General features: G+C 36.3%; 61 protein-coding genes, 6 pseudogenes and 1 riboswitch (2 of these 68 cut by a window edge). Of the genes and pseudogenes, 53 read left to right on the plus strand and 14 right to left on the minus strand.

What is annotated here, in order from left to right:
• The 5 genes from J678_RS0104315 to J678_RS16750 all read left to right on the plus strand — a co-directional run.
• Positions 1 to 216, plus strand: the final stretch of a protein-coding gene (locus tag J678_RS0104315; RefSeq protein WP_031944661.1) for a putative bifunctional diguanylate cyclase/phosphodiesterase. The gene continues 1,158 nt to the left of window position 1, outside the view; 216 of the gene's 1,374 nt are visible here — the last part of the coding sequence; its start codon lies off the left edge, out of view; the stop codon is at positions 214 to 216.
• A gap of 276 nt (positions 217 to 492) precedes the next feature.
• Complete coding sequence (locus tag J678_RS16735; protein WP_016805044.1) at positions 493 to 948, plus strand: hypothetical protein; 456 nt, start codon at positions 493 to 495, stop codon at positions 946 to 948.
• 180 nt (positions 949 to 1,128) lie between these two features.
• Positions 1,129 to 1,365 (plus strand): hypothetical protein, encoded by a 237-nt coding sequence (locus J678_RS16740; protein WP_004709679.1) that lies wholly within the window; start codon positions 1,129 to 1,131, stop codon positions 1,363 to 1,365.
• A 652-nt stretch (positions 1,366 to 2,017) separates the two neighbouring features.
• Entirely contained in the window at positions 2,018 to 2,581 is a 564-nt protein-coding gene (locus J678_RS16745; RefSeq protein WP_199963250.1) for a TetR/AcrR family transcriptional regulator, read from the plus strand.
• A 169-nt stretch (positions 2,582 to 2,750) separates the two neighbouring features.
• Complete coding sequence (locus J678_RS16750) at positions 2,751 to 4,055, plus strand: MFS transporter (protein WP_017393731.1); 1,305 nt, start codon at positions 2,751 to 2,753, stop codon at positions 4,053 to 4,055.
• Positions 4,056 to 4,147: 92 nt separating this feature from the next.
• On the opposite strand, the pseudogene J678_RS16755 reads toward J678_RS16750, so the two are convergent.
• Positions 4,148 to 4,501, minus strand: a pseudogene (locus J678_RS16755) (DUF2147 domain-containing protein); the annotation flags it as partial.
• 205 nt (positions 4,502 to 4,706) lie between these two features.
• Between J678_RS16755 and J678_RS16760 the strand changes: the two are divergent.
• The gene (locus tag J678_RS16760) at positions 4,707 to 5,930 is read left to right on the plus strand and encodes an MFS transporter (RefSeq protein ID WP_017393733.1); all 1,224 of its coding nucleotides are present in this window, start codon (positions 4,707 to 4,709) and stop codon (positions 5,928 to 5,930) included.
• Positions 5,931 to 6,325: 395 nt separating this feature from the next.
• Entirely contained in the window at positions 6,326 to 6,796 is a 471-nt protein-coding gene (locus J678_RS16765) for a spore coat U domain-containing protein (RefSeq protein ID WP_004709675.1), read from the plus strand.
• Positions 6,797 to 6,849: 53 nt separating this feature from the next.
• Here J678_RS16765 and J678_RS16770 read toward each other — a convergent pair whose 3' ends face one another.
• The 3 genes from J678_RS16770 to J678_RS16780 all read right to left on the minus strand — a co-directional run bounded on the left by J678_RS16770 (position 6,850) and on the right by J678_RS16780 (position 10,452).
• Positions 6,850 to 7,527: a hypothetical protein gene (locus J678_RS16770; RefSeq protein WP_017393734.1), complete on the minus strand. Its 678-nt coding sequence runs from the start codon at positions 7,525 to 7,527 to the stop codon at positions 6,850 to 6,852.
• Positions 7,528 to 7,575: 48 nt separating this feature from the next.
• Positions 7,576 to 9,747, minus strand: a complete 2,172-nt coding sequence (locus J678_RS16775) for a TonB-dependent siderophore receptor (RefSeq protein ID WP_017393735.1) — start codon at positions 9,745 to 9,747, stop codon at positions 7,576 to 7,578.
• A 384-nt stretch (positions 9,748 to 10,131) separates the two neighbouring features.
• Entirely contained in the window at positions 10,132 to 10,452 is a 321-nt protein-coding gene (locus tag J678_RS16780; RefSeq protein WP_004709670.1) for a pyrimidine/purine nucleoside phosphorylase, read from the minus strand.
• A 238-nt stretch (positions 10,453 to 10,690) separates the two neighbouring features.
• On the opposite strand from J678_RS16780, the gene J678_RS16785 reads away from it, so the two are divergent.
• From J678_RS16785 to metC, 3 genes are all read left to right on the plus strand, one after another.
• Positions 10,691 to 11,161: an Lrp/AsnC family transcriptional regulator gene (locus tag J678_RS16785; protein ID WP_002054496.1), complete on the plus strand. Its 471-nt coding sequence runs from the start codon at positions 10,691 to 10,693 to the stop codon at positions 11,159 to 11,161.
• Positions 11,162 to 11,202: 41 nt separating this feature from the next.
• Positions 11,203 to 11,931, plus strand: a complete 729-nt coding sequence (locus J678_RS16790) for an AAA family ATPase (protein WP_017393736.1) — start codon at positions 11,203 to 11,205, stop codon at positions 11,929 to 11,931.
• A gap of 240 nt (positions 11,932 to 12,171) precedes the next feature.
• Positions 12,172 to 13,353 carry a cystathionine beta-lyase gene (metC, locus tag J678_RS16795; protein WP_032027407.1) on the plus strand — a complete coding sequence of 394 codons (1,182 nt, stop codon included), beginning with the start codon at positions 12,172 to 12,174 and terminating at the stop codon, positions 13,351 to 13,353.
• A 225-nt stretch (positions 13,354 to 13,578) separates the two neighbouring features.
• Here metC and J678_RS16800 read toward each other — a convergent pair whose 3' ends face one another.
• Entirely contained in the window at positions 13,579 to 14,301 is a 723-nt protein-coding gene (locus J678_RS16800; RefSeq protein WP_017393738.1) for a GMP synthase, read from the minus strand.
• A gap of 753 nt (positions 14,302 to 15,054) precedes the next feature.
• On the opposite strand from J678_RS16800, the gene J678_RS16805 reads away from it, so the two are divergent.
• A complete protein-coding gene (locus J678_RS16805; RefSeq protein WP_002054492.1) occupies positions 15,055 to 15,267 on the plus strand; it encodes a cold-shock protein in 213 nt (70 codons plus the stop codon).
• Positions 15,268 to 15,344: 77 nt separating this feature from the next.
• On the opposite strand, the gene J678_RS16810 is transcribed toward J678_RS16805, so the two are convergent.
• A complete protein-coding gene (locus tag J678_RS16810) occupies positions 15,345 to 16,373 on the minus strand; it encodes a MerR family transcriptional regulator (protein WP_031956024.1) in 1,029 nt (342 codons plus the stop codon).
• Positions 16,374 to 16,597: 224 nt separating this feature from the next.
• On the opposite strand from J678_RS16810, the gene J678_RS16815 reads away from it, so the two are divergent.
• A complete protein-coding gene (locus J678_RS16815) occupies positions 16,598 to 17,083 on the plus strand; it encodes a hypothetical protein (protein ID WP_031956026.1) in 486 nt (161 codons plus the stop codon).
• On the opposite strand, the gene J678_RS16820 is transcribed toward J678_RS16815, so the two are convergent.
• Positions 17,080 to 17,778 (minus strand): DUF1826 domain-containing protein, encoded by a 699-nt coding sequence (locus J678_RS16820; RefSeq protein ID WP_031956027.1) that lies wholly within the window; start codon positions 17,776 to 17,778, stop codon positions 17,080 to 17,082. The two genes, J678_RS16815 and J678_RS16820, sit on opposite strands and share 4 nt — an antisense overlap.
• Before the next feature lie 244 nt (positions 17,779 to 18,022).
• On the opposite strand from J678_RS16820, the gene J678_RS16825 reads away from it, so the two are divergent.
• The 3 genes from J678_RS16825 (at position 18,023) to J678_RS16830 (ending at position 20,032) form a co-directional block, all read left to right on the plus strand.
• A complete protein-coding gene (locus tag J678_RS16825) occupies positions 18,023 to 18,973 on the plus strand; it encodes a 3-hydroxyacyl-CoA dehydrogenase NAD-binding domain-containing protein (RefSeq protein ID WP_031956028.1) in 951 nt (316 codons plus the stop codon).
• Positions 18,974 to 19,129: 156 nt separating this feature from the next.
• Positions 19,130 to 19,324, plus strand: a complete 195-nt coding sequence (locus J678_RS23230; protein WP_031956029.1) for a hypothetical protein — start codon at positions 19,130 to 19,132, stop codon at positions 19,322 to 19,324.
• A gap of 249 nt (positions 19,325 to 19,573) precedes the next feature.
• Positions 19,574 to 20,032, plus strand: coding sequence for a hypothetical protein (locus J678_RS16830; protein WP_002054486.1), 459 nt, complete (start codon positions 19,574 to 19,576; stop codon positions 20,030 to 20,032).
• Between the two features lie 95 nt (positions 20,033 to 20,127).
• Here J678_RS16830 and J678_RS16835 read toward each other — a convergent pair whose 3' ends face one another.
• The 3 genes from J678_RS16835 to J678_RS16845 form a co-directional block, all read right to left on the minus strand.
• Positions 20,128 to 20,556, minus strand: coding sequence for a GNAT family N-acetyltransferase (locus tag J678_RS16835; RefSeq protein ID WP_031956030.1), 429 nt, complete (start codon positions 20,554 to 20,556; stop codon positions 20,128 to 20,130).
• Positions 20,557 to 20,575: 19 nt separating this feature from the next.
• A complete protein-coding gene (locus J678_RS16840; RefSeq protein WP_031956031.1) occupies positions 20,576 to 20,920 on the minus strand; it encodes a hypothetical protein in 345 nt (114 codons plus the stop codon).
• A 135-nt stretch (positions 20,921 to 21,055) separates the two neighbouring features.
• Positions 21,056 to 22,303 (minus strand): serine hydrolase, encoded by a 1,248-nt coding sequence (locus tag J678_RS16845; protein ID WP_031956032.1) that lies wholly within the window; start codon positions 22,301 to 22,303, stop codon positions 21,056 to 21,058.
• Between the two features lie 688 nt (positions 22,304 to 22,991).
• Between J678_RS16845 and J678_RS16850 the strand changes: the two genes are divergently transcribed.
• From J678_RS16850 to J678_RS16955, 27 genes and pseudogenes are all read left to right on the plus strand, one after another.
• On the plus strand, positions 22,992 to 23,552 hold the full coding sequence (locus J678_RS16850) for a TetR/AcrR family transcriptional regulator (protein WP_031956035.1): 561 nt from the start codon (positions 22,992 to 22,994) through the stop codon (positions 23,550 to 23,552).
• A 318-nt stretch (positions 23,553 to 23,870) separates the two neighbouring features.
• Positions 23,871 to 24,452: pseudogene (locus J678_RS23235) on the plus strand (polymorphic toxin type 30 domain-containing protein); the annotation flags it as partial.
• 1 nt (position 24,453) lies between these two features.
• On the plus strand, positions 24,454 to 24,819 hold the full coding sequence (locus J678_RS23240) for a hypothetical protein (protein WP_017393740.1): 366 nt from the start codon (positions 24,454 to 24,456) through the stop codon (positions 24,817 to 24,819).
• Between the two features lie 90 nt (positions 24,820 to 24,909).
• Positions 24,910 to 25,386: pseudogene (locus J678_RS16855) on the plus strand (RHS repeat-associated core domain-containing protein); the annotation flags it as partial.
• Between the two features lie 23 nt (positions 25,387 to 25,409).
• Complete coding sequence (locus J678_RS16860) at positions 25,410 to 25,781, plus strand: hypothetical protein (protein WP_017393742.1); 372 nt, start codon at positions 25,410 to 25,412, stop codon at positions 25,779 to 25,781.
• Between the two features lie 472 nt (positions 25,782 to 26,253).
• Positions 26,254 to 26,466, plus strand: coding sequence for a hypothetical protein (locus J678_RS16865; protein WP_017393743.1), 213 nt, complete (start codon positions 26,254 to 26,256; stop codon positions 26,464 to 26,466).
• A 331-nt stretch (positions 26,467 to 26,797) separates the two neighbouring features.
• Complete coding sequence (locus tag J678_RS16870; protein WP_308205990.1) at positions 26,798 to 27,004, plus strand: hypothetical protein; 207 nt, start codon at positions 26,798 to 26,800, stop codon at positions 27,002 to 27,004.
• Positions 27,005 to 27,150: 146 nt separating this feature from the next.
• Entirely contained in the window at positions 27,151 to 27,540 is a 390-nt protein-coding gene (locus J678_RS16875; RefSeq protein ID WP_017393745.1) for a hypothetical protein, read from the plus strand.
• Positions 27,541 to 27,755: 215 nt separating this feature from the next.
• Entirely contained in the window at positions 27,756 to 28,115 is a 360-nt protein-coding gene (locus J678_RS16880; RefSeq protein WP_017393747.1) for an immunity 22 family protein, read from the plus strand.
• Between the two features lie 274 nt (positions 28,116 to 28,389).
• Complete coding sequence (locus tag J678_RS16885; RefSeq protein WP_017393748.1) at positions 28,390 to 28,719, plus strand: hypothetical protein; 330 nt, start codon at positions 28,390 to 28,392, stop codon at positions 28,717 to 28,719.
• A 175-nt stretch (positions 28,720 to 28,894) separates the two neighbouring features.
• Entirely contained in the window at positions 28,895 to 29,146 is a 252-nt protein-coding gene (locus J678_RS16890; protein WP_017393749.1) for a hypothetical protein, read from the plus strand.
• A gap of 358 nt (positions 29,147 to 29,504) precedes the next feature.
• Positions 29,505 to 29,792 carry a hypothetical protein gene (locus tag J678_RS16895; protein WP_017393750.1) on the plus strand — a complete coding sequence of 96 codons (288 nt, stop codon included), beginning with the start codon at positions 29,505 to 29,507 and terminating at the stop codon, positions 29,790 to 29,792.
• A 32-nt stretch (positions 29,793 to 29,824) separates the two neighbouring features.
• Positions 29,825 to 29,966, plus strand: a pseudogene (locus tag J678_RS24035) (RHS repeat-associated core domain-containing protein); the annotation flags it as partial.
• Positions 29,949 to 30,416, plus strand: a complete 468-nt coding sequence (locus tag J678_RS0104345) for a hypothetical protein (protein ID WP_375730932.1) — start codon at positions 29,949 to 29,951, stop codon at positions 30,414 to 30,416. The pseudogene J678_RS24035 and the gene J678_RS0104345, both read left to right, overlap by 18 nt.
• A 236-nt stretch (positions 30,417 to 30,652) precedes the next feature.
• Positions 30,653 to 30,964 carry a hypothetical protein gene (locus tag J678_RS16900; RefSeq protein WP_050675886.1) on the plus strand — a complete coding sequence of 104 codons (312 nt, stop codon included), beginning with the start codon at positions 30,653 to 30,655 and terminating at the stop codon, positions 30,962 to 30,964.
• Positions 30,928 to 31,599 (plus strand): annotated as a pseudogene (locus J678_RS0104350) (DUF692 domain-containing protein); the annotation flags it as partial. The gene J678_RS16900 and the pseudogene J678_RS0104350, both read left to right, overlap by 37 nt.
• Complete coding sequence (locus J678_RS16905) at positions 31,550 to 32,311, plus strand: DNA-binding domain-containing protein (RefSeq protein ID WP_031944665.1); 762 nt, start codon at positions 31,550 to 31,552, stop codon at positions 32,309 to 32,311. The pseudogene J678_RS0104350 and the gene J678_RS16905, both read left to right, overlap by 50 nt.
• A complete protein-coding gene (locus J678_RS16910) occupies positions 32,308 to 32,928 on the plus strand; it encodes an RNA polymerase factor sigma-70 (protein WP_016804520.1) in 621 nt (206 codons plus the stop codon). The genes J678_RS16905 and J678_RS16910 overlap by 4 nt, the downstream gene beginning before the upstream one ends.
• Positions 32,922 to 33,101 carry a zf-HC2 domain-containing protein gene (locus J678_RS16915; RefSeq protein ID WP_002048456.1) on the plus strand — a complete coding sequence of 60 codons (180 nt, stop codon included), beginning with the start codon at positions 32,922 to 32,924 and terminating at the stop codon, positions 33,099 to 33,101. Before J678_RS16910 ends, J678_RS16915 begins: the two co-directional genes overlap by 7 nt.
• Positions 33,102 to 33,191: 90 nt before the next feature.
• On the plus strand, positions 33,192 to 34,103 hold the full coding sequence (gene mumR / locus J678_RS16920) for a LysR family transcriptional regulator MumR (protein WP_017393762.1): 912 nt from the start codon (positions 33,192 to 33,194) through the stop codon (positions 34,101 to 34,103).
• 342 nt (positions 34,104 to 34,445) lie between these two features.
• Positions 34,446 to 35,699: an NRAMP family divalent metal transporter gene (locus J678_RS16925; protein WP_079378129.1), complete on the plus strand. Its 1,254-nt coding sequence runs from the start codon at positions 34,446 to 34,448 to the stop codon at positions 35,697 to 35,699.
• Positions 35,700 to 35,733: 34 nt separating this feature from the next.
• Positions 35,734 to 36,498, plus strand: a complete 765-nt coding sequence (locus J678_RS16930; protein WP_000496072.1) for a LamB/YcsF family protein — start codon at positions 35,734 to 35,736, stop codon at positions 36,496 to 36,498.
• An 11-nt stretch (positions 36,499 to 36,509) separates the two neighbouring features.
• Complete coding sequence (locus J678_RS16935; RefSeq protein WP_017393764.1) at positions 36,510 to 37,316, plus strand: putative hydro-lyase; 807 nt, start codon at positions 36,510 to 36,512, stop codon at positions 37,314 to 37,316.
• 31 nt (positions 37,317 to 37,347) lie between these two features.
• Positions 37,348 to 38,931, plus strand: a complete 1,584-nt coding sequence (locus tag J678_RS16940; RefSeq protein ID WP_016804601.1) for an urea amidolyase family protein — start codon at positions 37,348 to 37,350, stop codon at positions 38,929 to 38,931.
• Positions 38,931 to 40,649, plus strand: a complete 1,719-nt coding sequence (locus J678_RS16945) for an acetyl/propionyl/methylcrotonyl-CoA carboxylase subunit alpha (protein WP_031944666.1) — start codon at positions 38,931 to 38,933, stop codon at positions 40,647 to 40,649. Before J678_RS16940 ends, J678_RS16945 begins: the two co-directional genes overlap by 1 nt.
• Positions 40,650 to 40,952: 303 nt before the next feature.
• A complete protein-coding gene (locus J678_RS16950; RefSeq protein WP_016804603.1) occupies positions 40,953 to 42,173 on the plus strand; it encodes a chloride channel protein in 1,221 nt (406 codons plus the stop codon).
• 109 nt (positions 42,174 to 42,282) lie between these two features.
• The gene (locus J678_RS16955) at positions 42,283 to 42,975 is read left to right on the plus strand and encodes a tetratricopeptide repeat protein (RefSeq protein ID WP_016804604.1); all 693 of its coding nucleotides are present in this window, start codon (positions 42,283 to 42,285) and stop codon (positions 42,973 to 42,975) included.
• On the opposite strand, the gene J678_RS16960 is transcribed toward J678_RS16955, so the two are convergent.
• Positions 42,961 to 43,458, minus strand: a complete 498-nt coding sequence (locus J678_RS16960) for a hypothetical protein (protein WP_016804605.1) — start codon at positions 43,456 to 43,458, stop codon at positions 42,961 to 42,963. The two genes, J678_RS16955 and J678_RS16960, sit on opposite strands and share 15 nt — an antisense overlap.
• A gap of 1,255 nt (positions 43,459 to 44,713) precedes the next feature.
• On the opposite strand from J678_RS16960, the gene J678_RS16965 reads away from it, so the two are divergent.
• The gene (locus tag J678_RS16965; RefSeq protein ID WP_016804606.1) at positions 44,714 to 45,268 is read left to right on the plus strand and encodes a TetR/AcrR family transcriptional regulator; all 555 of its coding nucleotides are present in this window, start codon (positions 44,714 to 44,716) and stop codon (positions 45,266 to 45,268) included.
• Positions 45,269 to 45,323: 55 nt separating this feature from the next.
• On the opposite strand, the gene J678_RS16970 is transcribed toward J678_RS16965, so the two are convergent.
• Together J678_RS16970 and J678_RS16975 are read right to left on the minus strand one after the other, a co-directional pair.
• Entirely contained in the window at positions 45,324 to 45,755 is a 432-nt protein-coding gene (locus tag J678_RS16970) for an SRPBCC family protein (protein WP_017393283.1), read from the minus strand.
• A gap of 128 nt (positions 45,756 to 45,883) precedes the next feature.
• Positions 45,884 to 46,915 (minus strand): AraC family transcriptional regulator, encoded by a 1,032-nt coding sequence (locus J678_RS16975; protein WP_017393284.1) that lies wholly within the window; start codon positions 46,913 to 46,915, stop codon positions 45,884 to 45,886.
• Positions 46,916 to 47,016: 101 nt separating this feature from the next.
• Between J678_RS16975 and J678_RS16980 the strand changes: the two genes are divergently transcribed.
• From J678_RS16980 to uca, 5 genes and pseudogenes are all read left to right on the plus strand, one after another.
• A complete protein-coding gene (locus J678_RS16980) occupies positions 47,017 to 48,090 on the plus strand; it encodes an alpha/beta hydrolase (protein WP_017393285.1) in 1,074 nt (357 codons plus the stop codon).
• 231 nt (positions 48,091 to 48,321) lie between these two features.
• Positions 48,322 to 49,484 (plus strand): annotated as a pseudogene (locus J678_RS0104355) (zinc-dependent alcohol dehydrogenase).
• A 189-nt stretch (positions 49,485 to 49,673) separates the two neighbouring features.
• Positions 49,674 to 49,769, plus strand: a riboswitch (guanidine-I (ykkC/yxkD leader).
• Positions 49,770 to 49,797: 28 nt separating this feature from the next.
• Positions 49,798 to 50,538 carry an urea amidolyase associated protein UAAP1 gene (locus J678_RS16985; RefSeq protein ID WP_017393287.1) on the plus strand — a complete coding sequence of 247 codons (741 nt, stop codon included), beginning with the start codon at positions 49,798 to 49,800 and terminating at the stop codon, positions 50,536 to 50,538.
• A 15-nt stretch (positions 50,539 to 50,553) separates the two neighbouring features.
• A complete protein-coding gene (locus J678_RS16990; protein WP_017393288.1) occupies positions 50,554 to 51,207 on the plus strand; it encodes an urea amidolyase associated protein UAAP2 in 654 nt (217 codons plus the stop codon).
• Between the two features lie 2 nt (positions 51,208 to 51,209).
• A complete protein-coding gene (gene uca, locus J678_RS16995) occupies positions 51,210 to 54,815 on the plus strand; it encodes an urea carboxylase (protein WP_017393289.1) in 3,606 nt (1,201 codons plus the stop codon).
• 38 nt (positions 54,816 to 54,853) lie between these two features.
• On the opposite strand, the gene J678_RS17000 is transcribed toward uca, so the two are convergent.
• Positions 54,854 to 55,390 carry an NAD(P)H-dependent oxidoreductase gene (locus tag J678_RS17000; RefSeq protein WP_017393290.1) on the minus strand — a complete coding sequence of 179 codons (537 nt, stop codon included), beginning with the start codon at positions 55,388 to 55,390 and terminating at the stop codon, positions 54,854 to 54,856.
• Between the two features lie 92 nt (positions 55,391 to 55,482).
• Here J678_RS17000 and J678_RS17005 point away from each other — a divergent pair, with 92 nt between their 5' ends.
• The 5 genes from J678_RS17005 to atzF all read left to right on the plus strand — a co-directional run.
• Positions 55,483 to 55,836, plus strand: a complete 354-nt coding sequence (locus J678_RS17005) for a winged helix-turn-helix transcriptional regulator (RefSeq protein WP_031956041.1) — start codon at positions 55,483 to 55,485, stop codon at positions 55,834 to 55,836.
• 86 nt (positions 55,837 to 55,922) lie between these two features.
• The gene (locus tag J678_RS17010) at positions 55,923 to 56,462 is read left to right on the plus strand and encodes a hypothetical protein (RefSeq protein WP_017393605.1); all 540 of its coding nucleotides are present in this window, start codon (positions 55,923 to 55,925) and stop codon (positions 56,460 to 56,462) included.
• A 170-nt stretch (positions 56,463 to 56,632) separates the two neighbouring features.
• Positions 56,633 to 56,758 carry a hypothetical protein gene (locus J678_RS23255; protein ID WP_017393606.1) on the plus strand — a complete coding sequence of 42 codons (126 nt, stop codon included), beginning with the start codon at positions 56,633 to 56,635 and terminating at the stop codon, positions 56,756 to 56,758.
• Positions 56,759 to 56,762: 4 nt separating this feature from the next.
• Positions 56,763 to 57,197 carry a CopG family ribbon-helix-helix protein gene (locus J678_RS17020; RefSeq protein ID WP_001118705.1) on the plus strand — a complete coding sequence of 145 codons (435 nt, stop codon included), beginning with the start codon at positions 56,763 to 56,765 and terminating at the stop codon, positions 57,195 to 57,197.
• Between the two features lie 12 nt (positions 57,198 to 57,209).
• Positions 57,210 to 57,671 carry the 5' end (the start) of an allophanate hydrolase gene (gene atzF / locus J678_RS17025; protein WP_017393607.1) on the plus strand. The gene runs 1,347 nt beyond the window's last position, so 462 of the gene's 1,809 nt are visible here — the first part of the coding sequence; the start codon lies at positions 57,210 to 57,212; its stop codon lies off the right edge, out of view.

The following is a 57,671-nucleotide window of genomic DNA, read 5'->3' on the forward strand; positions in this document are numbered from 1 at the left end:
GCTGCTTTGGATGATAAGCGTAGCAATAAACTGGTCACAGGTATTATTAAAATCGGTTTAGACTTAAACCTTCGTGTGCTTGTAGAAGGAATAGAAACGACTGAACAATTTAACGCTTTTAAAAGTAATGGCTGTACTGAATTTCAGGGCTATTTATGGGGCTGTCCGATGCCTTTAAATGACTTTATTAAACAGTTGCCATATTTTCATAAGTAGTTGAAAAATTAATTAATAGAAAGTATAGAAGATAAAGGTATATTATTTTATTAATGATAAAAATCACGCAATCCAATGTTATATGTGCTTTTTTTATATTACAAAATTAAAAAAAGCTTAAAGCAAAACAAAAAATGGTCATTTATTAACTAAATTTTAACAAATAATTAACAATAGTTGCTTGTTGTTACATAAGATTACAAGTTGAAATATAACTTGAAGCATACTTACTTTGAAAGACACCTAACACCGCTTCAAAGATAAGGAAAAACCTTAATGCCACAATACTTAGCTATTGCAGAAAGTGTGTATAGGAAAGTTAAAGACGTTGAGCTTTTTTCAGATGACACTATTGAAAATCTTAATAATTTAATGATTTTTATACGTAAAGAGATCACGGGGAGTGTATTCAAATTAAAGTATAACTACATTGATTTCGAAGAAGCTTTAACAAAACCGTTAAGTGAATGTAAAGTAAAAATAGATGTTAGCCTTATTCCACACCATAGTATGGAAGACGAATATATTTTATGGCTAGCTGGATTTGTTGAAAAAATTACGGAGGGTGGGCCCAAACCTCCACCACCAATTAAGAAATATATTCCTGAATTTATTAGTCTCGAATCAGAACTAGATTTTTTAACTGTTCCAAAGGAAAAGTTTTTAAATGAAGGCGAAGAAATTACCGACTATTTTAATTCAGAAGCATTTACCAAAACTGTGAAAAAGTAATGGTTGAGTGTACTTATAAAAAACCGTCTAATCGCGGTTTTTTTTATTGGGTTAAAAACGAATAAGTAAGCCTATTTTTGCTTAGTAAACTTTACACTCCAGTACAGATCATCTATTGATACGAGTTATACATTTATGTATTACTTTAAATTCCAGTACTACAATAAAAAGGAATTTATTATGAAGTACATTAAGTATATTTTCGCCGCATTAGTCATCGCGCTTTCTGCTCCAACCTTTGCAAAAGGCCACGCTTACCACGGCTCACATCATGGTTATGGACATGCTTATCACGGCAGTCATTATGGTAAAGCTTATGCTTATCGTGGTAATCATCATGGTAAGGGCTACTATCATAATAAAGCCCATGGCGATCATGGGTCTGATATGCATAGCCACGGACGTGGTCATATGTAATTCAACTCACTACAAAAATCCCGCAATAGGCTGCGGGATTTTTTATGGCTTGATCTCACCACTTTATAAACTCCAATTTAACAATATCTTATTCATTATTTATCCTTACTTTTTAATGCGTTATTTTAAAGCAAATGTCATTTTGTGTGCTTGACTGTAAGAAGCTTGGACACTATTCTTTGCCTGCTGGCCACATTGCCAGTCGGTTTTAGCAGACCGTGATGAAAGATCGCATCAGAGTTATTCCGTCTGAGGGATACTCTTATGTGTAAACTCCTAGTCTCCTCCCGTAGCGGTAGGACGGGAGAGGGACACCTTCGGGTGTGCTGGTTATATCTTTCACCAGTCTGCTAACCCTCTTCCGTTCTGCCACCATAATTTTAATGTCTGGCAGAACTCCCAATAAAAAGGAGTTGGCTTTGCACATCCATTATTTCTTGGCAGCCCATGCCAAAAGCTATAACGACACCGCTTAAAAATTAAAGCAGCTTGAACGCCCTCAGGTTTTCAGGCCGTAAGTCATTTTTATTTAAAACTTAGCAACAACAGAACTTGAGATGTGCCAAGCACAGTCTTTATGGCTTTGCTGTGCCTTTTTTCTCCCAAAAAAGTATCTCGTTTAGAAACAACAAGAATTTATAACGGTAAAACTATGCCAAATTATTTAGAAATCTCTTCCAAAAAATTACATATTATTCGAACGGCTATTGGTCTATTTACCACTTATGGCTTTCACACAGCAGGTGTAGATCTGATTGCCAAACAGTGCGAAGTACCCAAGGCGACGCTATATAACTATTTTCGTTCAAAAGAAGGGCTGATTGAAATGTGTATTGCCTTTCAGAAAAGTTTACTCAAAGAAGAAGTACTCGCCATTATTTACTCAAGCCATTACCGCACACCCATTGATAAGCTCAAAGAAATCGTGGTTTTACATGTTAACTCTAACAGCCTGTACCACTTATTACTTAAGGCTTTTTTTGAAATTAAAGTGGTTTACCCGCAGGCTTATCGTATGGCAGTTGAGTATAGAAAATGGCTGACCCGTGAAATTTTTGAACTAATTTTTAGCTTAGAAATGAGTGTGTTAAAACCCGATGCCGACATGGTTTTAAACTTAATAGATGGCTTAATGTTTGAGTTTTTAAGTACAGATAGTGTGGAAAACAGGAATGCAGCGATGGACTGCTTTTTTAAACCTATTTGTTTGAAGTAAACGAGTTATTTAAATAAAGGGGAATATGGTTTGCTTGATTGTTATGAGATGAGCAGACCATAGACGCCGTGAGATGAGGTGTGTTATTTTATTTACGCTAATCGTAAGTCGATTACGTATATCGTAAAAATGGAATTAATTTAAAGCGCGTCATGGAGAAAGGAATACCATGAAAGAAGTTGCATTAAGTGATTTGATCAATCAGCAGAAAGTTGGGCGTTATCAAAAATTTATTCTGGTCACTTGTTTATTGCTAATGATTATGGATGGTTATGACATCCAGTCCATGGCTTACGCAGCTCCAATGATCATAGAAGACTGGGGTGTTCAAAAAACCATGCTCGGCGTTGTGTTTAGCGCAAGCTTATTTGGCTTATTTGTCGGATCATTTTTATTAAGTTCACTTTCTGATCGGTTTGGCCGCCGTCCTATACTGCTCATCTCAACCTTTATGTTTTCGATATTAATGTTGTTAACACCACATGTAGGCAATATCGAGCAATTGACCGTAATTCGCTTTATTACAGGAGTTTTTTTAGGCGGTATCATGCCAAATGTGATGGCTTATAGCTCCGAAATTGTTCCATATAAATCTCGTATTTTTACCATGATGGTTATATCTTGTGGCTATACGGTTGGGGCAATGCTAGGGGGCGGTATATCAGCCTTATTGGTCCCTTGGGGCGGTTGGCAGTCGATTTTCTATTTTGGCGGAATTATCCCTTTAATTATTTTCTTTATTACATTCTTTAAAATGCCAGAGTCTTTATATTTTTTGAGTGAAAATAGCAAAAACACTCCTAAAATTTTATTTTGGTTAAAGAAGTTTTATCCCGCATTAACGTTTAATTCAGAAATAAAAATCATTAATAACACTGAAGTTGAGGTTAAAAAGTCGCCGCTAGAGTTGTTTAAAAATAAGCGTGCGCTTTTTACCTATTCCATCTGGATCATCAGTATTTTAAATATGATCAGCCTTTATTTCCTGTCGAACTGGCTACCGACTTTGGCTAAAGAGTCAGGACTTTCATTGAATCAGGCATTAATGATCGGATCCACCCTACAATTAGGCGGTACGATTGGTAGTGTTGTGATGGGCCTTAAAATTGATAAGACTGGATTTTATAAAGTATTAATTCCTGTTTTTTTGGTCGCAGTAATTAGTGTTGCTTTAATTGGCTATGCTGTTAGCCATATCGTTTTATTGTTTATTATTATTTTTATTGCTGGCTTTGCCATTGTTGGTGGACAACCTGCCATTAATGCTCTGTCTGCCAGTTATTACCCAGTTTCACTTCGTACTACAGGGGTAGGTTGGAGTATTGGAATTGCCCGTTTGGGTTCAGTTATTGGGCCGTTATTTGGTGGGTATCTTTCTCAATTTCTGGTCATTACCCATTTGTTTGTGATTGCTGCAATACCTTCGTTATTCGTGATTATCACACTGATCATTCAGGCTAAGTACCGATCATAACACTGTCTACTACATAATTTTTACATTACATATAGACCGTATTTATGATCGGTGAGTAGCTACAGGGTGTTGGTCAAAAGCTACTTCATGAATTATTTAACTCGGTACCATGTTTGGTTTCGACCAATTGCAGAAATACCAATATAGCCACGCGCGGTAAGTTTTTCGCCATCTGGTGATACAGTTACACTAAAGCGATAGGTTGTGTCTGACTGTGGGTCAAGAATAGACCCTTTGTCATATTTGTTTTGACCAACATTTTTTAAATTTTTGACAATGGTTAAACCAATTAAAGATTTGTTTTTATAAGTACCTTCACACATCGTACATTTATTGGCTTCACTTGTAACAAGGATTTTTTCAATATTTGCAGTGAGTAGACCGTTTTTATCTTCGTTAAACTTTACCAAAGCTCTAGGTTGATGGGTTTCATCATCAATGGTTTTCTAAAATATTTAGAAAAGTAAAACCTGAAGAAAATTAATTTATAATGTTTAAAGAAATACAAAAATATAATATAAAAATTTAAAAAAACTAAAAAAATAATATAAGTTGATAAATGTGGATATAAATATATTTTTAAAAAATTAAAAAAGAATTATTTTTAAATAGTTCTCTTTGTTAAATGGAGTGGTTAACTGGTTGTATTTTATGAATAATTTAAATTTAGCATTTTTCGGGTTTTTGTCTGGTTATATATATTGCTTTTTAACAGTTACACTTCAAGCAGCTTTCACTCATTTGGGCTATCCAGTTTCTTTTATCTCTACGATGGTATTTGCCTTACTGCCTTATTCTTTTAAATTTTTATGGAGTGGCTTTGCCGATTCAGTTGATAAATCATCTATCAAATTTTTAATATCCATATTTATAATTTTAATAAGCTTTAGCTTCTTTTTATTAATCCTCTTTTCGGATTTATATAGTATTGTTTTTATTATAATGTTAATCAATTTAGCATTCTTGGGAGCATGTTTTGATATCTTGACAGATGCAAACTTAATTAAAAATTTTACAGATGAAGAGCGTAGCTCTTTATTGTCTTATTACATTTTTGGGTGGAGAATTTCTTCTATTTTTGCAGGTGGGGCAGTTCTATTTATTTTTAATAAAACCTTCCAAGGAAGTTTAAGCCACTTATTTGTATTTTCCTCTTTGATTTTTCTGATTTTTTTTATAGTTTTTACTGTTAATAAGTTAAGCGATTTTTGGAAATTTAGTCGGGAAAACTTATTCTATTTTTTAATGTTTTTACCACCGATCTCTTTATTTTTTATTGTGAAAACTAGTCTATACAATTTAAAAGATTCGTTTTCTGTTCTTTCTGATATAAGTAAATTATTTTTTTATTCAACATTTTATAAGCTTTTTGATTTAACCTTATCTTCTTTTGTGATCATATTTTTTATTAAAAAGTTTGAGCTAACTCTTGAGTTTTTTGGTGTGGTTAATACTGTTTTACCGCTACTTGCTGTTGTATTTTGTGGTTATGCTTGGGGACGGATGAGTAGTAAATTTCCAGCAAATTATATAATGTTGTTTTCTTTGTTACTGAAATCATTAACCTTGTTGTTCTTTATCTATGTAAGTTTTTATAATGAAATTAATAAAGTTTATTTACTTGTCTTGTTCTCACTCAATATTGTTTCATCTAGCTTTGTTACTTATTCTTTTTCCAATTATTTAATGCAAGCTGTTAATAGTGCTAGGTCATCATTTAAATTTTCTATTTTGACATCTTTGTCTATGCTTTTAATTTTGGTATCTGTACCAGTTGGATCTTATTTAGTTGATAATTATAACTGGATTTCATTTTTTACCTTTATATTTGCTCTTCAAGTATTAAGTTATATATCTGTTTTTAAAATAAAATAATATTTTTCTCTTAATTGTTTTGTCGTGAATGAAATGTTTCTTGTGCGCCTCAACACGATACATTGAATGAAAACAGGTAGAGCTGTACAAAAGGTCTTATTTGTTAATTAGCTATTGAACTGAGGCATCTCAAATTTTCAATTCATCATTAGATAGATTGGTGTAGACAATTAATAGAAATAAAAAATATTAACTACTTTTTAAACTAAATAAATTACGTTTAATTCATCACAAATTATAAGATTAATATGAAAATCATGTGATTATTATCGATTGACAGTAGGCGATATTAAGTTTTATAACTAAAAGACCCTGAAACTGTTTCTTTAGTAAAACAGAATAATGACAATATAAAGATGAGTAGAAAATAGAACAAAAAAAGATAAGGAGAAGAAATGAAAGTCATTAAGTACGCCTTATTTTCCCTAATGGGAATGCTGATAATAAATAGCGCACATGCTGGAAATGCATCTACCTCATTAAAGGTGAGTTTAACCATTGTAGATACTTGCGAAGTTTCAACCCAAGGAAATCTAGATTTTGGTACAGTTGTACGTGCGCAGCCAGTTTCAGCCACAAGAACCGATGTCTCTGTCCAATGCAGCAAAAATACACCGTATCAAGTCGCCGTCACCTCAGACAATAACTTTGAGCTTAAGTCTGCTGCAAGCACAGCTTCTGTGGCATATGTGTTGTATCAGGATGCTGGTCATACTCAAATTTGGGGCGGGGCAGGAAGTAAAATACACTCAGGTGTTGCAACGGGAATGAAAGAAAATATTCCTATACATGGGGTAATTACATCAAGTACCAATGTTCAGGCTACAAAGTATGAGGATTGGGTGCGGGTAAATGTTGTTTATTAATTGCAGCTCGCCAAAGTGTTATAAAAACCCTGAGAGCTGCATCATAAATGGTTTTATTTATGGGTAAGCCATTGAATTGAGGCATCAAACAGCTTTAAACCATCGTCAGATAGATTGGTAAAGGTGTCATTGTTAAGGAAGAACATAAGACGCTTTGCAGGCGCTAAAGATTCATAATCCATTGTTGCACCTTTCTCATATCCCCAAATGGCTACTTTTTCAGGTTGACCATAAATCGTTGCAATAATGGTGGCACCTAAACCGGGCTTGCCCCAACTCATAGGCGCTTGAGCCTTATATACATTGCGAGTTCCAGCAGGAAGCTGTGCAGAGAGGGGATGCGGTGCATTGACTAGCCACAAATAACGTTCTTTCTCGACTTCGCCAAAATCGGTATTAATACGTTTACCGGTCATAGCCAAATCATCAAGGTAGTCGTTTTCCCATGTCATGATTGGAAGGGGAAGTTGACGCCAACCAGATTGAAGGTTTTTAGAAGCAACAGTAGAAGAGATAATGACTAAATCTGTGTTCTTTAAACTGTTTGGTGAAACAGATTGATCTAACACCTCAACTTGATAGCCCTTGCTTTGCAAGTATTTTTGAATCGCAATGTCTGTACTCGCCGATGCGCCTTTAACTTGAGAGATGAGGGCAATTCGCGTTTGAGCATAAACAGCAGAGCTAAACAATGTGCCAATCAACACTACGATAGAAAGAAGCTTTTTCATATTGATTTTAAAAGAGCAGCGATTTAGGCACTGCTCTAATCCCATGTTTTAAAATTTAAAGGTTGCACGTAATACCGCTTGGCGAGAGTCACCTTGAGATACTGTCACATTACTTACGCTGGCTGTGTAGTAAGTGGTGTCAAAGATATTGTTTAAATTAAATTGGAAAGTGACCGCTTGTTTAGCAATAGTAGTGTCATAACTCACAAAGGCATTGGCAAGAGTATAGTCAGGTAGATCGAAGGTGTTTTTTGAATCCCCAGCACGTTTACCAACATAATTACCGCTTATACCAAAACGTAAATTACCGTTGTAAAGTTCGCCATAGTTATACGCTAGTGCCAAAGATGCAGTATTTTTCGCTACATTATTTAAGCGATTGCCCTCAAGGCCACTTTCATCTTCAGTTACTTTCGCATCTGTATAGGCATAGGTAAGGGTCGCATCAAGCTGATCGGTCACACGTCCTGTCAAGTCGAGTTCAGCACCTTTAGAACGCACGGCACCAGTAGTGTGTAGTTCGACTGCTTTGGTTGATGGGTTGGTGATTTTGGCTAGAACATTACGTTTTTTAATATCGTAGAGCGCAAAGTTGGCTTTAATACGGTCATTTAACTCATATTTTGCACCCACTTCATAAGACTTGGCTTGTTCAGGTTGAACATCAGAGTCAATAACCGCATCGCCACCCAAAGGCGCAATTGAAGAATTTGGTTTGAGTGACTCGGTATAACTGCCATAGAATGAAAGCTGATCATTCCATTTATAAACCAAACCTGCATGTGGGAGCCAAGCATCATCATTGGTGTTGGTGTTTTCTTTAAACGGTCTGCCACGTCCAGCCTTTTGCTGATAGTTCAGGTAACGTCCACCAAGTACAGCAATCCATTTTTCATTTAGGTGAATTGCATCTTGTACATAAAAACCATAGGTATGCAGTTTATCGGTTTGATCACTATCTTTATCACTGATCTCACGAGATGCTTCAACAGTACCAAAACTTGGATTTAAATAATCTAATGTCGAGGTGCTGCCACGAACCATATCTGGACGGAAATATTTACGGTATTCGATGTCTGAACCGAATTGAATATCATGTTTTAAACCGAACAGGTTGGTTGAACCATTGATATAAGCTTGAGCATTACTATCTACGCTCTGTGCATTTAAGGTCGCATCGGTACTGCGTGTAACGATGTGATTGGTAGTATCTAAATCGATTATGCGTAACTGGTTGGCATCATAAGTTTCGTAGTTGTAGGTATAACCAAAGTGAGCTGACCAGTTATCATTAATTTGGTGGTCAATTAACAACTGCGCCAAATGATCTTCGCCTTTCATTTGGTTAAATGCTTCATCTAGACGTTGGTATTTAGAGATCGGTAGGGCTTTGTTGGTTTTCGGGTCAAAAACGGTAGAACGGTCAAAAGGTACATCAAAGTGACGATATTGATAACTCAGGTTCACTTTAGTTTGACCATTATCCCATGCTACAGACGGAGCAATTAAAGTCTGTTTGAGATTACCAAAATTACGCCAATAGTCGGCGTCAGAATGATCGGCAATAAAGCGATAAGCAAAGTTACTGTCACCAATTGCACCTGTAGTATCTATGCTTGCACCTAAGCCATTTTTACCTGCTGCAAAGCTTGAACCGTAAACGGAAAGTTCAGTTTTCTGTGTCGTCTCAGGTTTCTTTGTAATGACATTGATCACACCACCCGGGTCCATAATGCCATAGAGTAATGAAGATGGACCTTTTAAGACTTCAACTTGTTCAACGGCCGCATTCATGGTTCGGCCTTGCACAATTGGCATACCATTTACGGTAACTGAACCGTCACGGTTATCACCAAAACCGCGTTTCATTACGGTGTCTTGTGTACCCCCTAAAGTATTACCCTGCGTAATGCCGCTGACTTGGGTCAGTGCATTGTCCAAGTTTGCAGGTAAATAATCTTTCATGTATTGCTTAGATACAACGTTTACAGTTTGCGGGCTTTCTAGATTTTTTTGTTTGCCTCTTAGCGTCGACGCCGTTTGTGTTGCGATATAACTTGTGTCTGCTTCAGCCTGAACCTTAATCGTTTCTAGTTGTGCCGGTTGAATTGCGGTTGCTTCTGCCCAAGACATCATTGGAATGAGCGATAAAAGTAATGGGCTACTATGTTTTAAAATTTCAACAGTAATTAAATTTTTACGCGGGGAGAAAGCAAACATAAGTATACCTAAGTGATATAAAAATCGTGAAAGGCTAAAAAGAGCGACTATTCAAGCGAACAAACAAGAGTGCCGACTAGACTCAAAAAAAGTGAGTAAAGTATATATAAATGAGACTCATTTGCAATGGTTTGGAGTGAATAAAGGGGTGGGAAAAATTAATAATAATTTAACTTTTTAATTAGATTATCTTTTTACTGTCAGATCATGCAGGTTTTATTACCGGCCAAGTTCTCAATGTGGATGGTGGTGGAAGCTTATAGATAATCGTAACAATGCTTAGGTACTGAAAATTTAAACTTAATGTTGTCTAATTTTTAAAAAAGATAGGAAGGTTCATAGAAAAAACACATCCTATGAAAGGTATGACTTTGTAATGTTGATTCATTCTAAATGGCAGACGTAATCAATCACTTCATCTGTAATAATTTTAAATTTACTATTTTCTGGAACCTTAAAAGATTCACCACTTGAATAGATTTTAGTCTCCGGATCATCGCCAATTTGAACACTGCATTTACCCGAAATGATCTCAATGCGTTCCGAAACGTGGGTTTTAAAAGTTAGAGCTTTTTCTGTGGGAAGAATCACCCCTAAAGTCTTTTTTGTACCATCTTCAAGTTCAATAACATGACTAATGGAGTGTCCCTCGTAATGAACATTCGCTTTTTTTGTTATAGAAACAGCATCAAATTGATTTGGCATTTTTCTTGTCTCTTTTATTGTACCGAATATGTACAAGATAATAATAAAAGCTCATCTCAACTTTCAAGCTTTAAAAATAGATTGTTAGATGGACACTAGAAATAAATGCATTTCGAATATGAGGTGATTGTTTAAAATGTAGGGTAAATATCTTTTTATTAAAATTAGAATAATAATTTAATATGTTGTTTATTGATTTGATTTATTGCAAATACATAGTGCAGAGAAGCTTGAAGGTATGAAGTTAAATTTAGATAAATATGACCGTGTAATATTAGATCTTCTACAGAAGGACTGCACATTGGCAATCGGTGATATTGCTGAAAAAGTGGGATTAAGTAATACGGCTTGCTGGCGCAGAATACATAAGATGGAAGAAGAAGGGATTATTCGTGCAAAAGTCGCTTTGCTAGATCGTAAAAAACTCAACATTAATGTGATTGTGATGGTGTTTATTAAAACTGCACAACACAATATTGAGTGGATTGAGAAATTCCACTCTCATATCTATAACATAGATGAAGTGATTGAAGTGTATAGAATGGCAGGGGAAACAGATTATTTACTTAAAGTCGCCGTATCGGATGTTGCTGAATACGATAAAGTTTATAAAAAATTAATTGAAATTAAAGGGTTGGCTGATGTGAGTTCGAGTTTTGCCATGGAGCAAATTAAATATACGACAGAACTTCCTTTAAATTTTTTCTAATAAAAACTGAAGATCCTATTAAAAATTAAGGACCAGCCAAAATGCTACAAGCTAAACCTTATTTACGTTCGGTACAAATTAAAGCAAATATGCAGGCAGACTGGTCAATTTATCCATTTTCGATACCAGCCGTTAATGATATTGAACAATTAACCTTCCATCCAGACGTTACTTTTTTTGTTGGCGAAAATGGTTCTGGTAAGTCGACTATTATGGAAGCCATCGCTTTGGCACTTGGCTTGTCCGAAGAAGGCGGCACTCTAAACGTGCGGCTTAATTCAGCCAGTAGTTCATCAAATTTATTTCAGTATTTAAGAATGATTAAAAGCTTTAAAAAGCCGAAAGACTATTATTTTTTAAGAGCTGAGAGTTATTACAATATTGGCACATATATGAATGAATTGAACTATGTAAAAAGTTATGGTGGCAATATCCATGCTTGTTCTCATGGTGAAAGTTTTTTAAAGTTGCTCACTCATAAACTACAAGGTGAGGGGCTTTATTTATTAGATGAACCTGAAGCTGCTCTTTCACCTACCATGCAATTTGTAGCGTTGTCGGCTATTCATGAATTATGCAAAAACCAGTCACAACTCATTATTGCAACGCATTCCCCAATTTTACTAGCTTACCCTAACGCTAAAATCTATCAATTTTCTGACACAGGGATTCGTGAAATCCAGTATGAACAAACGGAACATTTCCGTGTGACACATGATTTTTTAAATAATTACCAAAAGCGTATCCAGCAAATCATAGATGAAGGATAGTGTGAGAAGTACCTTTCATAAGAGCTAGTTCGAACAACAAGTAGACCAATGCATAGAGCGTTATAAAATAATATTTTACCCTAAGAAATAAATATCGGATTTAAATTCTAATTTTAAGTAAAAATAGGAAATATAAATCTAATTTAAAGATAAAAAGTAGAAAAAATTAAAATTTATATCCATGGAAACATCACTATCATGAATTGGTAATAAAGTTGATATGTTTCTCGGAATATAAAAGTGAATCAATTCAGTACAGATGTCATTAATTTAGGACGAACACCCGAGCGTTTTGATGGTCTAGTCAACACACCTGTTTTTCGTGGTTCTACTATTGTTGTAAATAGCTTTAGTGAGTGGGAAGAATTTAAGCGAAATGGTGGGGTATATCGACATTATGGCCGTTTCGGCGCCGCAACAGCTAAATCTTTTGAAAGTGCAATCAGTGTGCTTGAAGGTGGTGCGGGTAGTATGGTATTTCCATCTGGATTGTCGGCATGTACACATGCACTTATGGCTTTTGTAGAGGCAAATAGTCATGTCTTGATTGCCGATAATATCTATGGCCCAACACGAAATTTTGCTGACAATATATTGGTCCAAATGGGGGTAAGTGTTGAATATTTTGACTCTACCAGCCTTGAAGCATTAACCGAAAAAATTAATGATCGTACCACTGCGGTGTTTATTGAGTCACCTGGTTCAATGACATTTGAATTGAGTGATGTTGCAGCGATTTCTGCAATTAGTCATCAATACGGCGCAAAAGTATTAGTCGATAACTCTTGGGCAACGCCATTACTTTTTCAACCATTAAAGCATGGTGCTGATATATCTATTCAGTCCGTAACCAAATACATTGGTGGCCATTCTGACATACTCATGGGTGTGGCTACTGCAAATGCCGAAACATACGAACAACTCACTAAAACAGGTCATTTGTTTGGTGAGACCACAAGCCCAGACGACATTTATTTGGCATCACGTGGCTTGCGAAGTTTGGCGGTAAGGTTAAAGCAGCATCAAGATAGTGCTTTAACTATTGCCCGATTTCTAGCAACACATCCGGCTATTAAAGAAGTGCTTCATCCTGCTTTAGAAACAAGTCCTTATCATGATTTGTGGTTGAGAGATTTTCATGGTTCATCTGGAGTATTCGCTTTTTATTTAAAAGAATCTAAACCTTCATATGTGCAAAAATTCTTTGATTCGTTGCAATTATTTCATATTGGTTTGTCTTGGGGTGGGTTTGAAAGTTTGATTTTACCTGTTGGACAAGCTTATCGAACACATACCAATTTACCTAAAGATGGCTATTTAGTGCGCTTAAATATTGGGCTAGAATCGGTGGTCGATTTACAAAAAGATTTGCAATATGCCCTACAGTGTGCAGAACAAATGCGTGTTGAAAGTGTTATATAGCCGTCTTAAAAACTAAAAGCTAACTTTCCGCACGTCAGCTGCTTCATGTGTGCCAGATGCTATCATTTTGTTAGACCTTGGCTATCAGTATAGCGACCATCTATTACTTGGGATTTTGTTGTTGCGAAATTATGTTCGTTTACTGTCGGTGCTAAAGGGAATTTAAACTTTATAGATCATCTAATTTTATGAAAGAAAGCCCTATTAAAAGGGCTTTGCCGTGATTTAGTTAAGTTTTAAATACTCATCTTTTAATTTATCTAGGAAAATAAACAAGTTTTGATTCATTTCTTGATAGTCATGATTTCTCAATTCCTCACGGGTATTAACAAATTTATAAGCAGGGGCTTGGTCGAGTTCAGTTGCTGAGTGTTGAATAAGTAATTCAACGACTTCAGGCGTTAGCTCCATATGACACTGTAAGCCATAGACTAATTTCGAATACTCCACGATTTGTCGCGGACAACCTGCACTAAAAGCAATAATTTTGGCATCGCTTGTTAACCCGGGCATGTCATTGTGCCAGTGGCCAACTTCTGTCATTTTTCCTAAGTGTGAAAATAGAGAATCTTTAACACCATACTCAGTCAGCATGATAGGAAACTTACCAATCTCTCTTTCAGGGCTATGTTCAAATTGTCCACCCAAAGCTTCACCAATGAGTTGTGAACCCAAACATATACCTAACACAACTTTATTCGCCTCTATAGCTTTCTTTATGACAGCTTGTTCTGCGAGCGAATTAAAATGAGGGCACATTTCAACTGTCGTATCAGGACTTTGTGGACCACCCATCACAATAAGAAAATCAATATGTTCAACTGTAGAGGGTAATTGTTCGTTTAAATACACTCTTGAATATCTCATTTCAAAGTTATTAGTTTGCCCCCAAATTTCATATGCACCCGGTGCTTCAAAATCTTCATGAACAATAAAATGTAGGCGCATAATAGTCCTCAAAATTTAAAGAGTGTAGTGATAGATTCATTGCTAGATATAAGCCATCTATAGGTTACGAAGCTTATGGCCTAATGAATACATCCAGTTTTTTAAAGTTATATGGTCCAGTGAGAGTAGGGAGTGTTTAAATTAAATAAATTTGGCAGGAGCCTATATGTTTTAAACATAGTTTTAACGGAATTGGTTAAAATATATTAAAGACTAGAATTTTTATTTTAAATTTAATGTGATTTATATTTATTCTAATAAAGTTTTAAAAGATTATTATGTTGCCCTATATTTGTGAAATGAAAAGATATGGAATAGATCTAAATACTAATAATATTAATGCATATTATAGAGGAGGGCGGATAGATAGCCTAAGTTATTGTAATTAATAAACACAGAGAGTGTAAATCAAACTTTTAATTAATTATAAATATCATTTTTTAAAAGTCTACATAACAAATAAAATGTTATATGTTTAGATAATAATGTGTAATTATTTGTACAGATGTAAACAAATATTTAGAATAACCGTAATAAATAATTCATATAAAATGTTTGTATAAGTGATTTTTTAGTGTATAATTAGCTTAACTAGAAAAAAGACTTATTAGTTTAGTAAATCCTCTTTTAGTATCGAAGCTTTATTCATAATCCTCCGTTTTTAAGATCTTAAGCTCAATTCGTTATTTTTTCCAAGTTAAACCCGTCATGTCTCATGACTTTAAGTTCTTAAAATTCAATAGGATGTATATCATGTCTAACAACACAGCTACTGGTACAGTTAAGTGGTTCAACGAAACTAAAGGTTTCGGTTTCATTCAACAAGATTCAGGTCCAGACGTTTTTGCTCACTTCAAAGAAATCGCATCTTCTGGCTTCAAAACTTTACATGAAGGTCAACGTGTGACTTTTAATGTTGTGCAAGGTCAAAAAGGCCCTAGCGCTACTAACATTATTCCACAGTAATTATTTCTGTAGAATAAATAAAAAAGCCCTCTAAAGAGGGCTTTTTTTTGTCAATAAGATTTAGCTTTTCCTTACAACTAGGCACTACGCATTAAGGCTGCTACGGCTTTTTCCAGAAATTGTAGAGTAACTGGTTTGAGCCAAGTGCCGTCAGCAAGGTTTGGTTCATTTTGCATTGCAGTACGAATTTTTGCTTGAGTACTTGGGTTATTGCCAGCATACCCTTGTAACATAGCAAGCCATTGTTTCGCTAAACGCTGCGCGCCTTCACTATCTGGTTTGACCTCGGCATCAATCAATTTTTCAATATCGACCAATAATTGAGGCCATTTTTTCATCTCACGAATATAATTTTCTTTGAGAAAATTAAACTCATCATCAGATAAATAACGGGCAAAAATACTCAGCTTACTTTCAGAAAACGCTTGAAGTAAAAACTCAACAACTTCGGGTGTTACCCCTAATTTTTCCTGAAATTCAGGCTCGGCTGAATTTATGGTATTTAATTTAACAAGCCATTCTGGGTTAGCCCTCGTATTATGCTCAAGAGTTTTCATCCACTTTCGTGCTAAATCTTGAGCTGCTTCACTGTTAAATGGTTCACCTGCATTAAATAATGCATTTGCTGCCAGTGTTAATTCTTGCCACTCTTGATGACTTTTAGTACCTGCTTGTAAGAAAGTAAGTTTTTCAAGCTCTTCTTTTGTAAAGTATTTCTCAAACATTGCTATAAGCTCCAGTGTTTTTAGCCAATCCTCCAATCCAAGCTCTTCACCACTTATAAGTTGAGATTTCAATTTGCTGAGTTGATTTCGCAAATTCTTTTGCTCGTTCAATCTCTGATCTATTGCTTGAATCTGCTGATCAATAATTGGTAGAAGTGCAAGATTGGGGTCTTCAAGAACCGTATGGATTTCGGCTAACGACATTCCCAGTCCCCGTAATGCTTGAATCTGATGCAAACGGGTAATGTCTTTACGGGTATATAGTCGATAACCGGCATCGGAACGGACCGAAGGCTGAAGTAAACCGATATCGTCATAGTGATGAAGAGCACGGACAGTAAGTCCTGTTTGCTTAGCCAATTCACCAACTTTTAACAGCATCTTTTTGCTCCTTCTTCCTTAGGCGTGTTTTATGCTAGGGGCTTACGTTACGTGAGGGTCAACTACTTTAGCTCAATATTTTTAATTTTTTGCTGGATTGGGGTAAGTTACTATGTTGAGTAGGTCTATAATTAACGCCATAAAAGTAGTTCCGTCTACTATAAAAGATGAATGATATAAGAAAGCTCTCATCCAGTATTGAAGTAACTCAGGAATAAAAGGGTATGTTAATTCAATTAGAACTAATAACAGAACTAGATATTACGCAGTTGCGACAATACGATGATGAATATGACAATGAAATTAGTGTGTTGGCTGACATTTGTGCTGAATTTTCTAAGAATAAACTCAATCAGTTTAAGATTCAGGCTTTTTCAAATGAGCTTTGGCCTGTAGATATCGAAACTGATCTGGTTGTTTTTTTAGAGCAATTACCTGCTTGTATAAGAGAAATAAATTTAGGATCTGATTGTTCAGTTGATTTATATGAGCAGGGAATAAATAGAGAAATTTTATTTAAATTTAATCAAGGAAATTATACTTGCTATGGGCAAAGTCATGATGGAACTTGGACACCTAGCTATGTTGAAAATGTCAGTCAATCAGATTTATTAAAAATGTTGCGAGCTTTCTTGAATGATTTTTTGTCAGCTTTAAAATATAAGCATTCTAATAAATATCTTTTACAGTGGTTAAGTGGTAATACTTAACAAATCAACAGCAACCGATATTCACCGCCATTTTCAACGGGTGCTCTATGCACACACGGTAAAACCTTTTGAGTGGGATGGTCTACCGCCAAACGCCACAAGTGTCCCGTACCTAAATTTATAGGTTGTGCATTGGGTTTAGGCTGATAATGTAAATCAAAGAAATACTCTGCTAAAAAGCTTTCAAATTCGGCTTCTGACCCGTCGTGTAAAGCTCTAAGCTTTTCTCTAATTTCTGGAATTAAAACTTTTTGTTTAACTTGATCATTAGGCACAATATCGCTAGCTGCGCCGTGATAAGTACATAAGAACGTATCGGTTTCAATAGGGGAGCGATCAACGTGAAATGAATAGACATCTGTTGAAATAAAATCTAGCTCATCATCACGCTCATAATATTTAAGTAAGTTCAGTACAGGTGATGCACCTATATTAGTTAAGAGCTGTATGTCCTTTAAAATAATGTCTCGAGCCAAATCACCTTGTTCTGAAAGCGGCAGTGCTAACAAGTCTTCAATAGAAATTTCAGTAATATTTTCTTTTAACTGAAGTTTTGCCACAATTTCTTTAAAGTCGCCTGCCAAATTTCTGGCCCAACAAATAGCGTTCTTATCCCCCTGAAACTGTGTATTTACAAGTTCAGCAAAAGTAGTTACCACTTCAACTTGTTTGTGCTCAAAAAGTGTATTGGTCATATTAAAATTAAATCGCTCAAAAACCTGCTAATCATACACGTTTAGCGCTTATGGAGCTGTAATGCTCAACCACAATTTCAGCATTTGAAATGCAAGAAAAGTACAATAAATATATGATCTTTAGTTTCAGTTTACCTATTATAAAATGGCTTTGATGAACTGAGAAAAGATGAGAAGTCGACATTTTTATAATTGGATAAGTCAAAAAGGGAAGTCTTAAAAGCAATAGGTTCGCGAGGAAAATATGGAAGAAATTAAAACAATTGGTGTGGTTGGTGTCGGTGTCATTGGTGCAAGCTGGACAGCTTTATTTTTATATAAAGGCTTTAAAGTAAAGGTATATGACCCTTACCCAATAGATGAACAGTTATTTAAAAAAAGACTACAAGCAAATTTGAAAGATTTAAGCGATTTAGATTTACAAACGCAACCTAGCCGTCATTTACAAGACGTTTTGTCAAATCTAGAGCTTTATAACAACCTAAAAGATGCAGTAACCGATGTCGATTTTATTCAAGAAAATGCACCGGAACGTTTGGACATAAAGCAAAAGTTATATCAAGACATCACGTCATATTGTCCAGAAAAAACGTTGATTGCCTCAAGTTCTTCTGGTCTAAAAGTTTCTGATTTTCAAAAAGAGGCAACTCATCCGGAGCGTATTTTTTTAGGTCATCCATTTAACCCACCTCATCTATTACCTTTGGTTGAAATAGTCGGTGGAAAATTAACAGATCCGCAAATTTTAAAGAAAGCTTCCGAATTTTATCAAAGTTTGGGTAAGCATCCGATTATTTTAAATAAAGAAGTAAAAGGTCATGTTGCAAACCGTTTGCAAGCAGCATTATGGCGAGAAGCATTTTCACTGGTTAAAGAAGGTGTGTGTTCAGCAGAAGATGTTGATATCGCAATTACCAGTGGGCCAGGGCTGAGATGGGCATTATTTGGCCCTTATATAAATATGGAACTTGCAAACCAGAAGGGTTTTAAAGAGGCAATTCATCACTTGGGGCCACCTATGACCGAATGGTGGAATGATATGCAGACGTTTCAGCATTCTGATGAGACTACAGAGGTGTTAGAAGCACAAACGAAAGAGCTTTTAAGCCACTATAAACATATCGACTTATCTCAAAAAAGAGATAAAGGGTTGGTCGATATTTTAAAGCTGAGACAGCAATTAAAGTTGGATTAAGCTAATTTTTAACAGGTGCCAAACAATGCTTTACTGTGATGTTTGGCTTTTCTATTGTTGTGTATTTCGGTAGTATTCTTACTCTTCTTTCTGCTAGAAAACTAAAAAGCCTGTTCTATTTGTAAGCTTTTTAGCCTCATCAATTTACTAGGACATATGAAACGTTACTACAAGCAAACTGAATCGGTAATTTCTCAATGGACGACCGAACAAGACTGTTTTTTAATAGAAAATAATTCTCTTTCTATTGATGAGTTGAAACAACATCTGCCATTTTCTGAAGAAGAAATTAGAGTGCGTAGATCAGTTTTAGGACTGGTAAGACGCGATCAGCAAATGAGACTGTATTAATTTACCAAATGGTAAATTTTAATTGAAAATAAATGTTTCAAAAGAAGAGAATAATTTAAAAAATATTGCGGAGGATTTAACAAAACCATAATTTTTTTCGGTGTTTTTTTTGGTGCAACTTACAGAAAGCTTTAACTACTTACATTCAACAATAATAACATTTCACTCCTTAACATTTGTTTCACCATAATCAGAACCATAAATCATTTTAAGATCAAAACTTAACAATTGAGATTGAGGAGGTTAAAAATGCCAAAATATTTAGCCGTGGCTGAAAAGGTTTATAAGAATATTAAAAAAGATGACTTATTCACCAATGACCTTACACAAAATCTGAATTGTTTAATCAGTCAGATTCGTAAGGCCATTAAAGGAACTGAATTCAAACTTAAGTTTAATTATATCGATTTTGATGAGCAATTAACTAAACCGCTTAGTGAGTGCAAGGTTAAAGTTGATGTAAGTGTAATGCCAAAGTTTGAAAATGAAGGAGAGTATTTACTCTGGTTAGCCAGTTTTATTGAGCGGGTTACAGAAGGAGGAAAACCTAAATTCCCGCCAATTTCACAGTTAATCCCACACGGATTTAAAATGTCTAAAGAATCACTTCCTGTGACAGTTGCTCCTCCAAAAGAAGAGCATGCAGATATGATCATTAATTATTTTAAATCTGAAGATTTTATGAAATCTAATAAAGCTCCTTCATAAAAGAATATAGAAGTATTCGTCCACCATACTTCTATATACCTGCTGGTTATACTCAGCGACCGCCTTCTGGGGCGGTTTTTTTTATGGGTATTACCTCATTCACTTCTTTGTAAAAGTAAAACTGGTTTATCGTAATTACTATTACACCACTCATGTTTTTTGAGTACAGCTTTGGGAACCTGAACCATATCTTTTACAGGGTTAAAACCCATTGATCCGTAAAAGCCTTCCAGTTCAGCAAAGGGTAAACAGTAAAGCTTGGAAAATTCCGAGTTTTTAATTAGAAAATCGACCACTTTACGAGCAATTCCTAACCCTTCATTGCCAGGAAAAACATAAATTCCACCGAGTTCACCGCTGTTTGAGTCAATCGAGACAACTCTACCTTGACCAACAATTTTCTCACCAATAGAAGCTAGTACAATAAGTTCATCTTCATGTGATGGTACAAAATCAACCTCGGCATAACGTTCGTTTATAGCTTTGAGATCGGTAGCGTTAGCAAGTCTTAATAAAATTTCCATGATATTTTTTTTAGTACCATTAATTTAAAGGAGGGGGTAAAAAATGAAGCTTTCCTCTATGGAAATACTTTTTTCCCTTATAGGATAAGCACGAGGTATAGTCAGTGTCGATCATGAGCGTTACAGTTTCTGTTTTTGCACTTATTGCATAGTAGAGATCATATTGCTCTTCTGTTTTAACAGTAACTATTTTGCCATTTGATAGAATAGCCTCAGTGGCTTCTAAGTCAGTCTTATATTTATATATATCAATACTTTCTTGCTCTTTCCACCATTGAATAATATCTTCAATATTTTCAAAAAGGCTATACCAAAGAACTTCTAACGCTCCCTCATCCACTGCTACGGGTATAATTAATGACATCTTAATCACCAACTACTTATTTAATAATAAATTTCTCCACAACTACTGTACGCGAATGCCTGAATAACTCCAAATCAAATACAGCTCATCATAAGGCGTTGCTAAATGCCTTCTAGTCATGATGGGTCTTTATAGTTAAGGATTTATAGAATCAACTGCTTGAAGTAAGCCTGTAAATAATATTGCTAGTTTTGACTCAGGTTGTGGCTCACTTCCATTTGCGGTAAATACTGCACAAACTTTATGACCTTTTTGAGTTTTTCCAATCACTGAAAAGTTAATCACGCCGTATTCGGAACCACCTTTAAAACCAATTTTTTGCCAATTTAAATTTTTAAATAATGGATTTAAAGAACTGTTCAGAGCAGGCGCATCTTGAACACTTTCAAGAAGAGGACAAATCTCATTGGCTGACATATACCATTCAGCATCTTGCCAAGTAGCCGATTTTCCAATGCTACTCACACTTGGTAATGGCAGTTTATCTAGCTCAGAGAGCACTTCTAAACGAGCCGATTTTGTACCTGTTTTAAACTTATTTCTGAGCTGTTCATTATTCGAATCAATTAGTTGAAATAGTTCTCGTGTGGTCAGCATAGGAGAGTTTCTAGGTGACAACGCTTCTATGCGAGGCTTTTTTAATACCTCTATAAGGCTATCGGTCGCTGTGTTATCGCTAATTTGTATCATTAACTGCGCGAGAAGTTCGAGATTTACAGGTGTACCAGCAGGTAGGTTTTGTAAAACTCCTGTTGGTAATGAGCGATTTTTTTCTTTTAAAGAAACAATAGTTTCTCTTTTTAATTCGCCTTTTTTTATCGCATCTTCATATGCTTTTAAAACGAGTAACTTAAAAGTCGAGCCTACAGCCATAGGGGTTTTATCATTTTCAACAACAATAGGTTTGTTATCTACAACAACTAAAAGAGAAGTTTTGCCCACCGCATTTTCATGTAAACCTTTGACTGTTTCATCTAAGCTTACTGCCTTAAAATGAGGCGCGCTAAACCAAAGGGTACTAATTTGCCCTTGCTGATCTAAGCTAATTGAAACAGGTAATTCTCCTTTTTCAAAATCAATCGTTCCTGAACCATTAGAAACATTAATACTTTTAAGAGTGCCTAAAGAGGCTTTTAAATCATCAACGATTTTTTGAATTTGTGTTATGGAAACTTGTCCTAAAAATTGAGAGCTAAATAAAGAAGCTTCTATAGGTTTATCTGCAAAAATTGATGAAAGCTTACTAGATAAAGTATCTATTTTTTGTTCTGCTGCTGCATGAGCAGTAGAAACAACAATAGGGGACACATTTAAAGCCATAACGCCTACAGCAAAAAATAAAGCTCTAGACGCGTACATTTTCTTAGTTAGAAAGTTCTTCATTCAATGTCCTCTTATACTCGGTCTCATCTATAATTTTTTATAAATGTCTTTAAAAATAAACGTTCATTTTGACCTATCAAAAATCATATATCTATATAAATTTCTTCGATTTTATAAACCAAATTTTAATAATAAAGCTAAATTATTTAGCCTTACTTTTTTAATGATCTAATTTAAAGCAAATGTCATTTTGTGTGCTTGACGGCAAGAGGCTTGGACACTATTCTTTGCCTGCTGGCCACATTGCCAGTCGGTTTTAGCAGACCGTTCCGAAAAGCATTAAAAGAGCAATCTTTTAGTGACGAACCCTCGTGCCCCCTCTGCGGCGGAACGGGAGGGGGACACCTTCGGGTGTGCTGGGTTTTTTCGGCCAGTCTGCTAACCCCCTTTCGTTCTGCCACCATAATTTTAATGTCTGGCAGAACTCCCAATAAAAAGGAGTTGGCTTTGCACATCCATTATTTCTTGGCAGCCCATGCCAAAAGCTATAACGACACCACTTAAATCATCTTTAAACAGTTTGATAACCTTTAGGGTTTTCAGACTTTAAGTCATTACGGCTCAAAAATTTGTATCAACAATAAAACTTGAGATGTGCCAAGCACAGTCTTTACGGCTTTGCTGTGCCTTTTTTTCTCCCAAAAAAGTATCTCGTTTAGAAACAACAAGAATTTATAACGGTAAAACTATGTCACCTTTAGTACTTTCTACACGTGCTTTAAAAGTTGTAAATAAGGGAATTGATTTATTTCACCATCACGGATTCCACCTTGTCGGTGTAGATAGAATTGTGAAAGAGTCTGAAATTACAAAAATGACTTTTTATCATTATTTTCAGTCCAAAGCGCGGTTTATTGAAATCTGTCTATTAGTACAAAAAGAACGGCTACAAGACAAAGTCGTTGCAATGGTTGAATATGACCACAACACAAGCGTGACAGATAAACTCAATAAACTATATAACTTACATATCGATTTAGAAGGGCCGTACTATCTATTATTTAAAGCCATTTTTGAAACTAAGAATACTTATTCAAACGCTTACCAAATCGCTATTAAATACAGAACTTGGCTGACCAATGAAATTTATAGCCAGCTTAGAATAGTTAACACTGATGCTTCATTTTATGATGCAAAATTGTTTTTATATATGATTGAAGGCGCCATTATTCAGCTTTTAAGTTCAGATAATTCAGATGTAAGAGAAGGAAGAATTGAGCGAGTTTTAATACATTTTAGTCAGACTTAAAGGAATGTTAAGAAATGTTAAAAATTGTTTCTAATTATAATTTAAAATTTCTAAATTATTTTAGAATAAATCTATCAATAAAAATATTTTTAGATGTATTTTTTTATAAAAGAATACTTATGTTGAAATTAAAAAATGCTATATATAACATAGGATTGTGATATTTTTGCAATCTAACCTGACAAATGAAATGTATAAGTTTGTTTATTGCTTATACATTTTAAGTAATTGATTTATTGGTCTATTTTTAATAATTAATACTTTATAAATAAGGCTTAATATAGAAAAATTAAAAAATTATTTGATCTTGCTCCGTTAGACTCTGAGATCATCAGTAATAATATCCGTTTTCAAGGACAATATTTCGACCAAGAAACAGGGCTTCATTACAACCGTTATCGTTATTATTCACCGTATGTAGGACGTTTTATTTCCAAAGACCCGATTGGATTACTGGGTGGAGATAATGTATATGCATATGCACCAAATCCAATAGTATGGGTTGATCCTCTTGGATTAACCTGTGAATTAATTGGAAATACAATTAAAAAAGAAGATGGAACTGATTTAATTAGTATTCCTCAAGATGCTAAAAGACGTAAACTCACTCCACCAGCAGGTACAACTGATGATTATGGATATGAATATAAGTGGTCAACAGATAAAGGAACAACCCAGACTGTCCGAATACATGGACCTGATGCTCATGCACCAGATGGGGCAAATGCAAAGGATGGTTGGATAGTTAGGGTAATGGATGGTAAAAAAAGTATGGATGTAAATGGGAATTATCATCCACCTGGAATATTTAACTCTAATAGTCCAAGTTATGATCCAGTTAAAATTAATGATGTACATATCCCTATTAAAAAACCAACGGTATTCCCAGGAGGAAACTAATATGGAGTTTAATATTCTTGATAAATTAAAGAGTCTTAAGGAAAATTCTTTAAATACAGGATCTTTGTTTGAGGAGTTAGGTGGGATTTCAGATTTATTTTCTCCTTATTTGACTGAAAAAATATTTGAAAATGAAATTTTAACTAATATTTGGAATATTTTAATATATATATATATTCACAACCCAAATAAAGAAAATAGATTAGAAGCATTATCTGTTATGTATGATTTTTATATCTATACTGTAAATATTGGTTTTTCTGTAGATAAAAAAGAATTAAATGAACAGTATCTTAAATTGCATGGCAACCATGAGTTAGATCAAGAATCTAAGGAAATTTTAGAAGAAATTTTATTTGATATTTAATGTTAAAAGAATTATAAATTGACAGCTATTTATAATTAAAAAAGCTGTCAATTTATAATTCTTTTATTATCATAAAATAATGTTTTTAATAAAACAGGTCTTCATTACAACCGTTATCGTTATTATTCACCGTATGTAGGACGTTTTATTTCCAAAGACCCGATTGGATTACTGGGAGAATATAATAATTATGCTTATGTGCCGAATCCTATGGAGTGGATTGATCCATTAGGGCTAGAACGTATAAAATCACCCAAAACAATTAGATATAGCCAAAATGGTTATAGTCCTAATTTTGGAAATGGGGAAAATGTTAATGGTCTGGCACATAGATTACAAGCTGATCCATCTTATGCCGCAAAAGTTGATCCTATTAGATTAGTGCGATTTAAAGATCTTCCACAAAATGTTCAAGCAAAATTATTGGAGCAAGGCGCTAAAAGTAATATGGTATATTCGCTTGATAATAGGAGATTAGCTGCTGCGAAACAGGCTAAAGTTGGAGTAAATACAAGATGGGCTACTCTAGAAGAAATACAAAAAGAAGCTACTTTACGTAGATTCTAAACAAATGATGCAGGAAAAACGATATGTCACAACTAATTTTTTTACCAATCAATACAGAATTTGGAATACTTTCATCTCGTACAGATTTTTGGTTAAATGAGTTGAAATTTAATCCTCATGTTAATAACTTAGAGCTTAACTTGACATATAGCCAAATTAAAATAAATGAAAAAGGTAAAAATTTTAAAACCTCTAGATTATTTTCAATAATGCTAACTAATGTAAATAATTTTAAGATGTTTCAATATGATGAATTCGAACACTTATATTCTGATAAATCTAACTCGAATTTTGATTATGCAAACTATGATAAAAATGGGTTAAATGTATACTTGTTATGGACTTATGATCATTGTTTTGAAATATATGCTAAAGGTCATACTTTTTTAAAATAAATTTTTGTTAAGAGTTTTTAGAATAAAATTTAAAAAAGCATTATTATAATTAGTGTTTTTTTAAATTATAAAGCTAGAAATGTTATTATTCTTACGGGGTGTGAAGATTTTTTATTAAGTTTATTTTAATTATTTTTCCTTTAAATTAAGAGAATTAATTATAAAACTTAAACAAATTTAAGAAATTTATAGATAAGCTTTAAAAATATGAAAAAGTTGATGAATTTTTAAAGGAATAAATGGATTAATCAATAAAATTAGATATTAAAAAATATTTAATACTTTATTTCTTGAAAATTTGGACATTACATCATAGACGGTTAGCTGCTTTTAAATTAGCAAAGAAATATATGCTAATTACATAGGATTCTGCTCAGGAAGTGGACCAGCAAAAGTGAAAAATGTCAACTAAAAATGATGGGACCTCAATGAGGTTAAAATTAGGCAATGGGCAATCTACGGCGGTAAAATAGTGAATAAATTGAATGAGAAAGTCCAAAAAATCAATACTAAAGAAGATTTTTTGGAATTTGTAAAATTGTTAGTGAATGATCTTTCAACAAATCAATGGGAAAATGATAATTTAGCCGATTATCTTGAGGGGATTAATAGTTGGGTGGATGATATGGATGGATATTTTGAAAATGTAAGAGATTATGATGCTTTGGAAAAAATAATCAATTAGACTGGAAAATTTTGGGTAAAATTTTATAAGCGGCTACAATGTATGAATAATTTAATTTTTTGAAAGTCATCTATACTATAAATATAGATGACTTTATTTTACTATTAATAATTAAATTGAGATATTTTTTAACTTACAAGATATTTAAAAGAATATCTAATTTCGATGCAGATTATTTAGTGCAACTCATGATCGTTTTGTTATAGTTATATCCATCAATAAAATTAAATATAGATTAAAGTAAAGCGAATTAAAACGGATAAGCTATAAAAAGGATATTTCTATAATGTTGCGTAATATTGATAAAATAGTATGAGATAAGCTTTATTTAATTTTGGAAAATGAAATATTTAATTGTCTGATATTTGCTAAAGAAGCATATTTAATTCATCTTGATATAGATTATTTAGGACTTAGTGAGGATTTACAAAATTTGATTGATGAATTGATTGGAGTGGATGCTGGCGAAGAGGGGGAATTTTCACTTACTAAAGATGAGATTATAGCAAAAATAAATTCTATTGAAGATGTGAGGTAACTATTAGAACTCTTGTGAAAGTTATCTTTAATCATCTAATAGATTTCTCGAAAAAAATCTGAATCATCTGTAATTATCAATTAAATATCCATCCTCCTAAAACATGGATGTTACAATACTATAAACCTAAAGGATGTAGTTAATTTATGATTATTGATGAAATGACTAATAATGTTTTTTTAAAGAAATTGTATTCTGGTGATATAACTTCCTCTATCTTAATAGGGAGATTTAGTATTGACTTGTCAGGGTACTGTGATATCGACTTTCATGTGAATAAAAAACCAGATATTTCTGTTGAAAAATATGGGGTTTGGGGGGTCGACTATAATACTGTTGTTATTAAGACTAAAGGTAAAATATCTGGAGATGTTTTGATAACTGAGTGGTTGCTTAATGGTTATAAAGAATTAAATGTTAAAAAGACTGATAATGGCATTATTATAAAGTCAAAAAATGGGAAATTTAATTTTTCTGTAGAATTGAGTGGATTGATATTTCAGGGTATTTCTGTTTATTATGATGGAGAGGGTTAGAAGACTATTAAATATCATTAAATTAGATAGATTATTATGTAATAGCTTTTTCGTAATATCATTGTCATTTAGTTACATCATCAGGAGATGATGTGCTTCCCAAGGTTAAAATGATTTGGAAAGCTGAATATAAAGCTTGGGTGAATGTAAAACGGGAAAAGCTAAATCTAACTTTTTTGAAGACTCTGATATATAGTGTTAACTAGTGAGCTGTAATGTCTTTTAAAACTAAACTTCATCTTTGGCTAGGATCAACTGAGATAAATCAACAAGAGTATTGGTATTATTTTGATGATTCCGAAGGATTGCCAAAATTTTGTAAAGAGGTAGGTTTGGATTGGCTAGATCAGGACTTTATGGGATATCATTTTGATAAAGAAGTAGATGATTTAAAGTTTATCATTGAAGAAACTCCAGAGCCTGAACATCATGAAAAGATGCTAAAAGACTGTTTGGAAAAAGGCATTAATAAAGCTAATGCTATGTTTTATTATTGGGGGGATGATCCAATTAAAGTAAGTAAAGATAAAAAATATAATACGCTCACCTATATTGGTGAATATGAGTGGGATTAATTTACGTTGATTGAATTTATTGTTAATTATAGTAAATTCTACTTTTATTTGTTATCTACTTGTTAGTAAATTTTTAGCAAAAGTCTAGTTATGTTAAATATTTAGTTAATAAAGAAATTCCCTCTTCTTTGAAGGGGGATAAGAGATTGATTGTCAAATCATAAATAAAAGACTAGATATAGGTAAAGAGACCAAGAGGTAATATGATGAGCGTAGCGTGTAATAAGCATTGATAAATGCATCAAAACAAGAAGTTAGGGTTTTAAGTGTAAATATGTCTGTAATTGAAATACAAAAAAACATATGTAAAAAATTTAATTCTAAGTTTGTGAAACCTTCGGAAAATGAAATGGTTGCTGTAGCTTTAGAATCATTGGGAAAAATACCAATTACAGGAATACGTAATATACTTGAAGAAGGAGAAAATATCTCATGGTTTTTCTATTGTGGAGAATTTTCTGAAGATGATGATTTCTTTAAACCAATGCATATATCTCATTTAGAAAACTATCTTCCCGAAGTTATTCCTTATTTAGCATTAGAAGAAGGTTTTAGATTTGTAATAGATAAACAGGGTTACGAAGATGTATGGAAAGAAGAATAGATACTAAATTTATATTTTTTAACTTATAAGATATTTAGTATAATAACTGATTTCTATGCGGATTATTTGGTATAACTCATGATGTTTTGTTAAAGTTATATCCATCAATAAAATTAAATATAGATTAAAGTAAAGCGAATTAAAACAGATAAGCTATAAAAAGGATATTTCTATAATGTTATGTAATATTGATGAAATAGTATTAGATAAGCTTTATTTAATTTTAGAAAATAAAATATTTGATTATCGGATAGTTGCTAAAGAAGTATATTTAATTCGTCTTGATATGGATTATTTAGAACTCAGTGAGGAGTTGCAAAATTTGCTTGATGAATTGATTGGAATGGATGCAGGCGAAGAGGGAGAATTTTCACTTATTAAAGATGAGATTATAGAAAAAATAAATTCTATTGAAAATCTGAAGTAATTATTAGAATTCTTGTGAAGGTTATCTTTAATCATCCAATAGAATTTTCGAAAAATTTAGAAATCAACTTTAATTATCAATTAAATATCCATCCTCCCAAGACATGGATGTTACAATACTATAACCCTAAAGGATGTATTTAATCTATGATTATTGATGAAATGACAAATAATATTTTTAAAGAAATTGTATTCTGGTAATAAAAAGGTAATAGGAAATGGAATAGATGTGAATGGTGAGGGACTTGATAGAACGTAAACAACTATAAGTGATAAATATGATGCCAAAGTTCTGCTGACAACTACAGGTAATGGTAAATATACAATTTTGACTTCACATCCACAATAGGAGTTTATTAATGATAGATAATTTTGAAAGTAATTTTCCTATAACGTATCAATTTCTTGGTGCATGGTTTAGTGATTTAGATTATGAGGATATCACATATCAGGAGGTAGTAAAAAATTATAAAAAGGTAGCAAAGAGTGAAAAAATAGACTCGTTAAAATTAGAGTTTAAAGAAATTTTAATAAAAAAAATGATTGATTATAAATATATATCTCAACTATCAAATATTTATTTTGAAAATAATGAAGATGTTTTGAAATGGCTTGGTGAAATATATAATTATTTAATTGAAGATTAAATAATTATAGAACATGTGTAGAGTAGAAACAGGGTTTATATTACAACCGTTATCGTTATTATTCACCGTATGTAGGGCGTTTTTGTTTCCAAATACCTTGTTGGATTATTGGGAGGATTCAATGGTTATGTTTATACATCTAAACTAATAGATTGGATTAATCCTTTAGGATTAAATAAACGCTTAGAATTAGGTGTTCACTATGTAAAAGTAAAAGATGCAGCTGATATAGCTTTAGTGAGTGGTCAAATGAGAAATGTAGATATAATAGAAAAATCCTTAAAAATATTGGAGTTAACAAGTAATTATAGTAACTATGAAGTATTAAATTTTTTAAGTTGTTATCAAAATTTGGAAATTTATATCAATAGTTTTTTAGATTTAATGAGTGAAAAACTATTTAATGTTTCTGATAAAAAAGAAATATTAAATATATTTAATGAGCTTAATGAAAGTAATTGGAAGGAGATAGATAGTTATAATTATAAACAAGATAAATATTATATTTTTTTAAGGTTAAAAGTCTTTCTTTTAACAGTAGATTATGAAACTGATCTAAAAGAAGATCATGAGTGGCTTAATTTTTTTAAGAGAAAATTTATAGAATATTTAGATGAAAATTAATTAATTTAAAAGCTTAGTACTTTAACTAGGCTTTTATTTTTTAGAAGTACTGTATAGTCTTGACGTTAGCTCAAAGCAATCACAACAAGTTTTTTGAAATTTAACAGATACCTCAACTATCAATAAAACTGACAGAATCTAACTTTTTATATCAAATAAAAGCAGTTATCTTAATTTTACTTGAGCACAAACTCTTAATGTGCTCGTCTTGAGTTAAAATTTTTTAGGTATTTAAAATGAATAAAATGCATGTAACTTTGGCTGTAGTAGTCGGTTTAATTGTTGGTGGTGTAGTGGGTGCTCTAGGTTATTCTAAAACTGCCGCACGTTATGATGCGATGACCACCGCATGTGTAATGGTCAATCAGGCAGTTGAACACCAGATTTTAAAGCCTGAACAAGTGAAAGAGTTAGGTGAGCTTACAGGTCAAACCCTTAAGAAAGATTATGCTTCTGTGGCATCAAAATTTAAGTTTTCTGAAAAGCAGTTAGGCAATGCTTCTGAAGGCTCATTGGAGGGCCGCATCCACTTAATCTCGAATTTATAGGTAAAATAAAACGCTTTTTAGAACAATATGATGTACCAATTTATTCTGAACATTTAAGTTATACAAATGATGGCGGCTATTTATACGATTTGTTGCCCATACCGATGACAGAAGCCGCTGTTAAATATGTGGCTGAACGTATTTTACGTGTGCAGGATATTTTAGGAAAAAGATTAGTTATAGAGAATGTTTCTACTTATTTAATGCCGAATGCCGAAATGAGTGAAGCTGAATTTATCCGTGAAGTGATTCAACATGCAGACTGTGATTTGCTCCTTGATGTAAATAATGTCTATGTCAACAGTATCAATCATGGTAGCGATGCATTTGGTTTTATCCAGAAAATGCCAAAAGAAAGAATCCGTTATTTACATATTGCTGGGCATGAAAAAGTTCAGAAGAACTTATTAATCGATACCCATGGGGCAGAAGTTTGTGACCGTGTTTGGGAGCTATTGAGATATACCTATCAAGTATGTGGAATAAAACCGACATTATTGGAACGCGACTTTAATATTCCATCATGGCAAGAATTAGAAGAGGAACTCGCCAAAATTAAACTCATTCAACAACAGGAGAGTGGCTATGAAGGGAAATCAAATATCCTTCCAAACCATGCAACGACAGTTTTGTGACTGGATTCGTGATCCTGATTTGGAATTACCTCAAGCACTTCCTGCTCAACGAATGCAAATTTATCGGGACTTACTTTTTAATAATGTCAGCTCATTTATTGAGTTAGTTTATCCGGTAGCTCGTGCGATGTTGCCAGAATTAAAGTGGCAACAATTGCTGTTAGAGTTCTTTCAAAAAGCTAAGAGTCGCTCACCTTTATACAATGATATTTCTTTAGAATTTAGAGAGTATTTAACAGAGCAACAGCATCCGATATTGCAAGAATATCCTTGGCTGGCTGAATTATTGCAGTTTGAATGGCTTGAACTGTATTTAGATACTGTTGAAATTGAAAATGATGTTTTACACGAAAATTGTACTTGGCAGTTAACCACTAAAGTATGGGTACTGGTTTATCAATATCCCGTTTATACGTGGACGACTTTGATGACGCTAGAACAAGTTGAACTTGCACCAAGTGCAATAATGGTCTGGCGTGATCAACAAGATAAAGTATGTATTGAACAGCTTTCACCTTTGTTTGCTATGCTGATTGAACAGTTAACGAAAAATATAGCGTTAACTGACCATGATATTTTCACACTCATTCATTCTGTACTCACTGACTTGTCTGAGCCTGAAATTTATCTGCAAATTCAAGAACTCAAAAACCTCTTAACTCGACTACAATTAATTCAAATTCCCCATGATTTTAAAGAGGTACAAGGATGACTTCGGCCGCGGCATCACATCATGACGACCTAGGGGATCAACTGCATAGCCCAGCGTTTTTACAAGATTTAAGGCAGCAAATGATTAAATTTGCTTTTTTACAGTTGTCCTCACTTCCGCAAGCTGAAGATGTGGTGCAAGAAGCATTAACGAGCGCTTTTCAACATTTAGATTCATTTAAAGGGCGAGCTGCGTTCAAAACATGGGTATTTTCTATTTTAAAAAATAAAATTATTGATGTACTTCGGCAAAAGTCGCGCTTGGTTGCCATGTCTGAATTATTTAAAGACGAAGAAAGTGAACTCAGTGTTGATGAATTATTTGATGCTTCAGGACACTGGCATAAATATGAAGCACCTCAAGCATGGCAAAGCCCTGAAGAAATGATAGAGCAGTCAGATTTTTGGATAATTTTTGAAGCTTGCTTAGATCATTTACCAGCCAAATATGCTCAAGTTTTTATGATGAGAGAAGTGATAGAGCTGAGTTCTAATGAGATTTGTAGCAAGCTAGAGTTATCTATTTCCAACTTTAATGTGTTGATGTATCGAAGTCGTACCCGATTACGCGAATGCTTAGAAAATAAATGGTTATTGAAGGAGGATTGTTCATGTTGACATGTCGACAAGCCACTCAACTTTTGTCTGAGAAACAAGATAGACCTTTGTTTTTACGTGAGCAAAGTAGTTTGCAATTACATTTATTGGCATGCCGATCATGCCGTCGTTATGCAAAACAGATCAAAACAATTAGTCAGCTTTCTAAAGCATTTAAAAATTTGGATGGCTAACTTTAGTTAAAAATTTATTTATTGCTAGCCTTAACATGCTAAAAGCTCCCATACTATAAAAGTAAAGGAATTTTTAAGACAGGATGAAACGTGAATTTAAAGAATCTTGAAGCATTTTATTGGGTTGTGACTTTAAATAGCTTCAATAAGGCCGCGACTAAATTACAAACGACACAGCCTGCGGTATCTCAAAAAATCACATCTCTTGAAAATGAATTAGGTTTTAAAGTTTTAGACCGAAGCTTGCGACAGTTTAAATTGACCCATAAAGGCAGAACATTATTTAAATATGCCGAAAAGTTTATGCGTTTAGAAACCGACCTAGTTGCAGAGCTTACTGAAAATCAGCATCTCACAGGAACTATACGTTTAGGCGTTTCCGAAACGATTGTGTATACATGGCTAGTCGAATATATCGAAAAAGTTCAACAAGAGTTCCCAAAAGTTTCAGTCGAAATTGTGGTGGATCTGACACCTAACTTACAAGAAGGGGTACGTACTGGGGACTTGGACATGGCCTTTTTACTCGGGCCAACGTTGGCTTTTGAGTGTATTGAACAAGCACTTTGTGATTTCGAGTTAAGTTTTTTGGCTTCACCTTCATTTAAAGGTGGAATTGGGCAAATGTCTTTTAAAACCTTGATGTCACATACCATTTTAACCTATCCAAAAATTACCTACCCCTATAAAGAATTAAAGGCAAGAATGAAAGAAAAAGGGATTGATGAACCACTGTCAATTACTAGCTATTCTTTAGCGACTTTATTGCGTCTCGCCGAGCAAGGCTTAGGTATTGCGGTAGTGCCAACTTTAACGGCATTAAAGGAAATTACCGATGGACGATTGGAAATATTAAATACACCTATTCGCTTAAAGACCTTTCATTTTACGTCTATTTATATTCACGGTAACGATGTTGCCTTGAAAGAAAAATTAACCGAGGTTGCTGTTAAAGTCTCGGCGAGTGCTATGAAAAGGCTTAATGAGCAAATTAAAAAATAGCTTTTTTTGAGTATCATTTATTCTTATTCTTCCTTGTTTAAAAAAGCTGTTTTATATGTAAAACCATAAAAACAGCTTATGCACATCGATAAGTAAAATTTATCCTGTATTTCAATTTGAATATAAAGCGATAAAAATCAATTAGTTAAAATTTTAAATTTCTGTAAAAAGTCTTATTGTTCGTAGGGATTAGCTATGTTTTTATTTTAGACACAAGATTTGATCACCGATTAAGTTGATTGGGGAATAGGGAATCTTTGTCATTTTAAAGGATTAAAGAATATCGTTTAGGACAAAAATGGTGTTCTTGATTCAACTTGAAAATAGCGTTGTTAAGCTCAAATGGATGAGGAACGCATTAATATGTCTTTACTGAAATCTTCTTTTTTATCAGATCGCCAATGGGCCATTGTTGCCTCAATCTTTATGATGGCGACCTCTGCAATGGGGCCAGGATTTTTAACCCAAACTGCTGTATTTACAGTTAAGTTAGGTGCGGCATTTGGCTTTGCCATTTTAGTTTCCATTCTGATTGATTATGTCGTACAACAGAATATCTGGCGAGTGGTCACACTTACTCAAATGCGCGCATCAGATATTGCCAATAAAGCCTTACCGGGCAGTGGTTATTTACTGGCATTTCTGGTGATTTTGGGTGGGTTTTTCTTTAGTGTCGGTAATATTGCAGGTGCAGCTTTAGGTTTAAATGCACTTTTTGGCCTAGATACAAAGTGGGGCGGTATTTTAAGTGGGGCGTTAGCGATTTTGATTTTTGCTTCCAAAAAAGCCACGCTTGCCATGGATAAAAGCATGATCGTGTTGGGACTGCTTAAAATCCTGCTGATTATTATTGTTGCCGTCATTGTGATGCCTCCAGTTGGTCAAGCTGTACATCAGACATTTGCTCCAGATCATATCGACTTTGCCATTATTACCACTATTGTGGGTGGTACAGTGGGTGGCTATATCTGTTATGCGGGTGCGCACCGTTTACTCGATAAAGGTGCTGTTGGCCCTGAAAATATTAATGAAGTTGCTAAAGCTGCAACCAAAGGCATTGTTGTAGTTGGCATCATGCGTTATGTGCTGTTTTTAGCGTTCTTAGGTGTGGTGGTGAGCGGTGCCCATATTGATTTAGCCAGCCATGACGCCAATCCGGCAGCCCAAGCATTTCAATATGCAGCAGGTACATTCGGTTTTAAATTATTTGGTTTAATTTTCTGGGCCGCGGGTATTAGCAGTACGATTGGTGCCGCATATACTTCGGTTTCATTCTTTACCGCCTTTAAAAAGAATTTAACGCCAAAACAAACCAACTATACGACCATTACCTTTATCGCATTGGCTTTATTGCTCTATGTGTTATTGGGTGCAACTCCGGCAGGTCTACTCATTTTTGTGGGTGGTTTTAACGGTTTAGTGTTGCCAATTGGCCTTACAATTTTTGTGTATGTCGCAGCGTGCCGTAAAGATTTAATGGGTAATTATAACTATCCAAAATGGTTACTTATTTTGGGTGGATTAACATGTTTGTTGACGTGGTGGATGGGTTATATGTCATTTACGACAGTGTTTAACTATTTGACCAAACTTTAAGCCAGACGACATGAATTGATAAAGGAATAATGCCATGTTTGTAGATTTAAATAGTGATTTGGGTGAAAGCTTCGGCTCATGGAAAATGGGTAATGATGACCAGATTTTACCTGTCGTGACCAGTGCCAATATTGCTTGTGGTTTTCATGCTGGTGACCCGCTCGGCATTTTAAAAACGGTTCGTAAAGCAGTTGAACTTGGCGTGACCATAGGTGCTCATGTGTCTTACCCAGACCTTGTTGGCTTTGGTCGCCGTAATATGGATTTGTCGCGTGACGAGCTTATTGCCGATGTGCTTTACCAAATTTCTGCGCTCGATGGTTTGGCTAAAGTAGCTGGTTCAAAAGTGCAGTATGTTAAACCACACGGTGCGCTCTACAACACCATTGCCCATGACCAAGCTCAGGCAGCCGCAGTAATTGATGCCATTAAAATGTATAACCCTGAACTCGTACTAGTTGCTTTAGCTGGGTCGAACTTAGTCGAACAGGCACGAGCTGCGGGTTTAAAAGTTGTGTCCGAAGCATTTGCAGACCGTGCATATAACAGTGATGGCTCATTGGTTTCCCGCCGTTTAGAAGGTGCAGTTTTACACGACTCGGCATTTGTTGCGAGCCGTGTGGTGTCTATGCTTAAAAATGGTGGGGTCGAGTCAATTGATGGTGTATTTACCCCAATTCAGGCTGACACGATTTGCCTACACGGCGATACTGACGGCGCACTAGAGATGTCGGCTGCCATTAAAGCCGAGCTTGTAAAAAACAATATTGAAATCCGCCCGTTTGTAAATAAAGCATAAGGAAGAGCGCAATGTATAAGGATATTAAAGTCGACCCAGCTCAGCTTGAAGCCGCATTAGATGCACGTTTAAAAATCCGTGCAGGTTTCGATAAACCAACTGCGGGCATGGCTGCGGGTATGACACAGGTCAACATGATTTCGGTGCCAAAAGATTGGGCGTATGACTTTTTACTTTATGCACACCGTAACCCGCAAAGCTGCCCAGTGCTTGATGTGCTCGAAGAGGGCATTTATGCAACTAAGCTTGCCGCAGACTCAGACATTCGAACCGACTTCCCACGTTATCGCATTTGGAAAGATGGGGAAATGGTCGATGAAGTGACCGATGCAAGAGAAATTTATAATGCTCATCCTGATTTGGTGACTTTCTTAATTGGTTGTAGCTTTTCTTTTGAAACCGCTTTGCAAGAAGCGGGTATTGAAGTTCGCCATATTCATGACGACACCAATGTGCCGATGTATTTGAGCAATATAAAGTGCGAACCGGCAGGGCGTATTTCAGGAAATATGGTGGTTTCCATGCGACCAATTCCATCTCATCAAATTAGTGAAGCAGTAAAAATCACTGCACGTATGCCAAGTGTACATGGGGCACCTGTACATATCGGGCACCCTGAAAGCTTAGGTATTAAGGATGTAAATAAGCCCGACTTTGGCGATGCTTCTCGTATTGAAGCAGGTGAAATTCCTGTGTTTTGGGCATGTGGGGTAACACCGCAAGCAGCAGTCATGAACTCGAAAATTCCTTTTGCCATTAGTCATGCTCCGGGTTACATGTTTATTACCGATATTCCTGACCGTGCTTGGATGGGCTAAATAGCTAAAGAAGAATTAAAAGGATAAGCAAATGCGTTTTTTATCGGTAAACGCCGATTGTTTTCTAATTGAGCTTGCGAGCTTAGAGGAAACTTTGGCGTTGTACAATAAATTGCAAAATACGCAATTGAATGGAATTAAAGACTTAGTCCCCGCTGCAAAAACAATTTTGGTTTTTTTCAACGAGATCGAAACCAACTTTAAAACGCTGGTTGCTTCAATTCAGAGCCTCAAAGTTGATTCTGGATTTGAGCGTAGCGGCCAAGAAATGATTGTGCCGATTTGCTATAACGGCGAAGACCTTGCGCAGGTTGCTGAGTTGCAAGGTTTGTCTGTGACTGATGTGATTAGAAAACATCACCAAAGCGTGTGGAATGTGGCTTTTATTGGGTTTGCGCCGGGCTTTGCGTATATGAGCAGTCCCGATAAGCCTTTTACCGATATTCCACGCTTAACAGTTCCGCGTAAAAAAATACCGTCAGGCTCTTTGGGCTTGGCTGGAAAATATTCTGGTATTTACCCAAAAGACAGTCCGGGTGGCTGGCAGCTTATTGGTACAACAACAGAAAAAATGTGGGATTTAGAGCGTAAAGATCCTGCATTGCTGTTACCGGGCATGACTGTACATTTTGAGGATGTTACGCATAACCCAACTACGGTGACTGTACCGCAGCAAATTACGCATAAGGTGGAGACTAAACAATCGGTGCCACTATTTACGATTACTGCGCCAAGTTTACAAATGCTCATTCAAGACGAAGGGCGTTTAAACCAGACCAATATTGGTGTTGGCGTGGCTGGGGCAATGGATTTATCTGCAATGCATAGTGCTAACCGTATTGTGGGTAACCCAACTGATACACCCGTCATTGAAGTTTTAAATGGTGGGCTAAAAGCCAAAATGCAGCATGCAGGCGTTATTGCAGTTACTGGGGCAAATTCAAACATTCGAGTGAAATTTGCTGACGGTCAAACCGCAGACTTTGCAAGCTATCAACCGATAGATCTAGACGAAGGCGATGAATTTCAAATTCTGCCACCGACAGCAGGCTTAAGAAACTATCTGGCAGTTCGCGGTGGTATAGACGTTGAACCAGTACTCAATAGTGCTTCGTTTGACAGCTTGGCAGTGTTAGGGCCAGAGCCTTTAAAGCTTGGAGATACCATTTACCAAGGACAGGTGAAGGCAGCCAACATTAGTGTAAATGAAGTGGGCAAAAGCGATTTGCCAAAAGTTGGTGAAATGGTTGAGCTAGACATTGTGATGGGACCACGCACAGACTGGTTCGAACAAGACAGTATTGAACTGCTCTGTCAGCAAGAATGGCTCGTGACCAATGAAAGCAACCGAGTCGGGTTAAGACTTTCAGGTGCACAGCCCCTAACTCGCAAAATTACCTACGAGTTGGAAAGTGAAGGCACTTGCATTGGCGCTTTACAGATTCCACCGAGTGGTCAGCCGGTTTTGTTTATGAATGATCACCCTTTAACGGGCGGATATCCAGTCATTGCCTCTGTTGCTAAACACCATTGGGATTTGGTGGCACAGATTCCGGCAGGTTGCCGCATCAAATTTAAAAAAATTGCCGAATTTACAGATTTTGAGAATGAATGATGAATACAGAAAAATTATTGATTGCTAACCGTGGTGAAATTGCCGTTCGTATTATTCATGCTTGCCGTGACATGGGAATTTCATCGGTCGCGTTATATGCAGATGACGATATTGGCAGCATGCATGTCGAACTTGCAGATGAAGCATGGGGCTTGGCTGGTGCGACTGCCAGTGAAACCTATTTAAATATTCCAGCTATTATCGAAATTGCAAAAAAATCGAACGCGACGATGGTGCATCCGGGTTATGGCTTTTTATCTGAACGTGCCGAGTTTGCTCAAGCCGTGATTGATGCAGGTTTAAAATGGGTAGGGCCATCACCAAGTGCGATTGAAAAACTAGGCGATAAAATTGAAGCACGTAAAATTGCTGCTTCAGTCGGTGCGCCTTTGGTTCAGGGTACGCAAGATCCACTTAATAATGCAGATGAAGCTTTAGAGTTTGCCAAACAATATGGTTTACCAATTGCCATTAAAGCCGCATTCGGTGGCGGTGGGCGTGGCTTAAAAGTCGCGTGGAAACTCGAAGAAGTGAAAGAGCTTTATGAGTCGGCAGTACGTGAAGCAAAAGCTGCCTTTGGCCGTGGTGAATGTTTTGTCGAGCAATATCTCGATAAACCGCGCCATGTAGAAGCGCAAGTCATAGCCGACCAACATGGCAATATTGTGGTACTTGGTACACGTGATTGTTCATTGCAACGCCGTAACCAAAAGTTAGTCGAAGAAGCGCCAGCGCCATTTATTAGCGATGAGATTTACCAGCAAATTTTAACTTCGGCAAAAAATATTTGTCAGGCGGCAAACTATGTGGGTGCAGGAACAGTTGAATATTTACTGAGCCGTGATGGAAAGCTTTCGTTCTTGGAAGTAAACACACGTTTGCAAGTCGAGCACCCAGTGACCGAAGAAACTTCAAAAGTCGATTTGGTGGTTGAGCAAATTCGCGTGGCACAGGGGCATGAGCTTTCGATTAAAGCAACACCAAAAGCACAAGGCCATGCCATTGAGTTTCGTATTAATGCCGAAGACCCAGCGCGTGGGTTTATTCCGGCCTTTGGTGTGTTGAGTTTGTTTGAAGCGCCGTTTGGTAACGGGGTACGCGTGGACACAGGTGTTCGCACGGGTTCATTAGTATCGAGCCACTTTGACTCACTCATGGCAAAACTGATTGTCACTGGTCCAACCCGCGAAGTTGCAATTGCTCGCGCTAAACGTGCTTTAAAACAATTTAAAATTGAAGGAGTAGCTTCGGTTTTAGACTTCCACCGTGCGGTACTTAATGAACCCGACTTTACAAATGAATTTAATGTACATACGCGTTGGATCGAAAATGACTTTAAGCAAGAGCTAAAGCCGACTAAACGTGGCATTCCAAATCATCAACAACCGATGTTACTCAGCTACATTGAAATTGATGGCAAGTTACACCGTCTAGGTTTACCTGCGGGTATGTTTGCACAAGGCCCAGCAACCGCAACTCCCGCCCAAACAACCGAGCCAGAAGTGAGTGCCGAGCATTTACTTGCGCCAATTAATGGTGTGATTAGCGCTTGGAAAGTTGAAAATGGTGAGCAAGTGACAGAAGGCCAAGTGGTTGCCATTATGGAAGCCATGAAAATGGAAGTTCAGGTACTTGCACACCGAAGTGGTGTTATTCAGATTAGTGCAGAGAAGGGTGCGACCTGCCATGCTGAAACCATGATTGCCAGCATTAATTAAAATTTGAATAGGTTATTTGGTCTGATAATGTTTTTAGCTTGATCAGGTCAAATCGAGTGCTTATTAATTAACTCAATCAGGCATTTTTTAGGTTTTCATTAACCATTTTCAACTTGAAAGCCAGAACGGGTTATGAGATATTTGTCACAGATTAGTGGTATAAATATTGATCACTGTATTTGAAGCTCGCTTATGCGAGCTTTAATTTTTAGCCCAGTTTAAGCATTTCTCACTTAATGAACTGGCAGCATAAAAAAAATTTGAGAATTTGGCACTCACTCACAGGCGAATTGAAGAAAGCGAATGAAAATTCTACCTTCATCTGAATATGATCAAATTCTAAAATACAGTGTCTATTGGCTCGTCATATCAATTGTGATTGGAGTCGTTGCTGGGCTGGCATCCACTCTAATCTTTGTGGCTTTTGATATTTCAAACAAAGTCCGCAGTCTGCATCACTGGCTCATCTACTTTCTGCCTTTTGTAGGCTTTGGTATTGGTTATCTCATTAAAAAATATGGTTCGCCGATTGAACGGGGAACCCATTTACTCATAGATGAGATTCATCAACCCAAATCGTTTATTCCAAAACGAATGAGTCCTATCATTTTTATTACTTCAATTTTAACGCAGTTATTTGGTGGTTCGGCAGGGCGTGAGGCACCAGCGGTTCAGCTTTCGGGTGCCTTAATTGACCACTTGAGTCATATATTAAAAATCTCGGAAGACAACCGAAAAATCTGTTTAATCGCCAGTATTGGAGCAGGTTTTGCTGGGGTGTTTGGTCTGCCTTTGGCAGGTGCAATTTATGGTTTAGAAATTACTGCTTTAGGTAATTTAAGATACTCAGCTATTTTCCCATGTTTTGTGTCGGCACTTATTGCATCGACCATTCCTGAGCTATTTGAAATTGTGCATCCGCACGTTTTTTATGTAATTAGCGAGTTTCCAGCCATTCATTTTGGCACACTGATGAGCTTAATTGCGGCAGGATTAGTTTTTGGTTTGGCTGCACGCTTCTTTATTGCAGCCATTCACTTGGCAAGTGACCTCTTTTATAAATACATTCGTTATTTGCCATTAAGAACGATGGTCGGCGGTATTATTATTATGCTGCTTACGTTGTTCACTGCACATCAGCAGTACAACGGTTTAGGTACAGATAAAATTATTTCATCTTTTTATGTACCGATTGAGTTTTACGACTTTTTTAACAAGACTGTTTTTACAGCCATCACTTTAGGTTCGGGCTTTAAAGGTGGTGAAATTACGCCGTTATTTTATGTAGGTGCAACATTAGGGAATGCTTTAGGCGTAGTTTTAAACCTACCACTCTCATTACTTGCTGGCTTGGGGTTGGTAAGTCTGTTTTCGGGGGCAAGTAAGGCACCGTTAACCTCAATTATTTTAGCTGTTGAGTTATTTGGAATGAATGTTGCGACTTATGCCATTATTACCTGTTTATTGGCAGCATTATTTTCTGGAAATTGTGGGTTGTATCGACGTAAAAAGTTGATGGATTAGTGAGTAGTTTATAGATAAGGCTTGATTAGGTTTTAGGTCAATTGTGCTTGAGGATTTATGCTAAAATTCATTCGATATATTTCTCATCACAAGCAATTTAATATTTATTATGTTTTTTATTTTAAGAAAAAAACTTCAAAAAATCGCCATTATTTTCGTAGCAACCAATTTATTAGCTTGTAGTCATCAACCAGATTTTAAAGATATTTCGCGTTTAGCAGAAAGAGGTGATGCAGGAGCTCAAGCAAAACTTGGTGAATTATATGTAAAGGGAGAAATTGTTCCTCAAAATTATAAAAAGGCCTTTGAATGGTATAGCAACGCTGCTAATCAAGGAAATGCAGAGGCACAGAATAATTTGGGAGCAATGTATGCTCTTGGACAAGGGGTAGAGCAAAATTATAAAAAAGCATTCGAATGGTATAGTAAAGCTGCTGAACAAGGTGAAGTGAAAGCACAGAATAATTTAGGTGCGTATTATGCAAATGGAGATGGTGGTGTTAAAAACTATCAGAAAGCATTTGAATGGTATAACAAAGCTGCTGCGCAAGATAATGCCGAAGCTAAATACTATTTGGGCATACTTTACGAAGAAGGCTATGGGGTAACTCAAGATTATAAGAAAGCATTCGAATGGTATAGTAAAGCTGCTCAACAGGAAAATGATGAAGCACAATTTACTGTAGGTATGATGTACTATAAAGGTGAAGGTGTACAACAAAATAATGAATTAGCCGAAAAGTGGCTAAGAAAAGCAGCTGAAAATGGCAATAAAGATGCTTTGTCACTATTTGAAGAATAGCCATTTTTCTATAATGTGAATTTGTTGTTTTGTGGCTTCAATTAGGTGAGGAGAATTCTCTAAAGTCCATGTTTCATCACACCAATCGCAAGCATCGTAGAAAGATTCGAGCCAAGTAGGGTAATAAATTATATTGTCTGGAAGATTTCTTGAAGCGCCCATAAAACCTGTTTCTAAATTACTGAAAATTGTACATAGCTGAACTGGACTTAGATTGTTTTCTTGATAATTATTTAAAATATCTAAAAAAAATCGAGCTGCTAATATTTCTGCTTCAATACAATTATATGAAAAATTAGGGTCTGTTAATTTTATGATTCGCAGTAATAAAGAATTATAATCATTAAATGGCTGTAATAATTCGGTAAAAAAATCTACGTGAGTATCTTCGTTTTTTTCAATGTATTTATTAATCTTTTCTATCCCTTTTTGAGCTGAATATTCTCCATAATAAAGCTCAATATATAAAGTCTTTAATGTCATTAGATAACTCTAATCATTTTTATAATGAAAATATATCCTACTAAAAATATTAGAAATTTCATAATGGACTAAACCAATTAAATAACTTTTATTTATTCCAATTGTTCTACTTTAATACGATTGTCAGTTCCTACGCTTGACGATAAGAAAAGTGAATAATATCCTTTCTTTCTAGTAGGACGGAAAGAGGACATCTTAAGATGTGCTGGTCTCTTTGGCACCAGTCTGCTAACTCTTTTTCGTTCTGCTACCATAATTATTTAGCAGAGATAGTTATTTTATTCTTGAGTTTTTATTTAATTTTTATAACTAGAAAAACAGATCCTACCTATTAATATTCAATTAGTTTTTGAAAATCTTCAAAAACCTGAAAAATAATTTAAAACCCAACCGCTCTATTTTAATACGATTGTCATTCCCTATGCTTGACGATAACAAAAGCGAATAATATGCTTTTCTCGGGTAGAGTGAAAAGGGGACATCTTTGGATGTGCCAGTTTCTAGATGTCTGGTCTGCTAACCCTTCTTCATTCTATCACTCTAATTATTTTCTAGAGATTAAACTTTATATTCATCTATATCTGAGTTTACCTTTAATAAATTTTAACCTAATCAAAATTTTGTTTTTTAATTGTTATAACTACATTCTATATACCAATATTCAATTAAATTTAAAATCTAACTGAAACGCTCGAACTTAATACAAACTATATTGTCTGCGCTTGACGACAAGAAAAGCGAATACTATCCTTTGCGTGCTGGCCACATTGCCAGCCGACTTTGACAGGTCGGATAGCCAACGCACACGAAAAAGTCTCTCTTTTTTGTGGGCATCCCTGCGTGTCCCCTCTGCGGTGGAACGGGAGGGGGACACCTTCGGGTGTGCTGATCTTTTGGCTATCAGTCTGTCAACCTTCTCTCGTTTCACCACCATTATTTGACAGTAATGTGGTGAAGCTTCTTTATAGCCAAAGGAGTTCGCTCATGCGTACTAATTCATCTTATTTATTGGCCTTTGCCAAAATCTCTCTATTTATACCGTTTAAATACTCTCTAAATCGGTTTAATCGACTCTAGGTTTTCTACACCTTAAGAATCGTTACGACTCAAAAATCATAGCAACAATAACCCCGAGATAGGCGAGCACACCTTTATTGTGCCGCTTTTGCATGCCCGTTTTTAGCACTCAATTTAAGAGTGACGGCATTTCTATCTCTTTTACATACAACAAAAAATTATTTTAAACGGTATAACTATGCCAAATTTAGAAGCTTCATTTAGAGCACTTAGAGTGCTTCATACAGCAAAAGATTTATTTATGGAGTATGGATTTCACAAAGTCGGTGTTGACCGAATTATTGCCGAATCCAAAGTGAATAAAGCCACGTTTTATAAGCATTTTCATTCAAAAGAAAGGTTCATTGAAATGTGCTTAACCTTTCAAAAAGATGGGTTAAAAGAAGAGGTATTATCTATTATTCATTCATATGGTGAACTTATGGTATTTGATAAGCTAAGAAAAATATTTTATCTCCATGCCAACCTCGAAGGGCTGTACCGTTTGCCTTTTAAGGCCATTTTGGAAATTGAAAAGTTGTATCCAACTGCCTACAGAGTGGTGGTAGATTATAGAAACTGGTTAGTGACCCAAATACATGGCCTACTTTTAACCATCAAACCCACAGCTTTAATGGAAGATGCTCACATGTTTTTATTTGTGATTGATGGGGCAATGGTTCAGCTTTTAAGTAAAGAGGAAACAGATGAACGAGATAAATTATTAGAATATTTTTTAATAACCCTATCTTAGTATTTAATCTAAATTAAGAAAGCCCATCATTGGGCTTTCTTATGATATTGGCTTCTTAAAATTTAAGTTTTTTAAGTCCACGGCTCACGCCATTTTGTAAGGCCGCTTTAATAATCGGGCCAATAAAAGGAACGCGGCCTTTAAAGCTAATGGTGTAATTTAAACGAGTTCGGTTATTTCCCAAGTCAGTAAATTGCATCACGCCACGGTGCGCTTTAATTGGGCTAATGCCACTTGTGATCGCGTACTCGATCAGTTCATTTTCTTTATAGACTAAATTTGTTTCAATAAATGAAGGTGTAAACGGAATAGACATCTTGCGGGCAGAGCCAACACCGTTACGTGCATCCTTGCCGTTACTAATGCGAGTAACTTTAGCAGGGGCAAAAAGTTTGCTTAAGTTTTCGTGTTCACTTAAGGTCGCAAAGACTTTATCTATGGGTGCATCAAATTCTTGTACGATGTTGATTTTTTGAGTTTTTAACATCTTGTTCCCTCTAAAGTAAATTTGACATGATTAATTGTCATAATTTTGATAGTAGCATGCTTTTCTCTATGCTGGAATTCTAGTTCGTCGGAGTAACTTCGGATAAAAAGTAACATTTTAAATAGAATTTATTTAATCATTTGCTTTTTATAGTGACTTGGAGCAACGCCAGTCCAACGTTTATAAGCTTGAGAAAAAGTAGATAAATCTGAGAAGCCTAATATTTCTGCCACTTGGCTTAAATTTAGATTTTGCGCTAAAAGGGAATCGGCGCGTCGATGCAACGTTTCATTTTGAAGTGCTCTAAAAGAGATATTCTCGTCTTGTAACCTTCTTTTTAGCGTCCGTTCGCTCATATTTAACTTATGTGAAATTTCTTTAATATTAAGTAATGTGCCAGAAGGAGCGTTCATTAAAAAATCACGGACAATCATTGTGGTTGTTAAGGAGGTATGGCGTTGGCTAATAAGTTCCATACACAGCCTTTCACACATGGCAGCGGTATTCGGGTTTGCATGGGGTAGAGCGTGGAGCAATTGCGAACTATTAAATTTTAAAATGTTTTCTTTTTGATTAAATTGAATTGGAGCGCCTAAATATTCTTTAGGTATATTTAACAAACAAGACTCAGGCTCACCATATTTAAGATGAAATGCATCTAATTGAAATGAACCTTCATAAATATCGCTAATAACACGAAGAGTTGCAGCCATCGCACGTTCAAGTACAAACCGTTGTAACTCCTGTGTTAGGCCCACAGGTTCAGTAAAGCAAATCATGCACTCATTATTTTTTTGCTGAAAATTTATTTTAACAAAGGTATAGGTGAGGGCCAGATAATGTTGCACAAGTTGCATTGCCTCTAAACCTGTTGCACTACTCATTAATGCGTAACCCAAAATCCCATAAGTTGTCAGTTGGTGGTTAAAACCAGTAATGAGACCTAAACCTGCGGTGTGCGCAGATAAAATTTTAATTAAATTATTGATAACACCCAGTTCTTCATCGGGTGTAACAACACTGTTAGTATCATTTAAACGAGTCAGGGTTAAACCAGTACCGGCTAACAGATGTGTTCTTTGAATTTTTAATTGATCACCTAGTTCTAATAATAGCTGTACGCTAGATGGAGCTCGTAAATAATCTTGAAACTCTAACATCGGTTGGCCTAAAAACTAAAATGCGTGTCCCAATCTAGCATGGTTGATGAGAAGACTAAAGCCTAATATTTATTCATCAGATAGCAACGAGTAGTAAAACAATGAATACCGTTCAACCAGCAAAGCCGATAAATATGATGCAGCAATTAATGAGTAAATTAGGTGTAATTGGCCTAATGGTTTGTGTAACAGGTGTATCTTCAGCTCAAGAAATAAAATCAGGAGAGTCTGTCATGGGCTATCAAAATCAAGCAGCTTGGCAACAAATTGAACAATTCCTTCCTCAAGAATTTCATATTCCTAAAGACCAGTTACCAAAAGAAGAGTGGTGGTCTTGGAATGGTCATAACATCCATTTGGATACTTACCGTAATCCCAATGCCAAAATTAAAGTGATTTTATTTCACGGCGTGGGGACCAACGGTCGACAAATGTCGATGATTTTAGGAAAACCATTGGCTGATCGAGGTTATGAAACAATTGCTGTCGATATGCCCGGCTATGGTGTCACTCAAGTTAAAAAGGGTAAGCCGATTAGTTATAACGATTGGGTACAAGCTGGTAGCGATTTAATTGATATGGAATTAGCCAAAGATAATCGTCCAGTTGTACTGTATGGCTTAAGTGCTGGTGGTATGTTGACTTACCATGTTGCTGCCAAAAATAAAAAGGTTAAAGCTATAGTGGGAATGACCTTCCTTGATACAAGCAATCAAAAAGTGAAAGATACTGTAGCAAGCAATTTGTTTATGAGTCGGGTAGGAACGCCAATTACACATTTAAGTGCTAAGACGCCGTTAGCAGCTATGCGTGTTCCGATGAGTTGGGCAAGTAAAATGAGTACTTTGGTGAATAATAAAGCTGCCTTAAAAGCTTTTATGAAAGATAGAACTTCGGCGGGTAACTCGGTTTCTTTGACCTTTTTAGATTCATATATACATTATAAACCTGAGGTTGCACCTGAAGACTTTGACGTATGTCCTGTCTTATTGACCCAACCTGAAAAAGACCGTTGGACACCACTTGATTTAAGTACGCCTTTTCTTAGCCGCATTCATAAAGTGCCGGTAAAAACTGTGATATTGGAAAATGCAGGCCACTATCCATTAGAGCAACCGGGGTTATCTCAAATGGTTGATGCAATAGATAGTTTTTACACGACGACAGTGAAATAACGGGTAGATTCTTACCCGTTTTTTAAATTTTAAATATAGAGGGCAAAGGGAGTTCAAATCACGTCTGCCCAAGAAAAAGTTAAGAAACTATATTTTACTTTTATTGTTACTTAAATATAGATCACTTTGCATTTGAGCTATAAGCCTTACGTGAAAAGTAAGAATCGTTGCAAACCGTAAAGAAAGCCTCCTCATAATCAAATGACATGATAGGAAATTGAGGAATAATAAATGCGCGCTCTTACTTACCACGGTGCCGAAGACGTTCGAGTTGAAACGGTTGCAGACCCTATTATTCAAGAACCAGATGACATTATTTTACGTGTAACCGCCACAGCCATATGTGGCTCTGATTTACATTTATATCGAGGCAAAATCCCAAAGACTGAACATGGTGATATCTTTGGGCATGAATTTATGGGTATTGTCGAAGAAGTAGGCCCCGCAGTCACTCACGTGAAAAAAGGCGACCGTGTAATTGTGCCTTTTGTGATTGCTTGTGGTGAATGTTTCTTTTGCCAACTTGACCTGACAGCTGCCTGTGAAACCACCAATACAGGGCGTGGTGCAATTATTAATAAAAAGCAAATTCCACCTGGTGCAGCTTTATTTGGTTATAGCCATTTATATGGCGGAGTACCGGGCGGCCAAGCAGAATATGTTCGTGTCCCAAAAGCCAATAAGGGGCCTTTTAAAGTGCCCGGTTCATTGTCAGATGAAAAAGTGCTTTTCTTGACCGATATTTTGCCTACGGCTTGGTGGCCGGGAATAATGCCCAAGTGAAACGTGGCTCAACCGTTGCAATTTATGGTGCAGGGCCAGTCGGACTATTAAGTGCTGCTTGTGCCAAGATGCTTGGTGCAGAAAAAATATTTATGGTCGATCACAATGAATATCGATTGAACTATGCGGCGGCAACTTATGACGCTATTCCGGTTAATTTTGATCAAGTCGATGCAGCCGAATTTATTATTCAAAATACCGACAATTATCGTGGCGTCGACGCGGTGATTGATGCGATTGGTTTTGAGGCAAAGGGCAGTGTTATTGAAACAGTCCTGACCAATTTAAAACTTGAAGGTTCAAGTGGCGCAGCGCTTCGTCAATGTATAGCCGCGGTTCGCCGTGGTGGTGTGGTGAGTGTACCGGGTGTATATGCAGGTCCAATTCATGGTTTCTTGTTTGGTGATGCTTTTGATAAAGGTTTAACTTTTAAAATGGGCCAAACCCATGTGCATCAATATTTACCGCTTTTACTAGAATTTATTGAGCGTGGTGACTTGTCACCTGAAACGATTATTACCCACCGAATGAAATTAGAAGATGCCGCAGAGGGTTATCGCATTTTTAATGAAAGAGAACAGGAATGTCGTAAGGTAATTTTGATTCCTTAAATCCTTCAGTTTACAGTTTCACTTTAAAAGCCTCTTACTAAAAGGGGCTTTTCTATTTTGAAATGCACAATTTTGAGTGCAGCTTTTTATTTTTGAACTTAAATCGCACCTAAACAGCCCAAGTTTAGTATTACTTTTAACCAAAATCGTAATACTAATCTGGCATGTCCTTTGCATAGTCATAACTAATTAAAAGTGATCTAGGGTTCCGATACTTTACGTATGACTGGACCGAGAGTTCACGGTTCCGAGTGAACTACACGGAGGGATAAAAGCCCGGGAGGAAGTCTAAAACTATCCGACAGGAGTGGCTATGAACACTGCAAGTTATCATAACAATCAGGCGATTTGGACCGAACTTTTACCCGGAGGACATCACTGGTCGGGTCGTATTCAAAAAGGAACTATTCTTAGATTTACATCGCTTGGCGCTCAGGCAAATGTTTCTTTGTTTTGTGTAAATGCTGCCGATGTGCTTGAACGTTTTAACATGCCCGACAGTTTAAAAGGGCAACACACCGCCTATTTAAAAGCTTCCAACGTGCTGTACTCAGACCTTGGCCGTGTCATGGCTTCCATTGTTCATGATGATCATGGCTGGAACGATGCGCTTTGTGGTCCAAGCCGACCAGAACAAATTGAAAAGCAATTTGGCAATCGCACATTTCAAGATGCCCGCAATGATATGTACCAAAACGGCTTAGACAGCTTACTCATTGAAATGTGTAAATACGGACTTGCCAGCCAAGACCTGAGTGCCGCCGTTAACCTATTTTCTAAAGTTGTGCCTGATGAAAACGGGGCTTTGTCTTATGTCAGTTCTGACAACACTAATCAAACTATTGAACTGCGTTTTGAAATGGACTGCTTGCTATTTTTATCTGCTGCGCCGCACGGTTTAGACACCAGCCCAATCTATCAACCTGCCGATATTCAACTCAGTTTATTTAAAGCCAATTCTCTAACAGACAGCGATATTTGTCGTGATGCATGTTCGCAAAATCAGCGTGCGTTTCAAAACACAGCCCGCTACTACGCACTTAGCAATATTTAAATCAGGAGAAGCATCATGACAGTTTTACAATCATTTGAAAAAGCAGTTTTAAATGAAGTTTGTCCTGCGGGTGAAGCGTGGATGTGCGAGGTTAAAAAGGGTCAATATTTCCGAATTATTGACCTTGAGGGAAACCAAGCGGTCGATACTTTGTTTATGAGTGCCGAAAATCCGACTGAGCGTTATAGCGCAATGGATACCTTGGCCATCAATCAACAAATCTATTTAGAAAAGGGTACTAAGCTCTATAGTAACTTTGGCCGTCCAATTGCCATTATTCATGATGATAACTGTGGGCGCCATGACACCATTGGCGGTGCCTGTTCATGTGAAAGCAATACGGTTCGCTATGCCCATGAAACCTACCCAATGCATAGTTGCCGTAACAACTTTATGTATGCCTTGGCAAAACACCCGATTGCAAAAAAGCATGGCTTAAATGTCCGTCACATCGGCCCTAACATTAACTTTTTTATGAATGTGCCTGTGACACCAGACGGTCAGCTTAAATTTGATGATGGAATTTCAGGACCGGGTAAATATGTAGAAGTTCGGGCAGAAATGGATTTAATTGTTTTAATTTCAGATTGTCCGCAGCTCAATAACCCATGTAACGCCTATAACCCAACCAAAATTCAACTGGTTGTCCGTGAAGCGGAAGGGGTGTAAGCATGTTTAAAAAAGTTCTGATTGCTAACCGCGGTGCAATTGCCTGTCGCGTCATTCACACTCTTAAAAAACTCGGGATCGCTTCGGTTGCGGTTTATTCCGAAGTTGACCGTGATTCTTTACACGTAACTTTGGCCGATGAAGCTTTTCTGATTGGCCCTGCACCTGCACATCAAAGTTATTTAAATATTGAAAAAATCCTTGAGGTTGCTAAACAGTCGGGAGCAGAAGCCATTCATCCCGGTTATGGTTTTTTGTCTGAAAATGCCGAGTTTTGTGATTTATGCGAAAGCCAAGGAATTGCCTTTATTGGGCCAACTTCAAGCCAAATGCTCGATTTTGGTTTAAAACATACTGCACGTGAGCTGGCTATTAAAAGCAATGTGCCTCTACTTCCGGGTAGTTCACTACTTGCTAATGAGGCCGAAGCCTTGTTTGAGGCAGCCCGTATTGGTTATCCAGTCATGCTAAAAAGTACCGCGGGCGGCGGTGGTATTGGCATGCGTCTGGTCTGGAATGAAACCGAATTAAAAGATGCCTATCAAACCGTGTCTTATTTAGCACAGGTTAATTTTAAAGATGCAGGTTTGTATTTAGAAAAATTTGTACAGCATGCACGCCACATCGAAGTACAAATTTTTGGTGATGGGCAAGGGCAAGTTTTAGCGTTGGGTGAGCGTGATTGTTCGGTACAACGCCGTAATCAAAAGGTGATTGAAGAAACACCCGCGCCAAATTTAAATGAACAGCAACGCGACTACTTGCAAAAAGTTGCGATTCAACTCATGCAATCGGTGAACTATCGCTCGGCAGGCACGGTTGAGTTTGTTATGGACACCGAAACCCAAGAATTTTATTTCTTAGAGGTCAACACGCGTTTGCAAGTCGAGCACGGCGTGACCGAGCAAGTATTTGGTGTCGATTTAGTCGAATGGATGGTTACTTTGGCAAGCGGTGACTGGTCAGCACCAACAGAAAAGTTAGAGCCAACAGGACATTCCATTCAAGTTCGTCTTTATGCCGAAGACCCAATTAAACAGTTCCAGCCGAGTGCAGGCCTACTCACACATGTTAAATTTGACCCGCAAGCACGAATCGAAACATGGGTAGAAACAGGTTCAACGGTGTCGTCTTTTTATGACCCAATGATTGCCAAAATCATTGTGACTGCTGCAACACGGGACCAAGCCATACAGGCAATGGGTATTAGTCTTGGCAACACGCAAGTCGCAGGCATTGAAACCAATCTGGAATATTTGCAGAATATTATTGCTTGTGATGTGTTTGCTTTAGGTACTCAAACCACCCGATTTTTAAATACCTTTGAATGGAAAACTCAAAAAATTGAGGTGTTGCAGGCTGGGATTCAAACCGCCATTCAGGACGTAACAGGTCGATTAGGTTATTGGGATGTTGGAGTACCGCCATCAGGTGCCATCGATCCACTCAGTTTAACTGTGGCAAACCAGCTTTTAGCCAATGAGCCAAATACCGCAGGGCTTGAATGTACCTTGCAAGGGCCAACTTTAAAGTTTCACTGCGACAGCCAAATTGTCATTACGGGCGGTGATATGCCTTCAAAACTTGATGGTGAACTTGTACCGATGTGGCAAACCATCAATGTGAAAAAAGGACAAGTTTTAAAATGTGGGATTATTCGTTCAGGTTGCCGTAGCTATATAGGCGTGAAAGGTGGGTTTAATGTTCCTGACTACTTAGGGTCACAGGCCACTTTTACTTTGGGGCAGTTTGGTGGGCATGCAGGTCGTAATTTATTAATTGGTGATATGCTGCCAATTACTGAATATTCCGCTCAAACGACCATAGCTCTGGCTCAAGCACAAATTCCTAGCTTTACCCAAAACTGGGAAATTGCCGTGATGTATGGGCCACATGGCACACCAGATTTTTTCACCAAACAAGATATTGATACCTTCTTTGCCAACGAGTTCGAAATTCACTATAACTCAAGCCGTACAGGCATTCGCTTAATTGGTCCAAAACCTGAGTGGGCACGTGAAGACGGTGGCGAGGCAGGTTTGCATCCATCCAATATTCATGATAATGCTTATGCGATTGGGGCAATTGATTTTACGGGCGATATGCCAATTATTTTGGGTCCGGATGGTCCGAGTTTAGGTGGTTTTGTTTGCCCTGCGGTAGTCATTCATTCCGAGCTTTGGAAAATCGGCCAACTAAAAGCAGGCGATAAGGTCAAATTTGTACCTGTGAGTTATGCACAAGCAAAAGCACTCGATCAAAAATATCATCAAAGCTTAACCGCGACCGATACAACTCAGATTAATTTTAATCCAGCTATTCAAGCAGAACTCGACACTTTAAAAGATGCCGTTTTAGCAACTTTAGAAGGTGAAGCTGACTTACCAAACGTGACCTATCGACCAGCAGGAAATAGCTATTTGTTGGTGGAATATGGCGAGTTAGTACTCGACCTAAATTTACGCTTCCGTATTCATGCACTCATGCAATGGGTCAAAGATCAAAACATTCAGGGTATTATCGACTTAACACCAGGTATTCGTTCACTACAAATTCATTTTGATTCAATTCAACTCGATCAACTGGAGCTTTTACAGAAACTTCAACAAGCAGAAGCCGAGTTACCCGACATTCAAAATATGCAGGTGCCTTCACGGACGGTCTATTTGCCTTTGGCTTGGGAAGATTCTCAAACTCAACTCGCCACCGAGCGCTATACGCAAATTGTTCGTCCAGATGCCCCGTGGTGCCCAGATAATGTCGAGTTTATTCGTCGTATTAATGGCTTAGCTTCTAAGCAAGCAGTTAAAGATGTGGTCTATAGTGCGAACTATTTAGTAATGGGTTTAGGCGATGTATATTTAGGGGCACCCGTTGCCACACCGCTTGACCCACGCCAACGTTTAGTCACCACAAAATATAACCCTGCACGAACTTGGACACCTGAAAACGCCGTGGGCATTGGCGGGGCGTATATGTGTGTCTACGGTATGGAAGGACCGGGTGGCTACCAGTTTGTTGGTCGCACGACCCAAATGTGGAGCCGTTACCGTAAAAATGCCAACTTTGAAGAAGGTAAACCGTGGTTACTGCGCTTTTTTGACCAAGTTAAGTTTTATGAAGTGTCTGAGGCTGAACTTCTGCAAATGCGTGAAGACTTTAAAGCAGGCCGACTACAACTTCGTATTGAAGAGGGCGTGCTCAACCTAAAAGAATACAACGAGTTTTTAAAAACACATCAAGACAGCATTCAAGCCTTTAAAGACATGCAACAAGCTAACTTTGAGGCTGAACGTCGCCGTTGGCACGAAGCGGGCTTACAAGAATATATCTCTGAAAGCCTAGATGCAGTAGATGAAGGCGAAACCGTAGTGATCCCTGAAGGCGGCTGTGCAGTCGAATCGCACATGCCGGGTTCAATCTGGAAAATCGAATGTGCTTCGGGAGATATTGTTGAAGAAGGTGCGACCCTTGCAGTAATTGAGGCAATGAAAATTGAAATTCCAATTATTGCGCCGGAACGTATGAAGGTCGAAACCATTACCATTGAAAAAGGGCAAACCGTAAAAACAGGACAAGTGCTATTTACGTTGGCACCAGTCGCTTAAACCAAAAGAGAGCATCGATATTGATGCTCTCTTTTTTATTATGCTTCGGTCAAATGTTTTAATACTTTATGGCCATGTTCAACAGCTTCTAATTTAATTTTTGACTCTGGATTGCCTGACAAAGGCGATACGTCATAAAGCAAAAATGTGCCGCTTAACTGCATTTGCGTATATTGAATTGAATGTTGAACCGCTTTTAAAAAGCTATCGATTAAGTTTTCTTGGTCGTTCACCATGTTCACTTCTTTTTGCCCGACCGTCATACTAATAATGACTTTTTTATCTTTTAATTTGTCGCCCTGAGAGCCATAAGCAAACTGATAAGTAAAAACTTCATCAAACCATAACTTCAAAATTGCCGGCATATTAAACCAGAACATTGGATATTGCAGAATGATCGTATCGTGGCGTAATAACGCTTCTTGTTCAGCACTCACGTCAATTTTATAGTCCGGATAAAGCTGGAAAATATCTCGGACTTCAAGGTTCGGATAGGTTTTTACGAGTTCACTCACAATCGTTTTATTTGCAATTGATTGAGCGTAGTAGGGATGAGCCAAAATGAGTAAAGCCATAATTATGCCTTTTAACTATAAAAATAATAGTCACTATAATTTTTATAGTATGGGTGTACAATAACTATCAAAGTTGATAGGTGGCATTAAAAATGGCAAATACTGAAAATAAATGTGAAATCACCATGAATGGAAAAACTTATCCATGTCATATCAGTATGGCTATGGATTTGGTGGGTGGAAAATGGAAAAGCGTTATTTTGTATTATCTAAAAGATGGGCCAAAACGTTTTAATGAAATCAATCAATTAATGCCAACTATCACAGAAATGACTTTAAGCCTTCAACTCAAGCAATTAGAGCAATGTGGCTTAATCTCTCGAACCGTTTATGGTGAAAAAGCACCGATTAAGGTGGTATATGAAATGACTGAATTAGGCCAGTCTTTTAAACCTGTTTTAGAGTCTTTATCGCTATGGGCGCATACGATGATTAATCAGTCATAAGACTAAAAGTATTAAATTATTGAATAGATTAGACTATTTGGATGATATTTAATATTATTCTTCATGAATAAAAAAAGGAAATTATTATGAAGAGAATATTATTACTATCATTTATTTTTTTTCATTTACTTACTCCGGCTTACGCTCAAGAAGTAAAATATAAAAATATTGTAGTTAATTTAAAAGATCACTGGGATATTAGCAAAGGTCAAAATGGAGAACTTGTTGCAATAAAACAGGAGAGTAAACAGGCAATTATAATTTCAATATATTATCCCAAAGGTATAGAAGAAGGTATGCAATATCTAGTTGCTTCTCTACAAATTCCGAAACAAGGATTAGTAAAAATGAAAGGGGTAAGAATGATTAATGAGGATATTAATATTCCATTGAGTAGTGGTATGAATTATCAAGCTAATGTTTTTACAACTAACTTTGATCAACGTTTTCTTATCAGTGCTTCATCAGGTACTAATGCGGGAGTTGTCTTAGTGACATATGAGGGGGAAGGTAACGATACAAATAAAGCAATTAATGATTTTAAAACTCTAATAAATAATATAAAGATAGAGGCCCCTAAAGATGGATTCCTTTTTAATCAGAATGATTTATTGAAATATAACTAAGGATTAAAAGAGATAGCCCCATCCCTGTGCATGGGGCTTTTTTTGCCCAAAAATCATTCATAAATACCCATAAATCCCATCAAAACGACGCTTAAAAACTGGCACATTTTCTGCATCTCTTACCAGTAATACAAAAACTGAATTTGGTAATACTAAACTAGAGGTGCGATATGAACGATGTAAAACCTGTGGTTCAACCAAAGCCAACTTTAAAAGTCTTTTTAGTCGAATTGCTCAGCGTACGTGCAGGCGTATATATCAAGCAAAACAATCAGCCGCCTAAAACAAAAGGATAAGACTGTGGCAAAACAAAAGTTGGCTCGAATCAGTATTACCGTACCTGAAACGACACTTAACGCACTCGATCAAAAAATTGTCGAGCAGAACTATGAAAGTCGCTCGCAAGCCATTGTTGACATGATTAATAAACACCTGATTGCAGAGCAAGCACAGGCTAATGAAGTCATGGTGGGCACGTTGACGCTGCTTTATGACGCTAGCCAAATGACCTTGCGCAATCAATTGGTCGATTTACAACAACAGTTTTTAGCACAGGTGATTAGTTCACTTCATATTCAGCTCGACCAACAAAAGATATTGCAAGTCATGTTAATGCAGGGTGCGAGTTCTGAGCTTAGACAAATTAGCCAACAATTTATTGTGCTGAAAGGGGTGATTAAAGGGCATTTAGAACTGATGGATGCCGTCATGCCGCCTATACAGCAAAATGACTAAATGAGGAGTAGCGTGTTGAAAAAATTATGGACCATTCAAGACTGGAAAACAGCATATCAAAACGGGCAAATCCATCTTAAGGATCTGATTGGCTATGTGGCAGAAATTAAAAATGATGATCATGCATGGATTGAAATTGCATCGAACGAGCAGATTCAACCGCAAATTGATATTTTAAAAGACCAGAATATTGCTGACTTACCTCTATACGGTGTGCCATTTGCAGTTAAAGACAACATTGATGTCGCTGACTTTCACACCACTGCTGCCTGTAAAGAGGTTCAATATTTAGCGACACAAGATGCTGCCGTAGTAGCCAAGCTAAAAAAAGCAGGGGCAATTGTGATTGGTAAAACTAACCTCGATCAGTTTGCAACGGGACTAGTTGGCGTTCGCTCTCCATACGGTGCAGTAAAAAATAGTTTTAACTCCGAATATATTAGTGGTGGTTCAAGCTCGGGTTCGTCAGTGGTG

This window comes from Acinetobacter sp. 1424608 (genome assembly GCF_000588255.1).
Taxonomy (GTDB): Bacteria; Pseudomonadota; Gammaproteobacteria; order Pseudomonadales; family Moraxellaceae; genus Acinetobacter; species Acinetobacter nosocomialis.

Coding starts and splice junctions, on each gene's coding strand:
- J678_RS16835 (WP_031956030.1), bottom strand. CDS start 20,556: ATGGAAATTTTATTAAGACTTGCTAACGCTACCGATCTCAAAGCTATA.
- J678_RS16955 (WP_016804604.1), top strand. CDS start 42,283: ATGTTTTTTATTTTAAGAAAAAAACTTCAAAAAATCGCCATTATTTTC.
- J678_RS16845 (WP_031956032.1), bottom strand. CDS start 22,303: ATGAAGAACTTTCTAACTAAGAAAATGTACGCGTCTAGAGCTTTATTT.
- J678_RS16760 (WP_017393733.1), top strand. CDS start 4,707: ATGAATAATTTAAATTTAGCATTTTTCGGGTTTTTGTCTGGTTATATA.
- J678_RS23240 (WP_017393740.1), top strand. CDS start 24,454: ATGGAGTTTAATATTCTTGATAAATTAAAGAGTCTTAAGGAAAATTCT.
- J678_RS16815 (WP_031956026.1), top strand. CDS start 16,598: ATGTTAATTCAATTAGAACTAATAACAGAACTAGATATTACGCAGTTG.
- J678_RS16950 (WP_016804603.1), top strand. CDS start 40,953: ATGAAAATTCTACCTTCATCTGAATATGATCAAATTCTAAAATACAGT.
- J678_RS16770 (WP_017393734.1), bottom strand. CDS start 7,527: ATGAAAAAGCTTCTTTCTATCGTAGTGTTGATTGGCACATTGTTTAGC.
- J678_RS16800 (WP_017393738.1), bottom strand. CDS start 14,301: ATGCGCCTACATTTTATTGTTCATGAAGATTTTGAAGCACCGGGTGCA.
- J678_RS16810 (WP_031956024.1), bottom strand. CDS start 16,373: ATGCTGTTAAAAGTTGGTGAATTGGCTAAGCAAACAGGACTTACTGTC.
- J678_RS16740 (WP_004709679.1), top strand. CDS start 1,129: ATGAAGTACATTAAGTATATTTTCGCCGCATTAGTCATCGCGCTTTCT.
- J678_RS16970 (WP_017393283.1), bottom strand. CDS start 45,755: ATGTTAAAAACTCAAAAAATCAACATCGTACAAGAATTTGATGCACCC.
- J678_RS17010 (WP_017393605.1), top strand. CDS start 55,923: ATGAAGAGAATATTATTACTATCATTTATTTTTTTTCATTTACTTACT.
- J678_RS16860 (WP_017393742.1), top strand. CDS start 25,410: ATGTCACAACTAATTTTTTTACCAATCAATACAGAATTTGGAATACTT.
- J678_RS16885 (WP_017393748.1), top strand. CDS start 28,390: ATGTCTGTAATTGAAATACAAAAAAACATATGTAAAAAATTTAATTCT.
- J678_RS16910 (WP_016804520.1), top strand. CDS start 32,308: ATGACTTCGGCCGCGGCATCACATCATGACGACCTAGGGGATCAACTG.
- J678_RS16880 (WP_017393747.1), top strand. CDS start 27,756: ATGTCTTTTAAAACTAAACTTCATCTTTGGCTAGGATCAACTGAGATA.
- J678_RS16790 (WP_017393736.1), top strand. CDS start 11,203: ATGCTACAAGCTAAACCTTATTTACGTTCGGTACAAATTAAAGCAAAT.
- J678_RS16805 (WP_002054492.1), top strand. CDS start 15,055: ATGTCTAACAACACAGCTACTGGTACAGTTAAGTGGTTCAACGAAACT.
- J678_RS16965 (WP_016804606.1), top strand. CDS start 44,714: ATGCCAAATTTAGAAGCTTCATTTAGAGCACTTAGAGTGCTTCATACA.
- J678_RS16895 (WP_017393750.1), top strand. CDS start 29,505: ATGATAGATAATTTTGAAAGTAATTTTCCTATAACGTATCAATTTCTT.
- J678_RS17005 (WP_031956041.1), top strand. CDS start 55,483: ATGGCAAATACTGAAAATAAATGTGAAATCACCATGAATGGAAAAACT.
- J678_RS16875 (WP_017393745.1), top strand. CDS start 27,151: ATGATTATTGATGAAATGACTAATAATGTTTTTTTAAAGAAATTGTAT.
- J678_RS16840 (WP_031956031.1), bottom strand. CDS start 20,920: ATGTCATTAATTATACCCGTAGCAGTGGATGAGGGAGCGTTAGAAGTT.
- J678_RS16940 (WP_016804601.1), top strand. CDS start 37,348: ATGCGTTTTTTATCGGTAAACGCCGATTGTTTTCTAATTGAGCTTGCG.
- J678_RS16890 (WP_017393749.1), top strand. CDS start 28,895: ATGTTATGTAATATTGATGAAATAGTATTAGATAAGCTTTATTTAATT.
- J678_RS16900 (WP_050675886.1), top strand. CDS start 30,653: ATGAATAAAATGCATGTAACTTTGGCTGTAGTAGTCGGTTTAATTGTT.
- J678_RS23255 (WP_017393606.1), top strand. CDS start 56,633: ATGAACGATGTAAAACCTGTGGTTCAACCAAAGCCAACTTTAAAAGTC.
- J678_RS16820 (WP_031956027.1), bottom strand. CDS start 17,778: ATGACCAATACACTTTTTGAGCACAAACAAGTTGAAGTGGTAACTACT.
- J678_RS17000 (WP_017393290.1), bottom strand. CDS start 55,390: ATGGCTTTACTCATTTTGGCTCATCCCTACTACGCTCAATCAATTGCA.
- J678_RS16830 (WP_002054486.1), top strand. CDS start 19,574: ATGCCAAAATATTTAGCCGTGGCTGAAAAGGTTTATAAGAATATTAAA.
- J678_RS16945 (WP_031944666.1), top strand. CDS start 38,931: ATGAATACAGAAAAATTATTGATTGCTAACCGTGGTGAAATTGCCGTT.
- J678_RS16750 (WP_017393731.1), top strand. CDS start 2,751: ATGAAAGAAGTTGCATTAAGTGATTTGATCAATCAGCAGAAAGTTGGG.
- J678_RS16980 (WP_017393285.1), top strand. CDS start 47,017: ATGAATACCGTTCAACCAGCAAAGCCGATAAATATGATGCAGCAATTA.
- J678_RS16765 (WP_004709675.1), top strand. CDS start 6,326: ATGAAAGTCATTAAGTACGCCTTATTTTCCCTAATGGGAATGCTGATA.
- J678_RS16785 (WP_002054496.1), top strand. CDS start 10,691: ATGAAGTTAAATTTAGATAAATATGACCGTGTAATATTAGATCTTCTA.
- J678_RS16905 (WP_031944665.1), top strand. CDS start 31,550: ATGAAGGGAAATCAAATATCCTTCCAAACCATGCAACGACAGTTTTGT.
- J678_RS23230 (WP_031956029.1), top strand. CDS start 19,130: ATGAAACGTTACTACAAGCAAACTGAATCGGTAATTTCTCAATGGACG.
- J678_RS16850 (WP_031956035.1), top strand. CDS start 22,992: ATGTCACCTTTAGTACTTTCTACACGTGCTTTAAAAGTTGTAAATAAG.
- J678_RS16935 (WP_017393764.1), top strand. CDS start 36,510: ATGTATAAGGATATTAAAGTCGACCCAGCTCAGCTTGAAGCCGCATTA.
- J678_RS16775 (WP_017393735.1), bottom strand. CDS start 9,747: ATGTTTGCTTTCTCCCCGCGTAAAAATTTAATTACTGTTGAAATTTTA.
- J678_RS16990 (WP_017393288.1), top strand. CDS start 50,554: ATGACAGTTTTACAATCATTTGAAAAAGCAGTTTTAAATGAAGTTTGT.
- J678_RS16745 (WP_199963250.1), top strand. CDS start 2,018: ATGCCAAATTATTTAGAAATCTCTTCCAAAAAATTACATATTATTCGA.
- uca (WP_017393289.1), top strand. CDS start 51,210: ATGTTTAAAAAAGTTCTGATTGCTAACCGCGGTGCAATTGCCTGTCGC.
- J678_RS16735 (WP_016805044.1), top strand. CDS start 493: ATGCCACAATACTTAGCTATTGCAGAAAGTGTGTATAGGAAAGTTAAA.
- J678_RS16925 (WP_079378129.1), top strand. CDS start 34,446: ATGGATGAGGAACGCATTAATATGTCTTTACTGAAATCTTCTTTTTTA.
- J678_RS16960 (WP_016804605.1), bottom strand. CDS start 43,458: ATGACATTAAAGACTTTATATATTGAGCTTTATTATGGAGAATATTCA.
- J678_RS16975 (WP_017393284.1), bottom strand. CDS start 46,915: ATGTTAGAGTTTCAAGATTATTTACGAGCTCCATCTAGCGTACAGCTA.
- J678_RS16915 (WP_002048456.1), top strand. CDS start 32,922: ATGTTGACATGTCGACAAGCCACTCAACTTTTGTCTGAGAAACAAGAT.
- J678_RS16825 (WP_031956028.1), top strand. CDS start 18,023: ATGGAAGAAATTAAAACAATTGGTGTGGTTGGTGTCGGTGTCATTGGT.
- J678_RS16930 (WP_000496072.1), top strand. CDS start 35,734: ATGTTTGTAGATTTAAATAGTGATTTGGGTGAAAGCTTCGGCTCATGG.
- J678_RS16780 (WP_004709670.1), bottom strand. CDS start 10,452: ATGCCAAATCAATTTGATGCTGTTTCTATAACAAAAAAAGCGAATGTT.
- J678_RS16985 (WP_017393287.1), top strand. CDS start 49,798: ATGAACACTGCAAGTTATCATAACAATCAGGCGATTTGGACCGAACTT.